General features: G+C 64.7%; 52 protein-coding genes (1 of these 52 only partly in view). 37 read left to right on the plus strand and 15 right to left on the minus strand.

What is annotated here, in order from left to right:
* Positions 1 to 138: 138 nt before the first annotated feature.
* The 10 genes from AC1VNY_RS01035 (at position 139) to AC1VNY_RS01080 (ending at position 8565) form a co-directional block, all read left to right on the plus strand.
* Positions 139 to 945: an ABC transporter ATP-binding protein gene (locus AC1VNY_RS01035; RefSeq protein ID WP_482403900.1), complete on the plus strand. Its 807-nt coding sequence runs from the start codon at positions 139 to 141 to the stop codon at positions 943 to 945.
* Positions 942 to 1730: an ABC transporter permease gene (locus tag AC1VNY_RS01040; RefSeq protein ID WP_253594168.1), complete on the plus strand. Its 789-nt coding sequence runs from the start codon at positions 942 to 944 to the stop codon at positions 1728 to 1730. Before AC1VNY_RS01035 ends, AC1VNY_RS01040 begins: the two co-directional genes overlap by 4 nt.
* Positions 1730 to 2713, plus strand: a complete 984-nt coding sequence (locus AC1VNY_RS01045; RefSeq protein ID WP_482403771.1) for a 2-hydroxyacid dehydrogenase — start codon at positions 1730 to 1732, stop codon at positions 2711 to 2713. Before AC1VNY_RS01040 ends, AC1VNY_RS01045 begins: the two co-directional genes overlap by 1 nt.
* A complete protein-coding gene (locus AC1VNY_RS01050; protein WP_482403772.1) occupies positions 2713 to 3408 on the plus strand; it encodes an AprI/Inh family metalloprotease inhibitor in 696 nt (231 codons plus the stop codon). The genes AC1VNY_RS01045 and AC1VNY_RS01050 overlap by 1 nt, the downstream gene beginning before the upstream one ends.
* Positions 3409 to 3687: 279 nt before the next feature.
* A complete protein-coding gene (locus tag AC1VNY_RS01055) occupies positions 3688 to 4059 on the plus strand; it encodes a YciI family protein (RefSeq protein ID WP_482403773.1) in 372 nt (123 codons plus the stop codon).
* Positions 4060 to 4072: 13 nt separating this feature from the next.
* Positions 4073 to 4423 carry a YciI family protein gene (locus tag AC1VNY_RS01060; protein ID WP_028341793.1) on the plus strand — a complete coding sequence of 117 codons (351 nt, stop codon included), beginning with the start codon at positions 4073 to 4075 and terminating at the stop codon, positions 4421 to 4423.
* A gap of 16 nt (positions 4424 to 4439) precedes the next feature.
* Complete coding sequence (locus AC1VNY_RS01065) at positions 4440 to 5738, plus strand: RNA polymerase sigma factor (protein WP_482403774.1); 1299 nt, start codon at positions 4440 to 4442, stop codon at positions 5736 to 5738.
* Between the two features lie 195 nt (positions 5739 to 5933).
* Complete coding sequence (locus tag AC1VNY_RS01070) at positions 5934 to 6305, plus strand: hypothetical protein (RefSeq protein WP_482403775.1); 372 nt, start codon at positions 5934 to 5936, stop codon at positions 6303 to 6305.
* Positions 6306 to 6505: 200 nt separating this feature from the next.
* The gene (locus AC1VNY_RS01075; protein WP_482403776.1) at positions 6506 to 7534 is read left to right on the plus strand and encodes a putative zinc-binding metallopeptidase; all 1029 of its coding nucleotides are present in this window, start codon (positions 6506 to 6508) and stop codon (positions 7532 to 7534) included.
* Entirely contained in the window at positions 7531 to 8565 is a 1035-nt protein-coding gene (locus AC1VNY_RS01080; RefSeq protein WP_028341789.1) for a D-alanine--D-alanine ligase family protein, read from the plus strand. Before AC1VNY_RS01075 ends, AC1VNY_RS01080 begins: the two co-directional genes overlap by 4 nt.
* Before the next feature lie 10 nt (positions 8566 to 8575).
* On the opposite strand, the gene AC1VNY_RS01085 is transcribed toward AC1VNY_RS01080, so the two are convergent.
* From AC1VNY_RS01085 to AC1VNY_RS01095, 3 genes are all read right to left on the minus strand, one after another.
* Positions 8576 to 8848, minus strand: coding sequence for a hypothetical protein (locus AC1VNY_RS01085; RefSeq protein ID WP_482403777.1), 273 nt, complete (start codon positions 8846 to 8848; stop codon positions 8576 to 8578).
* Positions 8849 to 9208: 360 nt separating this feature from the next.
* A complete protein-coding gene (locus AC1VNY_RS01090) occupies positions 9209 to 9835 on the minus strand; it encodes a Crp/Fnr family transcriptional regulator (RefSeq protein ID WP_028341787.1) in 627 nt (208 codons plus the stop codon).
* Positions 9836 to 9970: 135 nt separating this feature from the next.
* Positions 9971 to 10945 (minus strand): lytic transglycosylase domain-containing protein, encoded by a 975-nt coding sequence (locus AC1VNY_RS01095; RefSeq protein WP_482403778.1) that lies wholly within the window; start codon positions 10943 to 10945, stop codon positions 9971 to 9973.
* 187 nt (positions 10946 to 11132) lie between these two features.
* Here AC1VNY_RS01095 and AC1VNY_RS01100 point away from each other — a divergent pair, with 187 nt between their 5' ends.
* From AC1VNY_RS01100 to AC1VNY_RS01140, 9 genes are all read left to right on the plus strand, one after another.
* Positions 11133 to 12158, plus strand: coding sequence for a L,D-transpeptidase family protein (locus AC1VNY_RS01100; RefSeq protein ID WP_482403779.1), 1026 nt, complete (start codon positions 11133 to 11135; stop codon positions 12156 to 12158).
* Positions 12159 to 12348: 190 nt separating this feature from the next.
* Entirely contained in the window at positions 12349 to 13152 is an 804-nt protein-coding gene (locus AC1VNY_RS01105) for a dienelactone hydrolase family protein (RefSeq protein ID WP_482403780.1), read from the plus strand.
* Between the two features lie 213 nt (positions 13153 to 13365).
* Complete coding sequence (locus AC1VNY_RS01110; RefSeq protein ID WP_482403781.1) at positions 13366 to 15030, plus strand: thiamine pyrophosphate-binding protein; 1665 nt, start codon at positions 13366 to 13368, stop codon at positions 15028 to 15030.
* Between the two features lie 133 nt (positions 15031 to 15163).
* A complete protein-coding gene (locus AC1VNY_RS01115; protein ID WP_411782297.1) occupies positions 15164 to 15934 on the plus strand; it encodes an SDR family NAD(P)-dependent oxidoreductase in 771 nt (256 codons plus the stop codon).
* A gap of 357 nt (positions 15935 to 16291) precedes the next feature.
* Complete coding sequence (locus tag AC1VNY_RS01120; RefSeq protein ID WP_482403782.1) at positions 16292 to 17407, plus strand: DUF937 domain-containing protein; 1116 nt, start codon at positions 16292 to 16294, stop codon at positions 17405 to 17407.
* An 84-nt stretch (positions 17408 to 17491) separates the two neighbouring features.
* A complete protein-coding gene (locus tag AC1VNY_RS01125; protein ID WP_482403783.1) occupies positions 17492 to 17986 on the plus strand; it encodes a hypothetical protein in 495 nt (164 codons plus the stop codon).
* Positions 17987 to 18273: 287 nt separating this feature from the next.
* Entirely contained in the window at positions 18274 to 18540 is a 267-nt protein-coding gene (locus tag AC1VNY_RS01130) for a hypothetical protein (protein ID WP_482403784.1), read from the plus strand.
* Between the two features lie 154 nt (positions 18541 to 18694).
* Positions 18695 to 19612, plus strand: a complete 918-nt coding sequence (locus tag AC1VNY_RS01135; protein WP_482403785.1) for a DMT family transporter — start codon at positions 18695 to 18697, stop codon at positions 19610 to 19612.
* A 139-nt stretch (positions 19613 to 19751) separates the two neighbouring features.
* On the plus strand, positions 19752 to 20207 hold the full coding sequence (locus AC1VNY_RS01140; RefSeq protein ID WP_482403786.1) for a hypothetical protein: 456 nt from the start codon (positions 19752 to 19754) through the stop codon (positions 20205 to 20207).
* A 282-nt stretch (positions 20208 to 20489) separates the two neighbouring features.
* On the opposite strand, the gene AC1VNY_RS01145 is transcribed toward AC1VNY_RS01140, so the two are convergent.
* Positions 20490 to 20666: a hypothetical protein gene (locus tag AC1VNY_RS01145; protein WP_162832420.1), complete on the minus strand. Its 177-nt coding sequence runs from the start codon at positions 20664 to 20666 to the stop codon at positions 20490 to 20492.
* Positions 20667 to 21053: 387 nt separating this feature from the next.
* Between AC1VNY_RS01145 and AC1VNY_RS01150 the strand changes: the two genes are divergently transcribed.
* The gene (locus tag AC1VNY_RS01150; protein WP_016847287.1) at positions 21054 to 21182 is read left to right on the plus strand and encodes a hypothetical protein; all 129 of its coding nucleotides are present in this window, start codon (positions 21054 to 21056) and stop codon (positions 21180 to 21182) included.
* On the opposite strand, the gene AC1VNY_RS01155 is transcribed toward AC1VNY_RS01150, so the two are convergent.
* Genes AC1VNY_RS01155 through AC1VNY_RS01170 form a run of 4 tightly spaced genes read right to left on the minus strand, consistent with a single transcriptional unit; the run spans position 21179 to position 24784 of the window.
* Complete coding sequence (locus tag AC1VNY_RS01155) at positions 21179 to 21934, minus strand: GntR family transcriptional regulator (RefSeq protein ID WP_018269133.1); 756 nt, start codon at positions 21932 to 21934, stop codon at positions 21179 to 21181. The two genes, AC1VNY_RS01150 and AC1VNY_RS01155, sit on opposite strands and share 4 nt — an antisense overlap.
* 6 nt (positions 21935 to 21940) lie before the next feature.
* Entirely contained in the window at positions 21941 to 22921 is a 981-nt protein-coding gene (locus tag AC1VNY_RS01160; RefSeq protein ID WP_482403787.1) for a Gfo/Idh/MocA family protein, read from the minus strand.
* Positions 22918 to 23805, minus strand: a complete 888-nt coding sequence (locus AC1VNY_RS01165) for an NAD(P)-dependent oxidoreductase (RefSeq protein WP_482403788.1) — start codon at positions 23803 to 23805, stop codon at positions 22918 to 22920. The genes AC1VNY_RS01160 and AC1VNY_RS01165 overlap by 4 nt, the downstream gene beginning before the upstream one ends.
* A 19-nt stretch (positions 23806 to 23824) precedes the next feature.
* The gene (locus AC1VNY_RS01170; protein WP_482403789.1) at positions 23825 to 24784 is read right to left on the minus strand and encodes a Bug family tripartite tricarboxylate transporter substrate binding protein; all 960 of its coding nucleotides are present in this window, start codon (positions 24782 to 24784) and stop codon (positions 23825 to 23827) included.
* Between the two features lie 136 nt (positions 24785 to 24920).
* Between AC1VNY_RS01170 and AC1VNY_RS01175 the strand changes: the two genes are divergently transcribed.
* The 3 genes from AC1VNY_RS01175 to AC1VNY_RS01185 all read left to right on the plus strand — a co-directional run bounded on the left by AC1VNY_RS01175 (position 24921) and on the right by AC1VNY_RS01185 (position 28102).
* Positions 24921 to 25310, plus strand: a complete 390-nt coding sequence (locus AC1VNY_RS01175) for a carboxymuconolactone decarboxylase family protein (RefSeq protein WP_051002989.1) — start codon at positions 24921 to 24923, stop codon at positions 25308 to 25310.
* Positions 25311 to 25370: 60 nt separating this feature from the next.
* Positions 25371 to 26732, plus strand: a complete 1362-nt coding sequence (locus AC1VNY_RS01180) for a class-II fumarase/aspartase family protein (RefSeq protein WP_482403790.1) — start codon at positions 25371 to 25373, stop codon at positions 26730 to 26732.
* A gap of 113 nt (positions 26733 to 26845) precedes the next feature.
* A complete protein-coding gene (locus AC1VNY_RS01185; RefSeq protein ID WP_482403791.1) occupies positions 26846 to 28102 on the plus strand; it encodes an aminopeptidase in 1257 nt (418 codons plus the stop codon).
* Positions 28103 to 28273: 171 nt separating this feature from the next.
* On the opposite strand, the gene AC1VNY_RS01190 is transcribed toward AC1VNY_RS01185, so the two are convergent.
* The 3 genes from AC1VNY_RS01190 to AC1VNY_RS01200 are packed head-to-tail and all read right to left on the minus strand — an operon-like array spanning position 28274 to position 31131.
* Positions 28274 to 29206 carry a GNAT family N-acetyltransferase gene (locus tag AC1VNY_RS01190; RefSeq protein ID WP_482403792.1) on the minus strand — a complete coding sequence of 311 codons (933 nt, stop codon included), beginning with the start codon at positions 29204 to 29206 and terminating at the stop codon, positions 28274 to 28276.
* 11 nt (positions 29207 to 29217) lie between these two features.
* Positions 29218 to 30270 carry an amidohydrolase family protein gene (locus AC1VNY_RS01195; RefSeq protein ID WP_482403793.1) on the minus strand — a complete coding sequence of 351 codons (1053 nt, stop codon included), beginning with the start codon at positions 30268 to 30270 and terminating at the stop codon, positions 29218 to 29220.
* 45 nt (positions 30271 to 30315) lie between these two features.
* Positions 30316 to 31131 carry an MBL fold metallo-hydrolase gene (locus AC1VNY_RS01200; protein ID WP_482403794.1) on the minus strand — a complete coding sequence of 272 codons (816 nt, stop codon included), beginning with the start codon at positions 31129 to 31131 and terminating at the stop codon, positions 30316 to 30318.
* Between the two features lie 169 nt (positions 31132 to 31300).
* Between AC1VNY_RS01200 and AC1VNY_RS01205 the strand changes: the two genes are divergently transcribed.
* Positions 31301 to 32251, plus strand: coding sequence for an alpha/beta fold hydrolase (locus AC1VNY_RS01205; protein WP_482403795.1), 951 nt, complete (start codon positions 31301 to 31303; stop codon positions 32249 to 32251).
* On the opposite strand, the gene AC1VNY_RS01210 is transcribed toward AC1VNY_RS01205, so the two are convergent.
* Together AC1VNY_RS01210 and AC1VNY_RS01215 are read right to left on the minus strand one after the other, a co-directional pair.
* Positions 32235 to 33752 carry a permease gene (locus tag AC1VNY_RS01210; RefSeq protein ID WP_482403796.1) on the minus strand — a complete coding sequence of 506 codons (1518 nt, stop codon included), beginning with the start codon at positions 33750 to 33752 and terminating at the stop codon, positions 32235 to 32237. The genes AC1VNY_RS01205 and AC1VNY_RS01210 overlap by 17 nt on opposite strands.
* Positions 33749 to 34501 carry an ABC transporter ATP-binding protein gene (locus AC1VNY_RS01215; protein ID WP_482403797.1) on the minus strand — a complete coding sequence of 251 codons (753 nt, stop codon included), beginning with the start codon at positions 34499 to 34501 and terminating at the stop codon, positions 33749 to 33751. Before AC1VNY_RS01215 ends, AC1VNY_RS01210 begins: the two co-directional genes overlap by 4 nt.
* Positions 34502 to 34796: 295 nt before the next feature.
* On the opposite strand from AC1VNY_RS01215, the gene AC1VNY_RS01220 reads away from it, so the two are divergent.
* The 6 genes from AC1VNY_RS01220 to AC1VNY_RS01245 all read left to right on the plus strand — a co-directional run bounded on the left by AC1VNY_RS01220 (position 34797) and on the right by AC1VNY_RS01245 (position 41646).
* On the plus strand, positions 34797 to 35672 hold the full coding sequence (locus AC1VNY_RS01220; protein WP_018269126.1) for a branched-chain amino acid ABC transporter permease: 876 nt from the start codon (positions 34797 to 34799) through the stop codon (positions 35670 to 35672).
* Positions 35673 to 35682: 10 nt separating this feature from the next.
* Positions 35683 to 36834 carry a branched-chain amino acid ABC transporter permease gene (locus AC1VNY_RS01225; RefSeq protein ID WP_304497590.1) on the plus strand — a complete coding sequence of 384 codons (1152 nt, stop codon included), beginning with the start codon at positions 35683 to 35685 and terminating at the stop codon, positions 36832 to 36834.
* Positions 36831 to 37589 (plus strand): ABC transporter ATP-binding protein, encoded by a 759-nt coding sequence (locus tag AC1VNY_RS01230; RefSeq protein ID WP_028336610.1) that lies wholly within the window; start codon positions 36831 to 36833, stop codon positions 37587 to 37589. Before AC1VNY_RS01225 ends, AC1VNY_RS01230 begins: the two co-directional genes overlap by 4 nt.
* 10 nt (positions 37590 to 37599) lie before the next feature.
* Positions 37600 to 38379 (plus strand): ABC transporter ATP-binding protein, encoded by a 780-nt coding sequence (locus AC1VNY_RS01235; RefSeq protein ID WP_482403798.1) that lies wholly within the window; start codon positions 37600 to 37602, stop codon positions 38377 to 38379.
* Between the two features lie 147 nt (positions 38380 to 38526).
* Entirely contained in the window at positions 38527 to 40365 is a 1839-nt protein-coding gene (locus AC1VNY_RS01240; RefSeq protein WP_482403799.1) for an AMP-dependent synthetase/ligase, read from the plus strand.
* Positions 40366 to 40446: 81 nt separating this feature from the next.
* A complete protein-coding gene (locus AC1VNY_RS01245) occupies positions 40447 to 41646 on the plus strand; it encodes an ABC transporter substrate-binding protein (protein WP_482403800.1) in 1200 nt (399 codons plus the stop codon).
* Positions 41647 to 41794: 148 nt separating this feature from the next.
* Here the strand turns inward: AC1VNY_RS01245 and AC1VNY_RS01250 are convergent, their stop codons facing one another.
* Entirely contained in the window at positions 41795 to 42541 is a 747-nt protein-coding gene (locus tag AC1VNY_RS01250) for a transglutaminase-like cysteine peptidase (RefSeq protein ID WP_482403801.1), read from the minus strand.
* 595 nt (positions 42542 to 43136) lie between these two features.
* On the opposite strand from AC1VNY_RS01250, the gene AC1VNY_RS01255 reads away from it, so the two are divergent.
* Entirely contained in the window at positions 43137 to 47303 is a 4167-nt protein-coding gene (locus tag AC1VNY_RS01255) for a VCBS domain-containing protein (protein WP_482403802.1), read from the plus strand.
* Positions 47304 to 47400: 97 nt separating this feature from the next.
* Positions 47401 to 49635, plus strand: coding sequence for a CHASE2 domain-containing protein (locus AC1VNY_RS01260; protein ID WP_304497585.1), 2235 nt, complete (start codon positions 47401 to 47403; stop codon positions 49633 to 49635).
* 143 nt (positions 49636 to 49778) lie between these two features.
* Here AC1VNY_RS01260 and AC1VNY_RS01265 read toward each other — a convergent pair whose 3' ends face one another.
* Complete coding sequence (locus tag AC1VNY_RS01265; RefSeq protein ID WP_482403803.1) at positions 49779 to 51386, minus strand: ABC transporter substrate-binding protein; 1608 nt, start codon at positions 51384 to 51386, stop codon at positions 49779 to 49781.
* Positions 51387 to 51628: 242 nt separating this feature from the next.
* Here AC1VNY_RS01265 and AC1VNY_RS01270 point away from each other — a divergent pair, with 242 nt between their 5' ends.
* From AC1VNY_RS01270 to AC1VNY_RS01290, 5 genes are all read left to right on the plus strand, one after another.
* Positions 51629 to 53248 (plus strand): ABC transporter substrate-binding protein, encoded by a 1620-nt coding sequence (locus tag AC1VNY_RS01270; RefSeq protein ID WP_482403901.1) that lies wholly within the window; start codon positions 51629 to 51631, stop codon positions 53246 to 53248.
* Between the two features lie 196 nt (positions 53249 to 53444).
* The gene (locus AC1VNY_RS01275) at positions 53445 to 54398 is read left to right on the plus strand and encodes an ABC transporter permease (protein ID WP_038384809.1); all 954 of its coding nucleotides are present in this window, start codon (positions 53445 to 53447) and stop codon (positions 54396 to 54398) included.
* 2 nt (positions 54399 to 54400) lie between these two features.
* Positions 54401 to 55288: an ABC transporter permease gene (locus AC1VNY_RS01280; RefSeq protein WP_482403804.1), complete on the plus strand. Its 888-nt coding sequence runs from the start codon at positions 54401 to 54403 to the stop codon at positions 55286 to 55288.
* 3 nt (positions 55289 to 55291) lie between these two features.
* Positions 55292 to 56365 (plus strand): ABC transporter ATP-binding protein, encoded by a 1074-nt coding sequence (locus tag AC1VNY_RS01285; protein ID WP_482403805.1) that lies wholly within the window; start codon positions 55292 to 55294, stop codon positions 56363 to 56365.
* Positions 56362 to 56397: the start of a hypothetical protein gene (locus AC1VNY_RS01290; RefSeq protein ID WP_482403806.1), read on the plus strand. The gene runs 174 nt beyond the window's last position; the window shows 36 of its 210 coding nt (coding positions 1-36); the start codon lies at positions 56362 to 56364; its stop codon lies beyond the right edge, outside the window. The genes AC1VNY_RS01285 and AC1VNY_RS01290 overlap by 4 nt, the downstream gene beginning before the upstream one ends.

Genomic DNA, 56397 nt, shown 5'->3' on the forward strand with positions numbered 1-56397 from the left:
ACCCCAGCCCTCCCCCGCAAGCGGGAGAGGGAGCCGACTGCCGCTGCCTCCCGAATCTCCTATGCGGTCGTCACGTTGTTCGACGCGTGCAGAGGTATCTTTCGCGGCTCGGCTGCGCTCACCACTATTCCGCCGTCGATGGTAGAGAGTACCGTGCTGGAAACCGATGCCGGTGACCTCGCCGTGCGCCTGCGCGGCGTCAGCAAGACCTATGACAGCGGCGTGAGGGCGCTCGGGCCGCTCGACCTCGATGTGAGGCGAGGCGAGTTCGTCTCGCTGCTCGGGCCCTCCGGTTGCGGCAAATCCACCGCGCTGCGGCTGATTGCTGGTCTCGCCACGCCAAGCGCCGGCACGGTCGAGGTCTCACATCATGGCGCGGAGCAGCGCGGCAGCCACCGCATCGGCTTCGTGTTTCAGGAGCCGACCCTGATGCCGTGGGCCACGGTGCGCGACAATGTCCGCCTGCCGCTGAAGCTCGCCCGTGCGCCCGCGACCGACGCCGATGTGCGCATCGATGCGGCGCTGGATCAGGTCGGGCTCGCGGAATTCGCGAGGGCCTATCCGCGCGAATTGTCCGGCGGCATGAAGATGCGGGTGTCGCTGGCGCGCGCGCTGGTCACCGATCCGGATGTCCTCTTGATGGACGAGCCGTTCGCGGCGCTCGACGAGATCACGCGCTTTCGCCTCAACAACGACCTGCTGTCGCTGTGGCGCAGTCTGCACAAGACCGTCATCTTCGTGACGCACTCGGTGTTCGAGTCGGTCTATCTGTCGGAGCGTGTGATCGTGATGACCGCGCGCCCGGGCCGGATCGGCGCCGAGTTTCGCATCACCTCGCCGGAACCGCGCGGCGAGGAGTTCCGCACCTCGGCCGAATATGCCGCGTTCTGCCGCGAGGTCTCCAGCGCGCTGGCGCCATCCTATGCAGGGCAGGCGGGCGCATGAAGTCTCCGCAGGACCTCGTCCGTTTTCTGCTGCCGCTTGCGGTGTTCGCCGCTGGCCTCGTGCTCTGGGAAGCCATCGTCCGCGGCTATGGCATCCAACCTTACGTGCTGCCGAGCCCGCTATTGGTGCTGAAGACGCTGGTTGCGGACTGGCCGGTGCTGTCGCAATCGCTCGGCGTCACGCTGCTGACCACGCTCGAAGGCTTCGTTGCCGCCGCAATCGGCGGCGTCGTGCTGGCGCTATTGTTCAACCAGTCGAAATGGCTGGAATATTCGCTGTTTCCCTATGCCGTGGTGCTGCAGGTCACGCCCGTCATCGCGATCGCGCCGCTGCTCCTGATCTATCTGCAGCAGCAGACCGCGGTGATCGTCTGCGCCTGGATCGTGGCGTTCTTTCCGGTGCTGTCGAACACGACGCTCGGCCTCAATTCGGTCGATCGCAACCTCGCCGGATTGTTTCAACTTTATGGCGCCTCACAGCTGCAGACGCTGCTGTTCCTGAAGCTGCCCGCGGCGCTGCCCTATATCCTCGGCGGCCTGCGCATCGCCGGCGGGCTGTCGCTGATCGGCGCCGTGGTCGCGGAGATCGCGGCGGGCAGCGCCGGCGCCGGCTCGGGCCTCGCCTTCCGGATCGCTGAATCGGGCTACCGGCTGAATATTCCCCGCATGTTCGCAGCACTTCTGCTGCTATCGCTGGCCGGGATTGTCATTTATGGGTTGCTGGCGCTAGTTTCGCACCTGTTGTTGCGGCGTTGGCATGAAAGCGCGTTAGGAAAGGACAGTTGATGGCCCCGATTTCTTCCGAAAAGATCGATCTGTTGATCTATGGACCGATCCGGCCAATCCTCGAAAACGGCTTTCCCGATCAATACGTGCTGCACCGCGCCGAGAGCCGCGGCGACCTCGAGCGGCTGACGCCCGATACGATGGGCAAGATCCGCGGCATCGCCGTCACCTATCACACGATGGCGACCGACAAGACCGCGCTGGCGCTGTTTCCCAAGCTGGAAATCGTCGGCAGCTTCGGCGTCGGCTACGACCACGTCGATTCCGCCTATGCGCGCTATCACAATATTGTGGTCACCAATACGCCCGACGTGCTGACCGAGGAGGTCGCCGACGTCGCGATGGGTCTGTTGATCGCGACGTTGCGAGAATTCGTCAAGGCCGACCGCTATGTGCGCTCCGGGCTGTGGCAGACCCAGAATTATCCGCTCAGCGTCGGCTCGCTGCGCGACCGCAAGATCGGCATCGTCGGCATGGGCCGGATCGGCCAGGCGATCGGGCGCCGCCTTGAAGCCTCGCGGGTGCCGGTGTCCTATCACTCGCGCAATCCATCCAAGGACGTCTCCTACAAGCACTATCCCGATCTGATCGAGATGGCGAAGGCGGTCGATACGCTGGTCGTCATCGTGCCGGGCGGCGCCTCGACCGCGAAGATGATCAATGCCGACGTCTTGAAGGCGCTCGGTCCGCGCGGCGTGCTGATCAATGTCGCGCGCGGCTCGGTGGTCGACGAGCCGGCGCTGGTCGCGGCGCTGAAGTCCGGCACCATCCTGGCCGCCGGTCTCGACGTGTTCGCGGCCGAGCCGAACGTGCCGGACGAATTGAAGGCGATGCAGAACGTCGTGCTGCTGCCGCATATCGGTTCGGCCTCGGTGGTGACGCGCAACGCGATGGACCAGCTCGTGGTCGACAACATCAAGAACTGGTTTGCCGGCAAGCCGCCGCTGACGCCGGTTGCCGAAACGCCGGTCAAGGATCGCTGATGTCGTTGTCCCGCTTCAATGCCGTGCTGTGTCTGCTGCTGGCCGCGTGCGGTCCGGCAGCGGCGCAGGACGTCACGACGTTGAAGAGGGACATGATCGGGCAGTGGGAGCTCGCCACCACCGAGCGCAGCAAGACCTGCGTCGTGACGCTGAAGGGCGATACGGCGCCGCAAGGCTTCAAGCTCGAGCTCGAGCCCGCTTGCGCCGCCGCGCTGCCCTTCACCAAGGACATCACCGGCTGGAGCATCAGGGGCCTCGGCGACATCGTGCGGCTGCAGAACGCGGCCGGCGAGGCCGTGATCGATTTCACCGAGGTCGAGACCGGCATCTTCGAAGGCATGCGCACCAATGAGGGCGTCTATATCCTGCAAAACCTCGCCGCGGCGCGCTCGCTCGCCAAGTCGATGGACCAGATGATCGGCGACTGGTCGATGGTGCGCGGCAACGGCCAGGCGATCTGCACGCTGGTGCTGACCAACACCGACGCCGGCAACGACAATTTCCAGGTGTTCCTGAAGGGCAAATGCGATCCCGCGGTCGCGGCCTTCAACCCGACCATGTGGCGGCTCGATCACGGCCAGATGATCCTGATGTCGGCCAAGGGCGAGACCTGGCAGTTCGAGGCCGACGACAACGCCCAGTGGCGCCGCGTCCCGGACAGCGCCGATCCGCTGATCATGCTGCGGGAGCAGTAGGTCGGGTGCTGGCTTCGCAGCCCGCATGAGCGTAAGCGATATGCGGGGTGTCTCGAGCAGCTCCCGGGTATCGCTTCGCTCACCCGGGCTACGGGACTGCCACAAGCTCCGTGTCGTCCCTACTTTCGCAGGGGCGGCGATGAGGCTGGTATGATCTGCTTTTGCCCGAAAAAATAATTCCCGCCCCCTGTCGATTCACCCCCTCCCGGATCGTCGTTCCCCATAGCGAGCCGGTCTTGCGGCGATCATCGCCGCGTCTCGCCCAACAGGAGTTTTCCGATGCGCTTCATGTATATCGTCACCTCGCCCCAGCCCCCGGGCCCGCCGACGCCGGCTCTGATGGAGGCGATGGGCAGGCTTGCCGAGCGGGAAATCAAGGCGGGCCGCATGATCGACACCGGCGGGCTGCTGCCGGTCGCGATGGGCGCCCAGGTCCGCATCACCGACGGCAAGCTCAACGTCGTCGACGGGCCCTTCGTCGAGACCAAGGAGATGATCGGCGGCTACGCGATCTTCGAGCTCCGCAACAAGGAAGAGGCGGTCGCCGCCGCGGTGGAGTTCATGCAGCTGCACAAGGAGCACATGCCGGGCTGGGAGGGTACCTGCGAGGTTCGCGCCTTCGCCGGCTTGGCCGGCCAGTGCGGCGCGTAAAAGGAGCAGCACGATGCGCTTCATGTATGTCCTCGTGGCCGAGAAGCCGATGCTGCCGAATCCGCCGTTGCGCGAGGCAATCGGCAAGCTCGCCGAACGCGAGATCGCAGCCGGCCGGATGCTCGACACCGGCGCGCTGTTGCCGCGCACCGCGGGCGCGGAGGTGAAGATCAAGGACCGCAAGCTCACCGTCACCGACGGCCCCTTCATGGAAGCCAAGGAGGTGGTCGGCGGCTACGCCGTGTTCGAGCTGAAGGACAAGGAGGAGGCCGTGGCGCGCGCGGTCGAGTTCATGCAGCTTCATCTTGACCACATGCCGGACTGGGAATTGTCATGCGAGGTTCGCCCCTTCATGGAGTGTTGACGCTCGCGCTGACCGCATGCCGGAGGCCAGCGTGACGGAGGACGACGTCAAGCGCACCATCCTCGGTGTGTGGCGCATCGAGCAGCCGCGGCTGATCACCAGCCTGTCGCGGATGCTGCGCGATGTGCCGCTCGCCGAGGACCTGACCCAGGAGGCGCTGGTCGCCGCGCTCGAGCACTGGCCGCTCAGTGGCGTGCCGGAAAAGCCCGGCGCCTGGCTGATGGCAACCGCCAAGCGGCGCGCGCTCGATCAGATCAGGCGCAACCGCATGCTGACCGAAAAGCACGGCATGCTTGCGCATGATCTGGCGCGGGAGCAGGACACCATGCCCGATTTCGATGCCGCGCTCGACGACGATATAGGCGACGAATTGCTGCGGCTGATCTTCACCGCCTGCCATCCGCGCCTGTCGCGGGAGGCGCGCGCCGCGCTGGCGCTCAGAATGATCTGCGGCCTCACCACCGAGGAGATCGCGCGCGCTTTCCTGCAGGCGGAGGCGACCATCGCCCAGCGCATCGTGCGCGCCAAGCGGACGCTGTCGGAATCGGGTCTTGCCTACGAGACGCCGCGCGGCGAGGAGCTGTCGGAGCGGCTCGCCTCCGTGCTCGAGGTCGTCTATCTCATCTTCAACGAGGGCTATACCGCGGCAAGCGGCGACGAATGGCTGCGGCCGCAGCTCTGCAACGAGGCGCTGCGCATGGGCCGCGTGCTGACCTCGATCGCACCATCGGAGCCGGAGGCGCATGGCCTGCTGGCGCTGATGGAGTTCAATGCCTCGCGGATGGCGGCGCGCACCGATGCGTCCGGCGAACCGATCCTGCTGATGGACCAGAACCGCGCGCGGTGGGATCGCCTCCAGATCCGCCGCGGGCAGCTCGCGCTGGCGCGCGCCTGCGAGCTCGGCGGCGCCGGCGGCTTCTATGCGCTGCAGGCCGCGATCGCCGCCTGCCACGCCGAGGCCGGCACGCCTGCCGCGACCGACTGGCGCCGCATCGCCGCGCTGTACGGCGATCTCGCCGCGCTCTTGGATTCCCCCGTGATCGAGCTCAACCGCGCGGTTGCGATCGGCATGGCCGAGGGGCCGCTTGCCGCGCTCGCGATCGTCGACGGCCTCGCGGATGAGCCGGCGCTGCAATCCTATCATCTGCTGCCGAGCGTGCGCGGCGATCTGCTGCATAAGCTGAGCCGTTTCGCGGAGGCGCATGCCGCGTTCGAGGCCGCCGCCGCATTGGCCGGCAATTCGCGCGAGCGTGAGTTCCTCAAACGCCGCGCCGCGATCGCCGAGCGTGCCGCGCAGGATCATGGCTGCGGCTGACGGCTCCGCGATTTCGACGAAGCGAGACCACGTAGCCCGCATGAGCAAAGCGACATGCGGGTCTTTGCCACGAGCGACCCCGGGTGTCGCTTCGCTCACCCGGGCTACAAGGTTGCTGCGGATCGTCGTGTCCGCGATTTCGACTCAAACCTGCGGCATGTTCGGACGAACTTCTTTGGACCGGGAACTGCCACCATGACGAAGCAATCCGTGCTGGCGATCGGCCTCGACCCGACCTTCGTCGATCTGTCCGTCATGCCGCAGTTCACGCCCGAACTGGTGCGCAGCTATCTCGACGCGCAGATCGAGGGCCTGCGGACGCTCGGCTACGACGTCGAGAGCTGCCTGATCGACCTCGGCGATACGGCGGAAGCCGTGACGGCGGCGGCCCTCAACGCGCGCCGCTACGACTGCGTCGTGATCGGTGCCGGGCTGCGCGAGCCGCCGGAGCGGCTCTTGCTGTTCGAGACGATCCTCAATCCGGTGCACCGGCTCGCCCCCGATGCCGCCATCTGCTTCAACACCAGGCCGGCCGATACGGCCGCGGCCGTGCAACGCTGGGTCTAGCCTTAGGACGCAAGATGAGCGTCGCCTCGAGCCGGCGAATCGGGCCCGGCGCGCTGCCCGCCGCCCAACGCGGACACTCGGGCCGGGTCCGGCCCGATGCCGGCATTGGCCGGGGGCCCGGCGCGAAGCCCCGGCGGTTGTTGCCGGCGGCAACCTATGACACCATTCAGAGTCCGATTTGTTTTAGACTTTGGAAGCCTATGCCGCGCCGCAAATTTGACTGGGAAAAGCTGACGGACGAGCAGTTGCTCGCGCAACCGCTCAGCCGTCTGAGGGTTGCCGTCGAGGGCACCTGGCTCGCCGATTGTGTGAATACGCTCTATGAAGAGCTCGAGGAGCGCGGCGTCCGGTTGCGGCCGCACACATGGATCTCGAGCGAATGGTTCAGCCCGGCGGATGTGCCCGGCATCGCGATCCCGTTCTACCTCGCCCATCCCCGCCTGATGAAGCTCGAGAAGAAGATGATGCTCGACGTCGAGGGCGCGTCGTGGTCCGAGTGCATGGCCATTCTCCGCCACGAGGCGGGGCATGCGGTACAGCACGGCTATCAGCTGCAGCGCCGCCGGCGCTGGCAGCAGCTGTTCGGCCCGTCGTCGCAGCACTACCCGCGCTACTACCGGCCCAATCCGGCCAGCCGCAATTATGTCCAGCATCTTCGGCTCTGGTACGCGCAGAGCCATCCGGACGAGGACTTCGCCGAGACTTTTGCGGTGTGGCTGCGGCCGCGCTCGAACTGGCGGACGCGCTATGCCGGCTGGCCCGCGCTGAAGAAGCTCGAATATGTCGACGAACTGATGGGCGAGATTGCCGGCAAGCGGCCGCTGCTCGCGACGCGCGAACGGGTCGATCCGCTGCCTACGCTCAAGCAAACGCTCGCCGAGCACTACAGGAAGAAGCAGGCATTTTACGCCTTCACACCGCCGAAGACCTACGACCGCGATCTCTCCAAGCTGTTCTCCGCCGATCCGCGGCATTATCGGCGTCCGCCGGCCGCGGCCTTCATCAGGCGGCACCGCGCCCAGATCAGGCAGCTGGTGGCGCGGTGGACCGGAGAGAACCAGCTGACGCTCGATGCCGTGCTCGACGACATGATCTCGCGCTGCCGCGAGCTCAATCTGCGTGCCGTCGGCCCCGAGCAGAAGCTCGTGACGAACTTCACCATTCTGCTGACCGCCAAGACCATGCACGCGCTGTTCGGCCCGTCGCGCCGGAAATGGATCGCGCTATGAAACAGCTTCGCATTCTGGTGCTGATGCACCCGGACTGTGTGCCGCCCGACTCCAGCGATGGATACAGCGCGCGGGAGATCAACGAGTGGAAGACCGAATACGACGTCGTGAGCACCCTGCGCGCTGCCGGCCATGAGGTTCGTCCGCTCGGCGTGCAGGAGGAAATCAAGCCGGTGCGCGACGAGATCGAGGGCTTCAAGCCGCACGTCGTGTTCACGCTGCTGGAGGAGTTTCACTACGACGTCGTGTACGACCAGCACATCGCAAGCTATCTCGAGCTGATGAAGATCGCCTATACCGGGTGCAATCCGCGCGGCCTGATCCTGGCGCGCGGCAAGGATCTGTCCAAGACGCTGGTGCATCATCGCCGCATCCCGGTGCCGGCCTTCGCGGTGTTCCCGATGCGCCGCAAGGTCAAGCGGCCGCCGCGTCTCGAGCTGCCGCTGATCGTCAAGAGCCTGAGCAGCGATGGATCGCTGGGTATCTCGCAGGCGTCGATCGTCGATACCGACGAGAAGCTTGCCGAGCGCGTCGCCTTCATCCATGAGCGGATCGGAACGGCCGCGATCGCCGAGCAGTTCATCGAGGGACGCGAGCTCTATGTCGGCGTGCTCGGCAACAACCGGCTGCGGGTGCTGCCGGTGTGGGAACTGAAATTCGGCAGCATGGGCGGCCCCGCTGCGCGCCAGATCGCCACCGAAAAGGTCAAGCACGATACCAGCTATCAGGAGCGGGTCGGGATTGTCGACGGCCCGGCCGAGGACCTCACGCCGGAGCTATCCGCCCATATTCAACGGCTGGCGAAGCGCATCTACCGGACCTTGGGGCTCGATGGCTATGCGCGCATCGACTTCCGCCTGTCCACCAATGGCGTTCCGTATTTCATCGAAGCCAATCCCAATCCCGAAATCGCCAAGAGCCAGGAGTTCGCGACGGCCGCCGGGCATGACGGGCTCAACTATCCGGATCTCCTGCAGCGCATCGTGACGCTCGGAATAAGCCGCGCCAAAGCCGGCGCATCGCTGGGCTGACTCGCGGCCGTTAAAGGCTGCGCTGCATCGGATGGCGTCGCGCATCCTTGGGGATGAACATCGCAAACGTTTCCCTAACGCGCGCGGCCGGTGTCACGTTGCCGGCGACCGCGGACACACGGGCCGCCGTGGGACGAAACGCGTCCGGTTCCGGCCAGCGCCGTGCAAGGACTTCGTTTACCGAAACCGGCATCGCGAGCCCATCACTGCGGCAGCTGTCGTAGACGTACAAACCGGCAAGAAAAATCGATACGACAACAAGGATCGTCCTGAAAATCGGCATTGTGCTTGCGCCTTCTTGATTGAGGCGGACAATGCCCGGTGACGGTGAACCGCGCGTTTAGCGCTCCGGTCGATCGGCCGATACGGTTCCCAACTCATGAACAGAGGCTTGCGTAAACGGCTCGCTTACCAATGCCTTCAAGGTTGCGGCAACCAGCTTTCCTCACCGGCGGGAAAGAAGTCTCTGGCATTGAGAGACCAACGAGAAGACTAAGGAGGCTCCATGTTCGTCGCCATTCGAGTCATGATCCTGATCGCCAGTGCATACGCCGGCTCGGCCGTTGCAGAGATGCAGTTTACGCCGCTGCCGAGCCTTGCGGCGTCGTCCGCGCCATAGCGCCGGCAAGGGAGGCGGCGCGCGTTACGCCGGATTGGGCGCCACCGCGCCGACCCCGATTGCGCGGGCTGCGTTTTCCGTCATCCTCGTCGCCGTCAAGCGCAGGAAATACAGCGACAGTCCCGGGTTGCGCTCGCACAGCTTCCTCAGCGCGCCATCGCTGATCCAGAGCAGATCCACATCGGTCGCAGCGAGCGCCGTTTGCGTGCGGCGGCGCTCGAGCGAAAACAGCCCGATCTCGCCGAACAGTTCGCCCGCCGATACCCCGCGATCGATCTCGGGAAACCTGACCTCGCCCGATACGACCATGTACAGCAGGTCGGCGTCGTCGCCCTTCCGGAAGATCGTTTCTCCCGCCTTCAGATGCTTCGGCTGCATGAACGGTTGCAGCCAGTTCGGAGAAAGGTCCGTCGCCGCAGCACGCTTCGCTTTCCGAAGCAGCCGAACCATCTGGAACAGCAACACCACGTTCAGCGGCAGCAGAATGATATGCAGGATGAGCACCGGGTAGATCCCGTCGCCCAATCCATAGCTGATGAATGCCAGATTGCTGAATATCGCGACAGCGCGCAGGCTCAACATCGTACTCATGCAGAACGTCAGCAGCACAAGTGCCGACGCCAGATAACCCAAACCATCGATCAACGTCATGACAACGCCCACTGGAAAATGAATTGCAAGCAACCGATCTGAAAACGACCGGTAACATACACCAGTGCATTCATTTTCCTGAGCGGAAATATCGCCGGCCCGCGCTTGCGGCGGTGCACGCGGCGTGACGCGGCCTCAGCTCGATGAACGCGCGCGCGAGGCGACGTGAACGGCCCGGCCCTTCGCCGGTTTTGCCCTGGCGGCGACGACGGTCGGGCGCGCCTTGCCGAGCCGGGCCGCGCCCGGCGAGCTCTTCCCGAGCACGAGCGCGAGCCGCCTGCGCGCGCGGCCGGCGACCGACCTTGCCGCCTCTCGCGCGGCCTCGGCCTTGCGGATGATCGTGGTCACCGCGGACGCCGGCGACGCCGCGACGAAGGCGACATCCTTCGCCTTCGAGAGGCCGCCGACGCCTTCGCACGGCGCTTCGCTCGGCAAGTCGATGCGGATGGCGAGCGTGTCGGCGTGCTCGATCCAGTCCTCTGCCTTGGTGCCGGTGATGATCCGGACATAGTCGCGGGTCTCGCGCGGCAGCTCGCTCTGCCGGGCGAGCCATTTCTGGACGCGGCCGCTGCCGGCATTGTAGGCGGCCGCCGCCAGGCCGAGATTGCCGAAATCGTCGCGCAGCTTGCGCAGCAGTCTTGCGGATGCGGGCAACGCCTGCAGCGGATCGAAGGGATCGTCGAGCCCGACTTCGGCCGCCGTCTCCGGCATGAACTGCGCAACGCCCTGCGCGCCGGCATGGCTGATCTCGTTCGAGCGAAAGCGGCTCTCCTGCCAGATCAGGCGCGCAAAGAACGCGACCGGAATTTCGCTCGCCTGCGCCGCGTCCTTCAGGCCGTGGCAGAATTTTTCGATCGCGGACAACTGCGGCTCGGCCGCGGCATCGCCCGGCTGTGCCGCAGGCGCGGGCGTCCTGTCCGCGTCCGTCGCAGCCGGCGCCTCGCTGGCATCAGCGCTTTCGATAAAGCGTGCGGCGAACGGAACGGCGTCCGATGTCGCGTCGCGCGAGAATGTCGGGGCTTGGGTTGAGGCGTTGATCGAGCCGGGCGAACGATCGAAATCGAGCATCAAGACAAGAAACGCGGCAAGCGCCGCGATGACAAATCGCATTTGCTTCCAGGGACCTGAATTGTGATGTGGGTTGCGCGCAAGTGCACTTCGGATCGCGACTTTTTAGCGGGTCGATTGCGGCGAAGCCGCGAAATCAGCTGTTCCGCCACGGAACTTCGCCGCTATTCGCATTGGAACTTCGGTGCTTTCCGTAACTTTACGGAAGATAGCCACGTTGGGATGCGCGATGTTCCGACCGTTTTCCGTTGCGCGTTTTGCTCTTGTTCTTTTGCTCGTGTCAGCCGCGCCGGCGGTGGCCGCGGGTCTTGATGCCGCCGCGATCAACGACGAGGCGGCGCCGCCGGCAAAATTGCCGGACCGTCGTCAGCTCAGCGCATTCATTGCCAGGCTCGAGCTCCTGCTCGATCGCGCCCATTTTTCTCCCGGCGAGATCGACGGCAAGCTGGGCGACAATGCGCAGAAGGCGCTCAGGGCGTTTGCCGAGGCGAACGGATTGTCCTTCGACAAGGCGGTGACGCCGGAGCTCTGGAGCAGGCTCACCGCCGCCAGCGACGGGCCTGCGATCGTCAGCTACACGATCGTCGATGCCGACGTGAAGGGGCCGTTCGTTAAGAGGATCCCCGCGAAGATGGAAAGCATGAAGAGCCTGCCGGCGCTGGGCTACACCAGTCCGCGCGAAGCGCTCGCGGAAAAATTCCACATGAGCGAGGCGCTGCTTCAGGCGCTCAATCCGGGACAGAAGTTCGACAAGGCCGGCGAGACCATTGCGGTTGCGAACGTCGTCGACGCCGCAAAGCCGCCGCCGATCGCGCGCGTGGAGGTCGACAAGACGCGGCAGACGCTCAGCACGTTCGATGCAGCAGGCAAGCTCCTCGGCTTCTATCCTGCGACGGTCGGCAGCGCGGATAAGCCGACGCCGAGCGGAACGCTGAAGGTGACGGCGATCAACAAGAACCCGACCTATCGCTACAATCCAAAATACGCGTTCAAGGGCGTCAGATCGAAGACGCCGTTCACGATCAGGCCCGGTCCGAACAACCCGGTCGGTGTGGTCTGGATCAACCTCTCGGGAGAAGGCTATGGCATTCACGGCACCCCCGATCCCGGCAAGGTCTCCAAGGCGGAGTCCCACGGCTGCGTCCGGCTCACCAACTGGGACGCGCAGCGCGTCGCGGCCGGTGTCGCGAAGGGAACGCCGGTTGCGTTCATCGATAGCGCGACGAGCGCAGCAACGGCGAGCGAGACGCGCTGAGCTTGACGCAACATCGTTCACACATCAGCAACCGACAGAAATGTTCGGCGCGCTCGGCCTCGGGCCGGGCGCCCGCGCGCTCGAGAGATGATGCGCAGCCCGCGGAGCAAAGCGGCTCCGCTTTCCGAGCCTAGCGCGGGATTCGCTGGTATGCCAATGTCGCGTCGTGCCAAACCCGCAGGAGGTCAGCATGCGAACGATCATAACGAACATAGTGGGAGCACTCTGCGCCATCGCGATGGTCGCGAGCGCACACGCAGCGGTCAAGGAAGAGCCGGTCACCTACAGCGACGGCGAGACCACGATGAAGGGCTTCGTCGTCTATGACGACGCGACCCAGGCCAAGCGGCCCGGCATCGTCATGGTGCATGAATGGTGGGGCATCACCCCGCATATCCATAACGAGGCGCGGAAGTTTGCGGAGCAGGGCTACGTGGCCTTCATCGCGGATATGTATGGCGACGCCAAGACCGCCGACAACCCGAAGGATGCCGGCGCGCTCTCGGGCTCGGTGATGAAGAACCCGAAGGTGATGGAGCAGCGCTTCAACGCCGCGCGCGAGCAACTCGCCAAGCAGGCCTCGGTCAATCCGCAACGGATCGGCGCCGTCGGTTACTGCTTCGGCGGCGCGGTGGTGCTGAACATGGCGCGCACCGGCGCCGATCTCGCCGCCGTCGCGGGCTTCCACGCCTCGCTCGGTCTCAACACTCCCGCGCCGGCGCCGGGCACCGTCAAGGCGAAAATCCTGATCCTGAACGGCGCCGACGACCCGTTCGTGAAGCGCGAGCAGTACGATGCGCTGAAGAAGGATTTCGACGCGGCGAAGGCCGATTACCGCATCATCGAATATCCCGGCGCGGTGCACGCATTCACCAATCCCGAAGCCACCGAGCTCGGCAAGAAGTTCAATTTGCCGCTCAGATACGACGCCAAGGCCGATCAGGAATCCAAGGCCGAAGCCGCCAAGCTGTTTGCCGCCAACCTCAAGAAATAACCAACAAGGGCCACCCGAACGGTGGCCCTTTTCATTCATGGCTGCTTTGGCCGCGGAAGTGGCAGGGCCGCGGCCCCGCTGGCGCGTTCGCGTCTTGAAGCCATGCGGAAGACGCAGCCGGCCGCGCGGATGCCAACCGTCTCGCACGGTTGCCATGGGCCGCTCCCCGGCCGATGATGCGCAAAACGGATCAGAACAATTGAGAGGGAGCGAATGCGCGGGCGTCGTGTGCTGATGGAATCGTTCGTGTCGCACGGCGTGCGTCATATCTTCGGCAATCCCGGCACGACCGAAACGCCGCTGCTCGATAGCCTGCCGGCATTTCCGCAACTCGAATACATCATGGCGCTGCATGAAGGTGTCGCGGTCAGCGCCGCCAGCTTCTACGCGCAGGCGTCGGGGCGCGTCACCGTCGCCAACCTGCACGTCGCTCCCGGCCTCGGCAACGGCATCGGATCGCTGTACGGCGCGCTGAAGGCAGGTTCGCCCGTGGTCGTCACGGCCGGCCAGCAGGATACCCGGATGCGGCTCAACAACCCGCTGCTCGGCCACGACCTTGTTGCGATGGCGGCTCCGGTGACGAAGTGGAGCGTGCAGATCGAGCGTGCCGACGAGATCGCGCCGATCATGCGACGCGCGTTCAAGGTGGCGACCGATGCGCCGCAGGGGCCGGTGTTCGTGTCGCTGCCAATCGACGTCATGGAACAGGAGACCGCGGTCGACGCGTCGCCGCCGGATAATTTGTGGCGCTCGACGCGCCCCGATCCGGCCGGCATCGAAGCGCTTGTCGCGCTGCTTCTGAAGTCGAAAAAGCCGGCCATCATCGCCGGCGACGACGTGGCACGTTCGGGGGGCGAGCAGGCGCTGGTGGCGCTCACGGAAGCAATCGGCGCCACCGTGTGGTTCGAGGGGCTCCGCCACCACGCGCCGTTCCCGACCAGCCATCCGAGCTATCGTCAGTCGCTCCCCGGCGACGCCCGGCAGGTGCGCAAGGCGCTCGGCGATGCCGATCTCGTGCTGCTGATCGGCGGTCCGTTCTTTGAGGACATCTGGTTTGCGCCTGGCGGCCACATCCCCGACAGCGCGTCCGTGCTGCAGATCGAAGCCTCGGCCGAGCGCCTCGCGCTCAACAACCGGCTCGATGCCGGCATCGTCGGCGACATCGCCGTCAGCGTCAGTGCCTTGACGGAGGCGGTGCGTGCAAAGGCGAGCGCGGACTTCAGGCAGGCCGCGCAGCACCGCAATGCCGCGTTGGCCGAATTGCAGGCGAAGGAGAACGAAGCCTACCGCGCGCGCGTCGAGAAAAGCTGGGACCGCCAGCCGACCGCGATGCCGCGCGTCACCGCGGAGCTGCGTCGCGGCCTGCCCGATGATGTCGTCATCGTCGATGAAAGCATCACGGCAAGCCTCGATCTCGCGCGCGCCTTCGACTATCGCGGCTTCGGCGATTATTTCGGCGGCCGCGGCGGCGGCATCGGCCAGGGCCTCGCCGGCGCGATCGGTGTCAAGGTCGCGATCCCGGACCGTCCGGTGGTCGCCATCTCCGGTGATGGTTCGGCGATGTATGCGATCCAGGCGCTGTGGACCGCCGCGCACCACAAGCTTGCGATCGTGTTCGTGGTGCTGGCCAACCGCGAGTACCGCATCCTCAAGCACAATGTGGACGTCTGGCGCCAGAACTTCGAAGCCGGCACCCAGCATCCCTATCAGAACATGGATATCACCGGTCCCGCGCTCGACTTCGTGCATCTCGCGGCCGGCATGGGCGTCGAGGCGGTCAGGGTCGAGAAGGCGGACGACATCGCCGGCGCCGTTGCAAAGGCCGTCGCGGCCCAGCGGCCGTACCTCGTCGAGATCGCAATCGAAGGCAAGCGCTAGAGCATGATCCGGAAAAGTGCGAAGCGGTTTTCCCTCGCGACAAACGCGGTACCGCGTTTGCGCGGAGATCGTGCTCAAAAAAACGCGCGATGACGATTCGATTCGATCGCGTCGCGCTTTAGAGGAGTTTCTCATGGCGGGCATTCTGGACGGCAAGGCTGCATTGGTGACGGGCGGCGGCTCCGGCATCGGCCGGGCGACGGCGATCGCAATGGCGCGTGAAGGTGCGCGTGTGGCGGTGTCGGACCTCTCGAAGGATGGCATCGACGAGACGGTCGCGCTGATCAATGCCGCCGGCGGCCAGTCTATCGCGATCCAGGGCGATGTCACCGACGAGGCCGATGTCGCGAACATGGTGGCGCGCACGGTTTCGGCGTTCGGGCGCATCGATTGCGCGTTCAACAATGCCGGCGTCGCCGGGCGCTCCGTCGGCCCGCCCGGCCAGCGCATTCATGAACTCACGCAGGCCTCGGTGGCCAAGATGTTCTCGGTGAATCTGATGGGCGTATTCCTGTGCCTGAAATACGAGATCGCGCAAATGCTCAAACAGGGCGGTGGCGGCGCTATCGTCAACACGGCCTCGATCGCAGGCCTGGTCGGTCTCGCGACGTCCGGCCACTATGTCGCGACCAAGCATGGTGTCGTCGGGCTGACCAAGTCTGCCGCGATCGAATATGCCCAGGACGGCATCCGTGTGAATTGCGTCAATCCCGGATACATCAAGACGCCGATGACCAGGGAGACGATGGACGAACGTTACGACGAGATCATCGCCAAGGTACCGGTCCGTCGCCTCGGCGTGCCCGAGGAAATCGCCGAAGCCGTGGTCTGGATGTGCTCGGACAAGGCGTCGTTCATGACAGGCGCATCGCACGTGGTCGACGGCGGCTACAGCGCGGCCTGATCGTCTAAAGAATTTTCAAGAGAAGAGCGATAGTCGTCGTCGCGGCGTGAACGCGACGACCGAAGCGGATATGGCTGCGGCGCGGAATGCGTCGGCTTTGACCCGTTGCTGACATCAGGGGTCATCGTCGTAATCTCGGTTTCGGTAGCAGAGTAGGCCAACGCCCGATAGGTCGGCGATGTCCGTTTCTGATCCTCACCGGAACGTGTTGATCTGGATCAAGGCTCCAGGCGACGAATGCAATCTCTACTCGGGGCGATAGGTCGACGCCTGGATCTATCGACGATTGTCCCACCAGGCTTGCGGATATAGGGGGCTAACCGACGGGCTCATCTTGCAACTCAATGGAGAAATCGCATGGCCGTCAATCTCAATTCAGTTGTGACCCAACTTCTCACCCCCGAGGTCATCGCGCAGATCGCGTCCTTTCTTGGCATCGACCGAAGCGCGGCCCTGAAGGCCGCGGGAGCGACAATCCCTACCATCCTGGCTGGTCTGTCCGATCTGGTCGGAACCCCGTCAGGCGCCAACCAACTGTCGAAAGTTCTGTCACAGCAGCAAGGTGGAAATCCCCTCGACCTGCTGCGCAACTCCGGTGCTCAGGCACTGGCCGAGAACGGCTCCAACATGTTGTCCGGACTGTTTGGCGGTCGAACCATGGACACCATGGCTCAGGTGATCGGCAGATTCGCAGGGACGGGCGATAGCGGAGGCAAGTCGTTACTCTCCGTGATCGGTCCACTCGTGGTGGGTGTCCTCGGTCAGCAGCAGCGCGATGCCGGGCTCAACGCAAACGGACTCGCATCGCTTCTGCATTCGCAGAAGGAGGAGATCATGGCGGCAATCCCGTCGGGACTTGCCGATCAACTTGGCGCCGCAGGCCTGATCGAAAAGGCCGGTGCGGGTGTGCGCAGCGGGGCGGCCGCGGCCGCCGGAGCGGGAAGCCGGATTGCCAGCACTTCCGAACGCGTCGTCTCCGGCGCAACAGCCGGCAGCGCGCGGTGGCCGTTTTTGGTGGCTGCGCTGGTCGTCCTTGGCGGCCTTGGCTGGTATGCGCTTCAGAGCCCGACCGAGCAGACGGCCGCTGACAGTTCCACCGTCACACGGCAATCAACCGGAACTGTGGGCATGGCGCCCGCAGACATCACCGTTGACGGGGTGAATCTGACGAGCCAGATCAACTCTTCCATCAACACGTTGAAAGCTGCACTGCCAACGATCACCGATGGCGCCAGCGCCCAAGCGGCCCTGCCGAAGCTCAACGACGCCATCGCGCAGCTGGATGGCGTCGCGGCGCGGACGACAAAGCTTTCTCCGGATGCACGAAGCGCGCTTGCCAAGCTGATCGCTGCGGCGACGCCGACGATCAATCAGATGTGCGACAAGGTACTGTCGACGCCCGGCGCCGGAGCGGCAGCAAAGCCCGCGATTGACATCCTTCGTACCAAGCTCGATGTGCTGGCGAAAGCCTGACCGTTGCGTTCTACGATCTGTCATCACTTGCGGCGGCGCGACGTGCCTGGCCGCGTCCGCCGCCTGCATCAGGGAGAGTAACCTATGACCGACAAGACCAATTTCACCAAGGATGAATGGGCACTCCTCTTGAGGAGCCCCATGAACGCGGGAATGGCGATCACGGCCGCCGAGCCGAGCGGACTGTTCGGTCTCTTGAAGGAATCGTTCGCCGGCGGCGCGGCGCTCGCTCAGGCGGTTACCGACGCTAACGCCAATCCTTTGGTAAAGGCTGTGGCGGCCGACTTCCAGAAAAGCGATGGTCGTGCCGCGGCTCACGACGGCTTGAAGGCAGAATATGCCAACAGCAAACCGGCTGAGATCAAGGACAAGGCGATCGCCTCATTGCGGGAGGTTACGGCTCTTCTTTCCGCAAAGGCTCCGGGTGATGCGGCAGCTTTCAAGCGCTGGCTGCATCAAATCAGCCAAAAGACGGCTGAGGCTGCATCAGAGGGCGGAGGTTTGTTCGGCGGAGGCGTTCAGGTCAGCAACGCCGAGAAGGCAACGCTTGGCGAAATCTCCAGCGTGCTTGGTATCTAGCCTCGATCGGGCGGACGGTCCCCCTCGTGATAGCGCCATCATACCTGACTTGGGCGGCGATGACAGGACAACGGCCGCGCCGACGGTCGTTGCTCGCGCGCGCGGCCGAGGCGATAGAGTTGATCGCGTGTCCGCAATTGATCCGAGCAGCGAACGTCGCGCGGTACAGCATGATGTCGGCTTTTGACCCATAGCGGCATCGTTTGCCGCCAGTTTTGGCCGCCTCCTTCGGCAAGGAACTGAAGCCGGTCCAGCCTGTTTGCTACGATGAGCCAAGGGAGGTCGGAATGAGGATCATTCTGATGACGGCGATCGGCTGGGCGTTGTCGTGTGGATTTGCGATAGCCCAGGCCGATCCCGAGAAGGACATGAACACGGCAACTGGACGCTCGGCACCGGAAGAAAAAGGTCAATTGCAGCCACAAGGTTGGACCGGGCCGCTTGAAACAAAATCGGGTGGTGCGCCGCCGGAAAGCCCGCAGGGTCAAAGCCCACCGGGAATGCAGCCAGCACCGGATGGATCGACAAAAACGGTGGTCGAGCCGCGGAAGTAAGTCCCATTTCTTGTCTGTGAAAGGTCAGCTTCGCTCAGGGTAAATCGGCCCGCAAGGTCGCCCTTTGGACAAAGCGGACTCCGGCAAGCTTGCGCCAACCAGCCGTGCGTATCGGTGGGTTGATCCGTCTCGGCAGCTCACGTAGTCGTTCGCGATGAGCGAACGCACGGCCGGCGCCAAGGCCGCAGCCCTTCCGGATACGAAAGCCATCCTGCTCGGGGTCGCCTGCGGCCTCGGTGCGGCGCTGTGCTGGGCGCTCGGCTTCGTGGCGACCCGGCACGGCCTGAAGGTCGGGTTCACGCCGGTCGACCTGCTGATGCATCGCTTCCTGTGGTCGGGCATCGCCTTCCTGCCGCTCGTTGTGCGCGCCGGCCTTCGCGATCTCTGCGGCATCGGCTGGGGCCGCGGCATGGCGCTGATGCTGCTGGGTGGGCCGGTGATGTCGCTGATCAGCTATGCCGGCTTCATGTTCGTGCCGCTGGGGCATGGCAGCGTGATCCAACCGTCCTGCGCGACGCTGGGTGGATTGTTTCTCGCGGTCGTCTTGCTGAAGGAATCGGTCTCGCTCTCGCGGGCAGCCGGCGCTGTCGTCATCGTCGTCGGCCTTGCCGTGATCGGCAGCGAGTCGATCGGCCATATGGGGCCGAGCGCCGTGATGGGCGACCTGATCTTCGTTGCGACCGGCTTGATGTTCGCGGGCTTCGCCACGCTGGTGCGCCATTGGCGTGTCTCGGCGTTCTCGGTGGCCAGCGTCATCAGCGTGCTGTCGCTCTCGCTGTTTCCACTGTATGCCGCTTCGGGTGGGCTCGCTCGCGATGCGGCCATCGGGCTGCCTGAAAACGCGCTACAGGCCATCGCCCAGGGCATCCTGGCCGGGCCCGCGGCGATGTATTTGTTCGCGGTGTCGATCCAGCGCCTCGGCGTTGCCCGCGCAGCCGTATTTCCTGCGACCGTGCCGGTGTTGACCCTGCTGTTGGGATGGCTCCTGATCGGCGAGCCACCGACCACGCTGCAGGCGGCCGGATTGGCCGCCGTGTTGGCCGGATTCTATCTCGCGCAGCGGCAGCGCTAGACGGCGTGCCCCATCCTGATTGGCGCGCGGTCGCGGCGACGACCGCATCAGGCACGCGACGACGGACATGCACGCCTCGTTCGATCCATCGTTACGCTACGCCAATTTCTTCTGGGTGATGCCGCAGCGGCAGGTTTTCATGGCGGTCGGCGACCGCTGCCAGCTCGTCATGCTGTTTCCCGCGCTCGACATCGTCACGGTCGTGACCGCGCGCGACTACTGCTCGTTCGGCAGAATGGCCGACGAGATTTCAGGCGCGGTCAAATCCGATACGGCGCTGCCGGTGAACTCCGTCGGCGGCAATCAGCTCGCGAGCGCGCTGCGCGATATCGCAACCGAAAAAGCCGTCGGCCGTTGGTGCCGTGCCCGAGACGGCCGCCGCCATCTCCGGCAAGACTTGGCGCTTCCCGGCCAATGGCTTCAACTTGCGGGCACTGACGCTGCATCTGACGGATCAGCCCGCGCACTACGAACTGGAAACGGCGACGCCGGATCCGGCAAAGCCGGTCACGACACTGGCGGGACCGATCGGACTCGACGGTGTCGCTTCGGCCGCGACGTGAAGGCCGATGCTGAAGCGCCGGGCGCGCAATAGCTCACGCGCGGCCGCGTCTCTGTCCATTTCGGGCACGTGAAGGTCGGCTTCCTTCGCGTCGTCCCGGCGAAGGCCGGGACCCATACGCCGCGGCGGACGTCGTAGCTGGGACTGGTCGTTGCAATAGTGCAGAAGGCGTCGTGCCCGCGCCGCGACCTCGCCGGCATGATCTCAGGAAATCACGACCGGCGCACGCCCGCACGCGCATCGGCCATGCTCGACGGCCGCGCGAATCAACAGTGCTGCGGAAATTGTGCGCCCCGGGGTGGTGCGCAGCGGAGCCTACTGGTCCACCTTCGGCGTCTTGCCCGCAATGTCGAGGCCGAACCGGAGTGCGCGCTCCTGGCGCTCTTCCGTCAGCAGCTTCAATTCCCGTTCCAGCGACCGCGCGACCTCGTCCTGGGTTTCCTTGGAGCGGCGACGGGAGTCGCCTTGCGGTTTGGCCGGTTCGGCAGTCACGGGAGAAACCCTTGTCATCGCAGTGTCACAGGCCCTGATGGCACGGCGGGAGTCGGGGCGACAATCAAAAAGAATTCAGTGGGCGTATCTTTGGAAGGTTTGCTGTGCGTCTGACTCAAATTTGGGCAGAAAATTCTCTTAAGTGTTGCCTCGAATGGAGCCGAACCGCTTCGGCCCGCCGTCTCATCAATTGGGATGAGAGAGCCCGGTTCCGACGAAATCATTTCCGGATTCGCACGAAGGCGTCCTGAAACCGACAAGGTCTAACCTTAGTAGCGTTGTGAAGGACGGCTGCCTGGTGAGACGCTGAGGACCGCGGTGGTGAGATTCACGACCCGGGTCGCAAGGTCAGTCGGTCCTCTTGAGACGTTGGGGATGATCCCGGAAATGAAGAAGTTGAATGCTGTGCCTTATGTCTGGGCGGCCGCGCTGATCGCGGTCGCGATCTGGGGCGTGAGCGGCACCCCGCAGACGGCACATACCTCTGCCAGCACCCATCTGGCCCGGGTGCGCTAGAGCTTCGGGCGCAGCGAGCGCTGCATATCCATCGTGTAGGTGTAGCGCCCTTCGGGGTGCGTGGTGATGGTGACCTCGAACAGTTCCTCGCGCTGGCCGTAGTAGCGGCGTACCACGGTGAGCGCCGGCGAGCCGGTCTTGACGCCGAGCGCCCTGGCGATCGGCGCCGGCATGCCCCGCACGAAGATTTCCATCTGCGCGCGCTCGGTGACCTGGCCGTACATCCTGGCGATCTGCTCGTGCACCGGGGTGCGGCCGTGGTCGCTGCGGGTCACGACATCGGCGAACCGGCGCAGCACGTAGATTTCGGCCCAGCCGAGCGGCGCGGCGAACTGGTCGGAGCGGCGCACCGCCTCGATCAGGAACCAGCTCTTGCCGGGCTCGCATTTCAAAAGCCCGGCCAGCTTGCGGTCGGCCACGATGTCGCTGCTGGCCACGACCTCGCGGTAGGTCTCGTTGGAATAGCGCAGCCACTCGCCGAGCGACTTGACGCTGTGGGTGAACAGCACCGGCGGCTCGGATGCGATCACCACCGAGCCGAGGCCGGCGCGGCGCACGATCAGGCCCTGGTCGATCAGGATGCGCAGCGCCTCGCGCACGGTCTGCCGGCTGGCCTGGTAGCTCGCCATCAGCTCGGTTTCGGTCGGCAGCAGATTGCCGACCGCGTAGGTGCCGAGCCGGATGTCCTTCTGCAGCCCGGTGGCGATGTCGCGATAGCGGGACGATCTCGCCCTGTCCGGTTGTTCAGACATGGCAGATCACTGGCATGCCATATGGCAGGCAACCGGATGTCCGGACGACATCGACTGCAGCGCGGCCTCGGACGCGGCGAGCGTCGCCAGCACGTCCGCTTCAGGCACCGGGAACGGCTGCTTGCCTTCGACAGCGTCGGCAAAGGCCGCAAGTTCCGCGGTGAGGGTGTCGATCGCCGGATAGCGCGTGATCGCAGGCGCCTCGCCGGATTTCCGCAGCACCATCGTCTGTTCGTCGAGCACCTCGGCGGATCCCTTCGTTCCGAACACATGCACGCGCCAATAGAACGGTGTTGCGCGAATTGTCGCAAGGGTTGCGCTCACGCCATTCACAAATTCAATCGCCAAGGTTGCAGTGTCGAGCGGCGGCGGTCCCGCCTCGCGCGCACTCAACCGGGCATAAACTTGTCGGGCAGGACCAAGGAGGCTGACGAAGCCGTCGAGCACATGCAGCCCCGCGCCGGTCAGGCCGCCGCCCGGCGATTCCTCGGGCGACAGCCGCCAGCCCTGCGTGATGGTCTGCGAGTTCTCGTTGCTGTTGTGGCCCTCGACATGCAGGACGGTGCCGAGCTCGCCGCTGGCTGTGATCGCGCGCAGCGCCCGCATCGACGGCCAGAACCGGCGGTTATGCCCGACCGCGAGCACCACACCGGCGCTGCGGCACGCCGCGAACATCTCTGCGGCATCGGCGCGCCGAAGCGCCAGCGGCTTCTCGCAAAACACCTGCTTACCGGCGCCGGCTGCCGCGATCACCTGGCCCTTGTGCAGCGAATGCGGCGTCGCCAGCAGCACGGCATCGATGCGAGGGTCGGCGAGGACATCGTCCAGGCTCGCCGCGACGGAGAGGCCGTGCGTCTCGCAAAAGCTGGCGGCGCCGTTGGCGTCGGGTTCCACCGCGCGGACGATCCTGAGCCGCGGCTCGTTGCGCGCGGCCCCGACCAGCGCGCGGCCCCATCGACCGAGGCCCGCGATCGCACAGTTGATCATGACTGTCCCTCACCGTGGCCGCGGCCGGCCCGGATCGCCTCGATAACCGCGGCGCTGTCGTTGTCCGGCCCTTGAAGCGCGATCGCCGCGCGCAGCAACCCGGCCTGCACCGAGGTCAGCGGCAAGGGCAGGCCGTGTCGACCGGCCTCCTGCAGGATCAGTTCGGCATCCTTCAAGGTCTGCGCGATATGCGATTGCGGCGAGAAATCCCGCGCCAGCATCTTCGGCCCCTTGCTGTCCATCACGGCAGAATATGCCGCCGATTGTCGCGCGGTCGCAAGGAACGCCGCGCCGTCGAGGCCGAGGCTTTCGGCAAAGGCGATGCCCTCGGCCAGCGCGGCGCGGTTGTTCTGCAGGATCAGGTTGATGGCGAGCTTGGTGCGGCTGGCATTGCCGACCGCGCCGATATTGACCCGCTGCGGGCAGAGAATATCGAGCGTCGACGCGGCGGCGTCGATGACGTCGGCATCGCCGGCGACCAGCGCGGTGGCCGTGCCCGCACGGACCTCGGCGCTGGTCCCCGAGATCGGCACTTCGATAAAGGCGAGGCGCGAACGGGAGGCGAATTCGGCGATTGCCACGATCTCGCCCGGTGCGCAGGTGGTGGCGCAGATGACGCGCGGCGGCGGCGTCGCGTTGGCGAGGTCCGGCAGCAACGTCCTGACCTGGGCCGCGTCATACACCGCGATGACGATGGTCCGGCAGCGCACCGCGACGTCGGCGGCGAACGCCGCGAACTCGGCGCCGCTGGCTCTCAGGCCATCGGTCTTCGCGGCGTCGATGTCGAAGCCGATCACCCCGATGCCGGCGTCGATCAGCCGCGCGGAGAGCGCCGATCCCATCAGCCCGAGGCCAATCATGCCAACAGGTGTCTCGCGAGCCATGATGCGACGCCGCCTCGCTCTATTGCGGCTGGATGCCGGCCGCCTTGACCTCCGCCGACCAGCGCACGACCTCGCTCCTGACGAAGGCGCCGAACTCGGCCGGCGCCAGCGGCGCCACCATCACGCCGACATCGGCGAGCTTCTTCCTCGTCTCCGGCATCGCGAGGTATTTCGCACACTCGGCGTAGAGCTTGCCGACCACCGGTTCCGGCGTGCCGGCGGGGGCGAACAGGCCGTACCAGATCGTGGCCTCGAAGCCCGGCATCGCTTCGGCGAGCGCCGGCAGGCCGGGCGTCAGCTCGTTGCGGGTCGCCGACGTCACGGCGATCCCGCGCAAGGTGCCGCCCTGCATCTGCGGGATCGCGACCGAGAAGTCGCCGAAGGTGAGATCGATCACCCCCGCCATCACGTCGGTCATTGCCTGCGGGACGCCGCGGTAAGACGCCGCGATCAGCGACAGGCCGCCGCGCGATTGCAGCTGGGCGATCGAGATCTGCGAGGCTCCGGAGCCGTAGCCCGCGGTCAAATTGGGATTGGCCTTGGCGTAGCTGAGGAACTGCGGCAGGTCCCTGGCCGCGAGCTTCGGATTGACCAGCAGCACCATCGCCGTCGTGGTGGTGCGGATCACCGGCGCAAAGTCCTTCACCGGGTCGTAGGGCAGGCTTTTCAGTGTCGCGACGTTGCTGGCATGGGTGGTGTTGGTGCCCATCAACAGCGTGTAGCCGTCGGGCGCGCTGCGGGCGACCTCCTGGGCGCCGATGCTGCCGAGCGCGCCGGCGCGGTTCTCGATCAGCACGGTCTGGCCGAACGCGTCCTGCAGATGCTGGCCGACCAGCCGTGCGACATTGTCGGGACCGGCGCCGGCCGGGAAGGGCACGATGATCTTGAGCGGCCGTTGCGGAAAATCGTCGGCGGCGAAAGCCGGCAGGACCGGAAGCGTCGCAAGCAGGACGACGAGCAGTCCCAGCCGTAACTTCATCCCGGTCCCCTCCCGTGTTTGCTTTTGTAAATTTATACGGACAAATACATCAAAAAGGCAAGCGTCAGGCCGATCTGAATGTTAAGGTATGTCATATTTATCCGTATAAATAGTCCATTCAGGGAGCCCGACGACGATGGTGGACATCAGCGATCTCCATGCGCGCGGACTGCGCCGGCGCCAGAAGATGTTCGGCGAGGTCGACGTCGCCAAGCGGATGGCCGCTGCCGGCGATTTTGGCACGCCGCTGCAAGACATCATCAATGCCTATGTCTATGGCGACGTCTGGGAGCGCAGCGGGCTGTCCGACCAGATCCGCAGCCTCGTGATGCTCGGCATCACCGCGGCAAGCAGCAAGCCGGCCGAGTTCCGCGTCCATGCCAAGGGCGCGCTGGCCAATGGCTGCACCGCCGCGCAGGTGCAGGACGTGCTGCTGCTGGTCGCGATGTATTGCGGCATTCCGGCCGCGATCGAGACCAGCAAGATCGCAGCCGAGGTGTTCGGCGAGGTGCCGCCTGAGGGGTAGGGCACTGGCCTGCGCCGTGATAGGGACGTTGCCGACCGCGACCGGCAACAGGATCTGCCCATGTCCGCCTTCCCGACCTCGACCACCGTGCTCGATTCCGTATTGTTTCGCGATGCCTTCGGCACGCGCGAGATGCGCGAGGTGTTTTCCGACCTGCGGCTGATCGAGCGCTACGCCGAAGTCGAAGTCGCGCTGGCGAAGGCCGAAGCGTGCTGCGGCGTGATTCCTACTGAAGCCGCTGCGGAGATCGCAAAACGGACCGATGTTGCCGCGCTCGATTTCGATCTGCTGCGGCAGGAGACCGACGTGGTCGGCTACCCGATCCTGCCGCTGGTGCATCAGATGGCGAAGCAGTGCGGCGAGGCCGGCCGCTATGTCCATTGGGGCGCGACCACGCAGGACATCATGGACACTGCCGTGGTGCTGCAACTACGCGACGGATTGAAGATCATCGAGGACGACATTGCTGCGCTGCGCGGCATCCTCGCCGATCTCTCGAACAAATACCGCGACACGCCGATGGCCGGCCGCACCCATCTGCAGCAGGCGCTGCCGGTGACCTTCGGCTACAAGACCGCGATCTGGCTCGCCGCCTTCGATCGCCATGCCGCGCGGCTCGTCGAGCTGAAGCCGCGCGTGCTGGTCGGCCAGTTCGCCGGCGCCGCCGGCACGCTGGCCTCGCTCGGCGACAAGGGTTTCGAGGTCCAGCAGGCGCTGTGCGAAGAGCTCGGGCTCGGTGTGCCCGTCTCCACCTGGCATGTTGCCCGCGACGGGTTGGCGGAAGCGGTAAACTTCCTCGCGCTGGTCACGGGAACGCTCGGCAAGATCGCGCTCGACATCATGATCATGGCGTCGACCGAGTTCGCCGAGGTCTACGAGCCGTTCGTGAAGGGGCGCGGCGCGTCCTCGACCATGCCGCAGAAGCGCAACCCGATCTCGTCGGAGCTGATGCTCGCCGCCGCCAAGGCGGTGCGCCAGCATGCCGGCCTGATGCTGGATGCGATGGTGCAGGATTTCGAGCGCGCCACCGGTCCGTGGCACGCCGAATGGATGGCGATCCCGGAAAGCTTCGTGCTGACCGCGGGCGCCCTGCACCAGGCGAGGTTCGCGCTTGGCGGCCTGATCGTCGACGAGCAGCGGATGGCCGACAATCTCGACATCAGCCGCGGGCTGATCGTGGCCGAAGCCGTGATGATGGGCCTTGCGCCCGCGATCGGCCGGCAGGAGGCGCATGACGTGGTTTATGACGCCTGCCGCGTCGCCAACGACAAGGGCCTGACGCTGGCCGAGGCGCTGGCCGCGGATGATCGCGTTGCCAGCCGGATCGATCGGGCGACGATCGACCGCCTCACCGCGCCGAAAAACTATCTCGGCCTCGCGCCCGAGATGGTCGACCGGGTGCTGGCCTCGGTGAAGCGGTAAAACTCGAGCAATTGCTCGCCGTCGCGTGATCGAGTGCGACGGGCAGGAACCTTGCGGACGCGGATCGAATTGGACTACGAATCCCGAGAGTTCCTCAAACGACACGGCGCTTCATGACCGCACATCAACGCAACCTTTCCGCCTCGATCGATCCCGTGAAACTCGATCGGCTCGCCGAAGTCGCGATCAAGGTCGGCCTGCAGCTGCAGCCGGGCCAGGATCTCTTGCTGACGGCGCCTGCCGCGGCGATGCCGCTGGTACGGCGGGTGGTGGAGCATGCCTACAAGGCCGGTGCAGGCCTCGTGACCCCGTTCTTCTCGGACGAAGAGCTCACGCTGGCGCGCTATCGCTACGGCAACGACGCGAGTTTCGATCGTGCCGCAAGCTGGCTCTATGAGGGCATGGCGAAGGCGTTCGGCGCCAACACCGCGCGGCTTGCGATCGTCGGCGACAACCCGATGCTGTTGTCGGGCGAAGACCCGGCCAAGGTGGCGCGCGCCAGCAAGGCCAATTCGATCGCCTACCAGCCTGCACTGGAGAAGATCGTCAATTTCGACACCAACTGGAACATCATCGCCTATCCGAGCACGTCCTGGGCCAAGCAGGTGTTCCCCGACGATGCCGAGGACGTCGCGGTGGCCAGGCTTGCCGATGCGATCTTCTCCGCCTCCCGGGTCGATCAGGATGGCGCCGTCGCCGCCTGGGCAAAGCACAATGCGAAGCTGCGCGAGCGGACCGAATGGCTGAACGGCCAGCGCTTCCACGCGCTGAAATATTCCGGACCCGGTATGGACCTCACGATCGGCCTCGCCGACGGTCATGAATGGGAGGGCGGTGCGTCGACCGCCAAGAACGGCATCGTCTGCAATGCCAACATCCCGACCGAGGAAGTCTTCACCACGCCGCACTGCCGCCGCGTCTCGGGCCACGTCGTCAGCTCCAAGCCGCTGTCCTATCAGGGCACGCTGATCGACAATATCTCGGTCAAGTTCGAGGAAGGCCGCATCGTCGAGGCCAAGGCCTCGCGCGGCGAGGAAGTGCTGAAGAAGGTGCTCGACACCGACGAGGGCGCGCGCCGCCTCGGCGAGGTTGCGCTGGTGCCGCATTCCTCGCCGATTTCGAAGAGTGGGCTGCTGTTCTTCAACACGCTGTTCGACGAGAATGCCGCCTCGCACATCGCGCTTGGCCAGTGCTACTCGAAATGCTTCGTTAATGGCGACAAGCTGACGCCGCAGCAGATCGCCGAGCAGGGCGGCAACAAGAGCCTGATCCATATCGACTGGATGATCGGCTCCGCGCACACCGACATCGACGGCATCCACGCCGACGGCCGCAGCGTGCCGGTGTTTCGGAAAGGCGAGTGGGCGTAAGGCGCGGCCCACCCTGCCTAATCCCGTCATCCTGAGGTGCGCGCCCTTGCGCGCCTCGAAGGATGGACGGCCCGGATATCGCGTGCGCGGAGAGACTTCGGCCGTTCGCCCTTCGAGGCTCGCTCCGCTCGCACCTCAGGGTGACGGGGAAAGATTTGTATCCAGGGTAGCCTACTGAAACCGCCGCTCCCGCGCAGCAATCAGTTCGCCTCGCGGGGCGCTGAAGCGGCAGGTCTCGTGCTGCGGCCGGAAGCCGAGCCGGCGATAGATCTTCAGCGCGGGAGCGTTGCGGCTCGAGACGTTGAGCCAGCAGGGGTGTTCGATCGAGACGTCGTGTGCAGCCAGCACGCGATACACCAGCAGCTGGCCGAGTCCGCGCCCCTGCCGCACCGGGTCGACGGCGACCGACTCGATCCACATCGAGTTCCGCTCCGGCTCGGTCAGGCAGAAGCCCGACATCTGTCCATCCTCCGACGCAATCCAGACTTCGCTCTCGGTCAGGACCTGCGCCATCTCCTCCGGCGAGTACAGGCGGAAGGCGGCGTCCGAGGCATAGGCGGCATTGTGGATGCGCGCGACCTCGCCCGCGCAGGCGGTGACGTCGCTGACCTGCTCGATGGTGGCGCGCGCGGCCGCGAGCGTGCGCGCCGGCTGCAACGGCTCGACGCACTTCATCCCGATCTCGGATTCGACATGAACAAAGCCGAAGGCAGCCACGAAGGCCATTCCGGCCGGCCAGTCGCTGCTCACCAGCGTCTGAACGGTGAGATCGGGATCGGCGTCGATCGCAAGCATCTCGTCGAACAGCGCGAGGCCAATCCGGCGGCGGCGCATCTCGGGCGCCACGACGATCTTGAGGAATCGAGTGTGATGCGCGCCCTGGTCGCGCAACGAGGACTCGGCGAGGCCGACGAGCACGCCATCGCGCTCGGCAACACGAAAGCCCCGCCCGCCGCGGTTCTGCGGCAGCTTCAGGAACTGGTCCCATTGCGGCAGCGTGACAGGGCCTAGCCGCGGTTCCACCGCGGCTGCCTTTGCGTAAAGTTCGACCACCGCTTCCGCATCAGCCTCTCGAAGCGGCCGGATGGTGATGCCGTCATCCATGAGTCGGAAGCTTACCCGATATCGAGCCGATAGACATCCTTTGCCGTCTTCAAGAACAACGCCGTCTTTTCGGCTTCGCTATATTGTGATGCAAGCCGTTTAAAGGTGTTGAAGATGACCTGGTAGCTGCATTGCCCCTTATCAGGTGGGAAGTTGCTCTCGAACATGCAACGGTCCGGACCGAACGCCTCGATGCAGGTCTCGACATAAGGCCGCCAGGCGGCGGCGAGTTCCTCCGACGAGGGCGGCCTGGGGCGGAGGTGGAAGTCGTAGCCGAGCAGGCACATCGCCAGCCCGCCGAGCTTGACGACGACATTCGGGCATTGGGCGATCTCCTGGATCGACGCCTTCCAGACCGGAAAGGTCTCCGCGCGCTTGCCGGCGAAGCGGCCGGTGCCGACCGGGCCGCCGCAATGGTCGAGCACGATCCTGGTATCGGGAAAGGCGCGGGCAAGGTCGGTCAGTTCGCCGATCTGCGGGTGGAACAACCAGGCATCGAAGCTGAGGCCGAGCGGCGCCAGGCAGGCGAACCCCCTACGAAAGGTGGAATCCAGCAAGATGCCCTTTGGCCGGTTCGCGTACATGTGGGCGACATTGGGGTCCTCGTCCCAGGCCGAGGAGTGGCGGATACCGCGGAACCGGCCGTTGCCGGCTGATATCTCCGCCTCCAGCACCGCCTTGGCCTGGTCGCCGATCAGAAGGTTAACGTGGCTGACGATGCCGGCGCAGATCGCCGCCTTGCCGTAGCCGCCGCTCGCCGCCATCGCCGCGACGCCGTTGGCGAACTCGACCTCGCCGACCGGGCGGAACGCCTCTGGCCCGTCGGCGCGGTACATCGACCGGCAATCGACATAGACGGTGGCCACGATGTTGTGGCCGGACGCGATGTCGTCGCGCATCTCCTCGATCAGATAGCGAAGCCCGCCGCGATCCCAGAGATGGTGATGCGGATCGACGATCGGCTGGGCCGGATCGATGATCTCTTCAGTGTATTGGGCGAGCCAGTCTTCGCGCGGGTTGGCATAGAGCCCGCTGGCGGAGGCGGGCAGAGTGCTGGCAACCATCGATTTTCACTCCCGTTTGGTTTTGCTTCTTCTTGAACAGAGACGTCACACCCCGTCGAGGATGATCACCGTCGGCGTCGCCGGCAGGGTGTCGCGCGAAATCCGCAAGGTGCGCTCGCCGCCGCGGCGATCGATCTCGAACTGCTGGCCGATCAGGCGCATGAAGTCGTCGAGCGGGGTGGCGAAGCGGTGCATCGGCAGCACGACGGCGGCGCGCAATCGCCTGGTGATCTCGGAGATGCCGTCGAGCGACATCGTATAGGTGCCGTCGATCGGCACCATCACGATGTCGAGCCGGCCGATCGCGGCGAAATGGCTGTCGTCGAGCTTGACGTGGAGGTGACCGAGATGGCCGATGCAGAGGCCCGCGACCTCGAAGATGAAGATCGAATTGCCGTCCTTGATCATCTCGCCGCCGGAGTCTTCGCCCCAGTAGCGGCGGATGTCGGTGGTGACGTTGCGGATATAGACGTCGCCGATGCGCTCAGCGTAATGGGCGGCCTGGCCGTTCTCTCCCCAGCCATGCAGCACGTGGGGAATCTTGGGATCGGGAAACAGCGTGTAATGGGTCGCGTGAGCCCGGTTCATCGTCGCGACGTCGGGCAGCCGCCCGGTCCGATAGACGCCGTTATAGTCGGTCGCGATCCGGATGCCGCCAGGCGTGTCGATATAGTAGGTCGAATGGCCGGCATAGGTGATCGCGACCTCGTCGGCTTTGGCTGCGACGCGCCGGTAGTTCACCGGGACGGCGCGCGGCGGCGCATTTGCCATCGCCAGGCATTCGCTGCGCTGGGCATCCTGCGCGAAGGCGTGGCTAGTGAACGTTCCCAGCAAGACGAGCGCGGCGAGTAATCTCAGCATGGCTGTTCCGTCTGCGGCGGCATCCGCGGACGTAAGACTAGCGCGCATTCGGCGTGCCGTCATGATGAGGCCCGTGCATCGCTCCATGGCGCGGGCTGCAATACGAGCCGGCGATTATTGCGTCGGGACACGCTAGGATGCCGCGCAAACCGAGATCAGGGAGTTATGCGTGACTGATACCGTCTCTTCGCAGCGCGCACCTTCGACCAAACGGCTCGAGCCATTGCGCCATGTCGACGCCGGCGTGCTCAACATCGCCTATTACGAAGCAGGCCCATCCGATGGGCCGGCCGTGATGCTGATGCATGGCTTCCCCTATGACATCCACTCCTATGTGGACGTCGCGCCCATGCTGGCGGCGCAAGGCTGTCGGGTCATCGTGCCCTATCTGCGCGGCTACGGACCGACGGCGTTCCGCGACAAGTCAACGCCACGCTCGGGCGAGCAGGCGGCGGTCGGCGCCGACATGATGGCGCTGATGGACGCGCTCGGCATCGAGCGCGCGGTGTTCGCCGGCTATGACTGGGGCGGCCGCGCCGCATCGATCGGTGCGGCGCTGTGGCCGGAAAGATGCATCGGACTCGTCTGCACCAACGGCTACATGATCCAGGACATCGCGCATGCAATGGTGCCGGCGCCGCCGGATCGCGAGGTGGCGCTGTGGTATCAGTACTACTTCCAGCTCGAGCGGGGGCGGGCGGGGCTCGCCGCCAACCGGCGCGGCATCGCCAAGATCCTGTGGACGCAATGGTCGCCGAGCTGGGCGTTCGACGACGCCTGCTTCGAGCGGACTGCGGTCGCGTTCGACAATCCTGATTATGTCGACGTGGTGATCCACAGTTATCGGCACCGCTACGGCGTTGTCGATGGGGATCCGCAATATGTGGATTTGCAGCGGCGGCTCGACACATTGCCTGTCATCAGGGTCCCCGCCATCTCGCTCGACGGCGCCGACGACGGCGTGACGTTCGCGACCGACGGCAGTCGCACCGCGGCAAAGTACACTGGCCGCCTGGCCCATCGCCTGATTCCGCATGCCGGCCACAATCTGCCGCAGGAAGCGCCGGAGGCGTTTGCCGCCGCCGTGCTGGAGGTGATGAAGGCTAGCGCCGCGGGCTGATCTTCCAGGCGATGGCAAGCGTCAGCAGCGTCAGAATGCCGCTGACCAGCGCGGCCGTCGGGATTGTCAGGGCCAGCGCCGCGGTTGCGGCCCAGCCGATCGAGGAGAAGGCTTCCGCGAAAGTGGCGATGCGGGAGGAGGTCTGACGCCGGCGGAATTGGCTGCGCTTGGCCTGCGCGCGGAACCAGAGCTGGACGGCGGCGGCGGATGCGGTCGCGATGATGATCGCGATCGCCGTGACCGCGGCCTGCCCTGGCGAGGCAAACGCCAGCGCGGCCACCAGTGGGGCGAAGACCACGGCGATGGCGAACAGGACCACCTCGACCTTGGCGCGGGTCACGCGTGACGGCGGCAGCGGCGCGGTCGCCACCAGATCGGGCGCGTCCTCGCCGGAGATGGTTAGCCATGCGAGCCCGCCGGCGAGCTGGCCTGCGGCCATCACGATGACGGGCGTAATCAGCACGATCGCGGTCGATGTGCCGGAGAAGCTGCGCCACAGCATCAGCGCCGGCGGCAGCAGATAGAGCATCTGCATCAGGCTCTGCGACAGCAGCCACGGATCGCGGCGCAGCAGCAAGAATTCCTTGCGCCGCAGCGCCTGTTGCCGCGAGCCCGCCCGGAACGCGCGGGCGCGTCCCCGCGTCACCGCAGCCGGATTGGCGGCGACACTGGCGACCGTATCGGCAAACCGCGGTGCGAATAGCGCCATCACGCCGCCGAGCATCACCAGCGCCACGGCGAGCAGCAGCATCATGATTTCGAGCTCGCCGAGCGATGCCCGTGCCGGCCACCAGAGCAGGCTGTCGGGGGCGGGGGCAATTCGCGCCGCGGTTTCCGAGGTCAGAAAGGCAAAGCGCGACAGCGTGCCGTAGGACAGCACGGCCACGACCTGCAGCGCGATGACGAAGCCGGCACCGATCACGGCGGAGACGACCTGCGCCACCAGCCGCGTCCGGCTCGGCCCGATCAGGCGGAACAGGAAGGCGGTGACGGCGATCGCGGTGGCTGCCGCCGACAGCCCGATCGCAAGGACGACGCCGAAGCCGGCGAGCCAGCGCGGGCCGCCGAGATAGACCAGCACGTCGATGAACGGCGTCGACAGCAAGAGCGCCATGCTGCTCACCGTCAGCGCAATCGCGGCGATCCTGATCGAGAAGATGTTGGTAAGCTTCGCCGGTGACGACATGATCAAATCGAGATCGGCGCGGGCGTAGAACACGCGCGCTACCGACTCGATCGCCTGCGAGAGCATCAGCGCCCAGGCCAGGAAGATCGTCGCGGTCAGCACGATCAGCGACGACGGGTCGAGCGGAAACCGCAGGTCGGCATAGCGGCTGACCACGGCATAAGCCGGCAGATGCAGGATCGCCGCGAAGATCAAGAGGCCGATCACGGCGCGATTGCGCCGGCGCCGGCCGCCGGTCATCATCGCCAGCCATTCGCGCCACGCCAGGCGGAATTCGTGGCGCGCGAACCAGGTGAGGTGGGCGACCGAGCTCACGCGGCCGCCGCTTCGGTATCGACCAGCGCGATGAACATATCCTCGAGGGTGGTGTCGTTGCGGCCGTTCTGCTCGCGCAGCTCGGCCAGCGTGCCCTCGGCGATCAGCCTGCCGGCCGCGATCACGCCGATCCGGTCGGCCATCCGCTCGGCGACTTCGAGAATGTGGGTGGTCATGATCACGGTGCAGCCGGTGCGGACGCGCTCCTGCAGCAGCCCCTTGACATGACGCGCCGACAGCGCGTCGAGGCCGGTCAGCGGCTCGTCGAGAATGATCAGGCGGGGATCGTGCACCAGCGCGCCGGCGAGCGCCACCTTCTGGCGCATGCCCTTGGAGAAGCCTTCGCAGCGCTCGTTGAGATGCGGCTCGAGCCCGAGCGATATCAGGAGATCGCGCGCCGAGCTCTCCGAGGTGCGCGGATCGATGCCCCACAGGCCGGCGACGAATTCGAGATATTCCAGCGGCGTCAGCTTGTCGTAGATCATCGGCTCGTCGGACACCCAGGCCATGATCTGCTTGGCGGCGACCGGATCGGCGAGCGCGTCGATGCCGAGGATCGACACCGATCCGGCATCGGGCCGCAATAGCCCCGCCACCATGCGCAGCGTCGTGGTCTTGCCGGCGCCGTTCGGCCCGAGCAGCGCATAGAATTCGCCGACACGGATCGTGAGATCGAGCGCGTCGACCGCCGGGCGGTCAAAACGCTTGGTTAACCCTCGCACGGCGAGTGCGGACAGTTCAGGTGTCATGGCGTGGTGGCGATCCGGAAGTTCGCTCGTCGGTTGCGCAAAGCTTGGACAAAAACCGTTTCGGTGCAGTGAATCGCACGGGGCAAATCACAGGTGATATCCGTATTAGTCCGTGCTGCGGCAAATCTCCGCAAATGTGATGATACAGCGACAACAGCGGTTTGTTGACAGGGATCGGGCGTTTTGGCTCAATCGGGGCGGACATAGGCGGCTTTCAGCGCTCCAGACACAAGGGCGTGAAGGCGGGATGCAACGAGCGATCGGACAAGAATCGCCGGGCATCGGGGAGGGAACGATGCTGGACTTTGTTCAGCAGCTCGTCAGCGGCATCGCGCTCGGCTGCGTTTACGGCCTGATCGCGCTCGGCTTCGTGCTGGTCTACAAGGCAACCGAGGTCGTCAATTTCGCGCAAGGCGATTTGATGATGCTGGGCGGCTTTTTTGCCTTCACCTTCATCGGCATGCTTGGGCTGAATTACTGGGTCGGGTTCGCCGGCGCGGTGATCTGCATGGCGCTGTTCGGCATGCTGGCCGAGCGGCTCGTGGTGCGGCCGATCCTCGGCTATCCACAGTTCTCCATCATCATGGCGACGATCGGGCTCGGCTATTTCCTGCGCTCGATCTCCGGCATGATCTGGGGCACCGACGACTTCAAGATCGAGACGCCGTTCAGCCAGGGCGTCCTGCGGATCGGCAGCCTGGTGCTCGCCTACGACAAGCTGTCGGTGATCGCGGCGACCATCATCCTGTGCGCGCTGCTTTATCTGTTCTTCAACCGCACCACGCTCGGCACCGCGATGCGCGCCAGCTCGGAGAACATGCTGGCTGCCTATTACATGGGCATTCCGGTCAAGCGGGTGGTCTCGATCGTCTGGGCGATCTCGGCCGCGGTCGCGACCTGCGCCGGCGTGCTGCTGGCGCCGATCACCTTCATTCATTCCAATGTCGGCCTGGTGCTGGGGTTGAAGGCGTTTCCGGCCGCGGTGCTCGGCGGCTTCGGCTCGATCCCGGGCGCCGTGGTCGGCGGCGTCCTGATCGGCGTGATCGAGAGCATGGCCGGCTTCTATCTGCCGCAGGGTTGGAAGGACGTCGCGCCCTACATCGTGCTGCTCGCGGTGCTGCTGCTCAAGCCCGAGGGCCTGTTCGGCCTTCATGTCCGGAAGAAAGTCTGAGGAGCGACACATGCGGTTTCTCTTCAAGACCGATTACGAAGACGACATCAAGCTGTTCCCGCATTCGGGCTACATCTATTCCTACGGCCTGTTGCTGGCGGTGCTGCTGATCGCGCCCTACGTGCTCTCAAGCTATCTGATGAGCCAGCTGGTCTTCGTCTGCATCTACGCGACCGTCGGCGTCGGGCTCTTGATCCTGACCGGCTTCACCGGACAGGCCTCGCTCGGCCATGCCGCGTTTCTTGCGATCGGCGCCTACACTGCGGCCTATCTGCAGCAGTTCAATGTGCCGTTCCCGGTCTACTTCCTCGCCGCGGGGCTGTTGACCGGCGTGGTCGGCGCGCTGGTCGGATTTCCGGCGCTGCGGCTGCAGGGCATCTATCTGGTGATCGCGACCATCTCCTTTGCGTTCATCGTCGAGGAGATCCTGGCGCGCTGGGAAAGCGTCACCAACGGCAATGAGGGCATGCGGGTCAAGACCATGCAGCTGCTCGGCACCACGGTGTCGCGCGACGGCCCGACCTTCTACTATCTCTGCCTTGCGGTGCTGGTGCTGACCATCGTCGGCACGCTCAATCTGCTGCGCTCGCCGACCGGGCGCGCCTTCGTCGCGATCCGCGACAGCGAGACCGCGGCGCGCAGCATGGGCATCAATGTCGCGCTCTACAAGGTGAAGTCGTTCGCGATCTCGGCGGCGATCACCGGCTTTGCCGGCGTGCTGTTCGCGCACAAGCTGTCCTTCATCTCGCCCGAGATGTTCACGCTGCAGCTCTCGATCGAGTTCATCATCGTGATCCTGATCGGCGGCACGTTCAGCCTGCACGGCGCGGTGCTGGGCGCGATCTTCCTGGTCATGATCGATCCGTTCCTGACCTATCTGAAGGACGACATGCCCGGCGTGATCGGCGGCGTTGCGGCGACCCTCGGCGCCGGCTCCGAGCGCGCGGGCCACATCCAGGACGCGGTCGCAGCGTTCGCCTCCGCCAACGGACTGAAAGGCGCGATCTACGGCATCATCATCGTGCTGTTCGTGCTGTTTGAGCCGCTCGGACTCTACGGCCGCTGGCTCAAGATCAAACTCTTCTTCCAGCTGTTCCCGCTCTACAAGCGCGCGACCTTCAAGCGGCAGAAGATCTACGTGAAATCGGAGCGGAACAGATGAGCTATTTCCGCGCCGAGAACCTGTCGCTGCATTTCGGGGGCCTCAAGGCGGTCGATGCGGTCAGCTTCGCGGTCGAGAAGGGCGAGATCCTCTCGATCATCGGGCCCAACGGCGCCGGCAAGAGCTCGATCTTCAACCTGATCTCGCGGATCTATCCGCCGACCTCCGGCAAGATCTTCTTCGAGGATCAGGACATTACCCAGGAGCCGGCCTACGACATCGCGAAGCTCGGCATCGCCCGCACCTTCCAGAACATCGAGCTGTTCGAGAACGCGACCGTGCTGAGCAATCTCCTGGTCGGCCGCCATCGCCATTCCACCACCCGGCTGTGGCAGGAGCTGTTGTTCCTGCCGAGCGTCCGCGCCGGCGAGAAGGCGCATCGCCGCCGCGTCGAGCAGGTGATCGAGTTCCTCGATCTCGAGCCCTACCGCGACAAGCTGATCTCGGGACTGCCTTACGGCGTGCGCAAGGTGATCGAGCTGGCGCGTGCGCTGTGCTCGGAGCCGAAGCTGATCCTGCTCGACGAGCCGTCGTCCGGCCTCAATGTCGAGGAGACCGACGACATGTCGTTCTGGATCCGCGACATGAAGAGCGAGCTCGGCATCACGGTGCTGATGGTCGAGCACGACATGACGCTGGTCAACCGCGTCTCCGACCGCGTCATCGCGCTGAACTACGGCCGCGTGCTGGCGATGGGCTCGCCGTCCGAGGTGCAGCACCATCCCGACGTCGTCGCAGCGTATCTCGGCGCATGAGGATGATGCCATGAGCACAGCGGACATCATCCTGAAGCTCTCCAACATCGAAAGCTATTACGGGCCGATCATGGCGATCCGCGGCATCAGCCTCGAGGTGCCGCGCGGCCAGATCGTGACGCTGCTCGGCGCCAACGGTGCGGGCAAGACCACGGTCCTGAAGACGATCTCCGGCATCCTCGACCCGCAGAAGGGCTCGATCGAATTCCTCGGCAAGCCGATCCAGCGCATGGAGGCCGACCGGATCGTGCGGCTCGGCCTGAGCCACGTGCCCGAGGGGCGCGAGGTGTTTCCGTTCCTGTCGGTGCGCGAAAACCTGACGATGGGCGCCTATCTGCGCAAGGACCGCGACGGTGTGGCGCAGGACCTTGAGCGTGTCTACGGCTATTTTCCACGATTGAGGGAGCGGCTCGGCCAGCCGGCCGGGCAGCTTTCGGGCGGCGAACAGCAGATGCTGGCGATCGGGCGGGCGCTGATGAACCGGCCGACGCTGCTGCTGCTCGATGAGCCGTCGCTCGGGCTGTCGCCGATCCTGGTGAAGGAGATCTTCACCATCATCCGCCGCGTCAATGAGGAGCAGGGCATGTCGATCCTGCTGGTCGAGCAGAATGCCAAGATCGCGCTGGAGACGGCGCATTACGGCTATGTGCTGGAGATCGGCCGCGTCGTCATGAACGATACCTGCGAACGGCTGATGAATTCACCCGATATCCAGGAGTTCTATCTCGGCGCCAAGGAAGCCGGCGCGCGGGGCGAGCGGCGCTGGAAAAAGAAGAAGACGTGGCGTTGAGAAGGACTTGGCGCTGAAGAAGGCTCGCGTCGACGAAAGTCGACGCTGCGTTGAGAGAGGGTTGGAGCTAGATTTCAGGCTTGGCTCGCAAACAAGACCGGCACAACAACCCGGCGCGCGAGGCAGGCGGCAGAGGAGGGAGCGCGCATGGCAGGACCAGCGGTGCTGACGGTTGCCGACACGATCGCGAGGAGCTTTCTGCTCGCGGTTCAAACGCGTGGCGACAGGCCCGCGATCCGCGAGAAAAAGTTCGGCATCTGGCAGCCGACCAGCTGGCGCGAATGGCTGCAGATTTCCAAGGACATCGCCTTCGGCCTGCAGGCGACCGGCTTTCGCCCCGGCGACGTTGGCTCGATCATCGCCAACGCGGTGCCGGAATGGGTCTATGCCGACATGGGCATCCTGTGCGCCGGCGGCGTCTCGTCCGGCATCTATCCGACCGATTCGGCGGCGCAGGTCGAATACCTCATCAATGATTCCCGCACGCGGGTGATCTTTGTCGAGGACGAGGAGCAGCTCGACAAGGTGCTGACCTGCCGCTCGCGCTGCCCGACGCTGGAGAAGATCGTCGTGTTCGACATGGAGGGCCTCTCCGGCTTCTCCGATCCGATGGTGCTGTCGCTTGCCGAATTCACCGCGCTCGGCCGCAACCATGCGCAGGGCAACGATGCCTTGTGGGACGAGATGACCGGCAGCCGCACCGCCTCCGACCTCGCGATCCTGGTCTATACCTCCGGCACCACGGGCCCGCCGAAGGGCGCGATGCACTCCAACCGCAGCGTGACGCACCAGATGCGCCACGCCAACGATCTCTACCCCTCGACCGACAGCGAGGAGCGGCTGGTGTTCCTGCCGCTCTGCCATGTCGCCGAGCGGGTCGGCGGCTATTACATCTCGCTCGCGCTGGGTTCGGTGATGAATTTCGCCGAGAGCCCGGAGACGGTGCCGGACAATCTGCGCGAGGTGCAGCCGACCGCGTTCCTCGCGGTGCCCCGGATCTGGGAGAAGTTCTATTCCGGCATCACCATCGCGCTGAAGGATGCGACCCCGCTCCAGAACTGGATGTACGCCCGTGCGCTCGCGATCGGCAACCGGATGACCGAGTGCCGGCTGCAGGGCGAGACGCCGCCCTTGTCGCTGCGGCTCGCCAATCGCGCGGCCTATTGGCTGGTGTTCCGCAACATCCGCCGCATGCTCGGGCTCGACCGCTGCCGGATCGCATTGACCGGCGCCGCGCCGATCTCGCCGGATCTGATCCGCTGGTATCTCGCGCTCGGCATCGACATGCGCGAGGTCTACGGCCAGACCGAGAATTGCGGCGTCGCGACCATGATGCCGGCGGACCGCATCAAGCTCGGCTCGGTCGGCAAGGCCGCGCCCTGGGGCGAGGTGATGATCTGCCCGAAGGGCGAGATCCTGATCAAGGGCGACTTCCTGTTCATGGGCTATCTCAACCAGCCGGAGAGGACCGCCGAGACGATCGACGCCAAAGGCTGGCTGCACACCGGCGACGTCGGCACGATCGACAATGAAGGCTATGTCAAGATCACCGACCGTATGAAGGACATCATCATCACCTCCGGCGGCAAGAACATCACGCCGTCCGAGATCGAGAACCAGCTCAAATTCTCGCCCTACGTCTCGGACGCGGTCGTGATCGGTGACAAGCGGCCGTATCTCACCTGCCTGATCATGATCGACCAGGAGAATGTCGAGAAATACGCCCAGGATCACGACATCCCCTTCACCAATTACGCGAGCCTGTGCCGCGCCCGCGAAATCCAGGATCTGATCCAGCGCGAGGTCGAGGCGGTCAACGTGAAGTTCGCGCGCGTCGAGACCGTCAAGAAATTCTATCTGATCGAGCGCCAGCTCACGCCCGAGGACGAGGAGTTGACGCCGACCATGAAGCTGAAGCGCAGCTTCGTGAACAAGCGCTACGCCGCCGAGATCGACGCCATGTATGGCGAGCGGGCGGTGGCATAGCCGAAGAGAAGGAAATTGGCGAAGGAGCGAGCCGGCCCGACCCTTCGCTCAACATGGGCCATTGTTAAGGAGGAGACTGCAATGTCGAAATCGCTGAAGGCGCTGGGCCTTGCGGTGAGCGCGCTGGCGCTGACCTGTCTGCCGGCCGCAGCCCAGACCAAGGTCACCAATGAAGGCATCTCGCCGACCGAAATCGTGATCGGAACGCACCAGGACTTGTCAGGCCCGATCAAGGTCTGGGGCGTTCCGGTGTCCAATGGCATGAAGATGGCGGTCGAGGAAATCAACGCCGGCGGCGGCATCAACGGCCGCAAGATCAAGATGATCCTGGAGGATAACGGCTACGATCCGAAGAAGGCGGTGCTGGCCTCGCAGAAGATGGTCGAGCGCGACAAGGTGTTCGCGATGATCGGGCCGATGGGCTCGCCGACCGTGCTCGCCGCGCAGGACGTCCTGTTCGATGCCGGCGTGCTGCAGCTGTTCCCGCTGACGGCCGCCGAATTCACCTTCAAGTTCGATCCCGCCAAGCCGCAGGAGCGGCTGAAGTTCAACAACCTCCTGCCCTATGTCGAGAGCACGCGCGCCGCGCTCAAATACATGATGGAGTGGAAGAACTTCAAGAAGCCCTGCATCATGCATCAGGATGACGAGTACGGCAAAAACGTGCTCGACGGCTTCACCCAGCAGCTCGGCGCGATGAAGGTGCAGCCGGCCTCGGTCACGAGCTACAAGCGTGGCGCCTCCGACTTCTCGGCGCAGGTCGCCAAGATGAAGGCCGACGGCTGCGACCTCGTCGTGCTCGGTACCGTGATCCGCGAGACCATCGGCGCGATGAACGAAGCGAAGAAGCTCGGCTGGGACGTGACCTTCCTCGGCGCCACCCCGACCAACGTGCTCGAAGTGCCGGCGCTCGGCAAGGAAGCCGTCGAAGGGCTTTATGCGGCGTCGGGCTTCGAGATTCCCTACGAGGACACGGCCAAGGGCAAGGTGAAGGACTGGCTGGCGAACTACAAGAAGATGTTCAACACGGACGCCAATACCCAGGCGATCATCGGCTACAACGCGGTGATGACCTTCGCCTTCTACGCGCAGAAGGCGGGCAAGGATCTCACCGGCCAGAAGATGCTGGACTCGCTGGAATCAGGCGACAAATTCCTCGACATCTTCAGCTCGCCGCCGACCAAGTTCTCCAAAACGGACCATCTCGCCAACACCATCACCCAGGTGCAGCAGGTCAAGGGCGGCCGCTGGGTGCTGGTGAAGGACAATCTGATGTTCTGAGCGGCTCCTCGGGATCGTCGTTCCGGGATGGTGCGTTAGCACCAGACCGCGATGCTCAGTTGCGCACCGGGGAACCTCGAGATTCCCCAATTCGCAATTGCGAATTGGGGTTCGATGCTTCGCATCGCCCCGGAATGAGGCAGTCGGTTTACCGCGCCGCCGGCCGCCACGCGGCCTCGGCGGCGAGCGGGGCATCGACATAGCGGCTGACGCCATGCTGGTCGATCACGAAGGTCGGCCGAAAACTCCTGATGTCGCTGTCCTCGATCATCGCCATGCGGCGGTTGTCGAGCGTCAGCCAGCGGCCGTCGAGCCGCGCCGCGACCACCGCATGGTCCTCGCCGCCGACGAGGTCATGCAGGACGACGATCCGCAAATCTTCCGGCGCCACGCCGGCCTTGCGCAACGCCACCAATTTCGCGATCGCATAGTCCTCGCAATCGCCGCTGCCGCGGGCGAATGTGGCGAGCGGCGTCGCCCAGACGTCTGGCTCTCCATAGGCCGCAAGATCGCTGCCCGGACGGATCGCAAGGTTGATCGCGCGGTTGATCTCGCCGAGCCGGGCGCGACCCTGACGCGCCCGTCCGGCATCGACGATCGCCAGGAATCGCAGCGCCGCCGGCGACGCACAGCCGGCGCGGTCGCTCTCGCAGGCTGCCAATTGCTCCAATTCGTCGGCGAGTTGGCGCTGCACGCCGAGCCATTTGTCATACAGGCCGCCGTCGGCAAGCAGGCTGGTCGTCAGGCCGAACGGCTCGGTCGACTTTCTGATCAGCGTCGCCGGACCAGGCGAGAGCAGCGAAGCGGCATTGAGCTCTGCAACCGGCGCGGCCAGCGCCAGGCCAAAGCCCAGCATCATGGCGCGCAGCGCAAGCGGGCGAAGCGAGAATCTCATCTGACACCCCCTGTCCGCTCATCGGCGGGTGGATATTGCACCGCGCACGCGACCGGATCGTTTCATGCCGGGCAGCATGGCGAACGATCCCTTCGAATCGACTTAAGATGTGGGGAATCAGGGGAAGAGGCTAAAGGGCGCCTGCTTGGGGTCCCGAAAACTTTACCGGTTTGTGAAAGGAAGCGGCGAACCTTTTTCCACTGCTTTGCAACTCATCCTTGCCTTCTGGTTAACCCGGCCGGTCCGCGCACAGGACTGCTGTGATTTGTAAGCTAAGTCACAGCTTTGGCCGGGAAATTGGGGTCAAATGCCCGCTCTGGGCTATGGGGAAATAGAGGCAAGTACAGAAATGCCAATCAATACCACGAATACGTGGCTCAGTACGTATCTTGGCTTAAATACCACCTTATGGTACCGTCAAGCGAATCCAAACTACACGGCTCTTCACAGCGTGAGCCAAGTCACATCCAGTCAAACCGCACCACAGGGCCACCTTGCGCAAGCACAGAGTGGTTTCACCAAGCTTTATCCGATGATATGCAGGCATAATCATTCGGATATTTTAACAATATTAACTCTCGTGCGGTGATCCGCAGTGAACTTTGTCGAGAAATTCGACGGCCTGTTGCCGAACACGGACGCTTATGCCCGTGGATACGTGCACGTCGACAGTGTTTCCACGCATGCTCCGCCCGGCGCGATCATCGTCGACGACGGGCAATTGCTGTTCACCGGCGACTTCAAGCGGACCGGGCTCGATCTCGTCATCGCGAAGGACGATCGGGAACTCGTCCTGCACGACTACTTCAAGGGCGAAAAGCGCGCGCCGCTGGCGTCGCCTGACGGCGCGCATCTCACCGGCGAACTCGTCAGCGCACTCACCGGCTATACCCAATATGCCCAGGCCGGCGGCGCGGCGGAGCCGGCCAAGGTCATCGGCCACGTTACCAAGCTGACCGGGAACGCCACTGCCATCCGCAATGGCGTCGCGATCGTCCTGAACCAGGGCGACAACGTCAACAAGGGTGACGTTGTGCAATCCGGCGGCGACTCGACGCTCGGCATCACCTTCATCGACGGCACCGTGTTCGGTCTCGGACCGAACGCCAAGATGGTGCTGAACGAAATGATCTACGACCCGAACGGGTCGAGCAATTCGTCGCTGATGAGTCTGGTCTCGGGCACGATCTCCTTCGTTGCCGGCGCGACCGCCAAGCACGGCGACATGAAGGTCGATACGCCGGTCGCGACCATGGGCATCCGCGGTACCGCGGTGCTGGTCGAGATCGATTTCGACGTGCAGGGCACCGGCGGCGTGCCGCCGGCCAAATTCCAGGTGCTGGTCGAGCCCGATGGCAGCACCGGCTCCTACATCCTGTTCGACAAGACGACGCTCAATCCGATCGCGACCGTCGATCAGGCCGGCACCCAGACCATCGTCAACGGCCAGGGCAGCGTCAGCTTCGTCTCGTCGGCGCAACTGTCGACCGATGCGCAGAAGCTCATCTCCGACGTCTTCGCGCTGAAGTTCACCGACAACAACAATCCTAACACCAAGCTCACGACGAACTTCACGGACAGCGTCGTCCCGGTGTCGACCAGCTTCAAGCTCACCAGCAGCGACAGTGGCGCGCCGATCATCATTCTGCTGACGTTCGTCAACACGACCGGACCTCAGGCCGGCGGCGCTCCCAACAGCAGGCTCGATCACATCCCGGGGCCGCCGCAAGTCGTGACCCAGGACGCGGTGTTTACCGAGCGGTCGGGGCTGACCCAGAGCGGACTGTTCGACACCGCGACGGGCCAGATCAAATGGCTGGACCTCAATGTCGGTGACACGCCGAGTGCGAAGGTCGACTATTCCGCGTTCAGCTACCGGGACGCCAACGGCAGCGACGTCACCTCATCGCTGACCGCTGCGCAGCTTGCGGCCATCAAGGCCGTCGAGATCCCGTTGCTGCTCGAGCCCAATCCGAACAACAAGAATGCCGGTTCGGCGACCTGGACCTACAACCTTGCCGACAGCGCGTTCGACTTCCTGGCCGCCGGGGAAACGCTGACGCTGACCTATGTCGCGCGCGTGGACAATAATTTCGCGCCGAACAACGAGACCACGTTCAAGACCTTCACGATCACGATCACCGGCACCAACGACACGCCGGTGGTGACGTCCTCGGCGCAGGCCGGTTCGATCACCGAACTCGCCGCAACGACGAATTCCGCCCAGCCCGATACGGCGCACGGCACGCTGACGTTTACCGATGCGGATCTGACCGACACGCATACGGTCACCATCACCGGCGTCACCGAGGCCGGCGTCACCAGCGGACTTGCCGGCCATGCCACCGTGCTGAGCTGGCTGTCGCTGGGCGCGCTGACCGATTCGACCGATGGCGTGACGGGATCGCGCTCCTGGACGTTCTCGGCCGCCGACAGGAGCTTCGATTATCTCGCCACCGGCGAGACGCTGACGCTGACCTACACGATCCAGATCGACGACCATCAGGGCGGCATCGTCACACTGCCTGTCACCATCACGATCGTCGGCACCGACGACAGGCCGGTGATCACCTCGCCGACCCAGGCGGCCGCCATCACTGAAGCCGAGGAGACGACCGGTTCGGTCGTGCCGGATACCGCATCCGGTACCGTGACCTTCGTCGATGTCGATCTCAGCGACACGCACAGCGTCACCGTCACCGGCGTCACCGAAACGGGCGTGACCACGGGGCTTCCCGATCAGGCGACGATACTGGGCTGGATGTCGCTCGGCACGCTGACGGATTCGACCGGCGGCGTAACCGGATCGCGCGTCTGGACTTTCTCGGCCGCCGACAGGAATTTCGACTATCTCGCCGTCGGCGAGACGTTGACGCTGACTTACCTGATCCAGGTCGACGACCACCACGGCGGTGTCGCGACCCAGCCCGTCACCATCACCGTCACGGGCACCAACGACGTGCCGACGTTCACGTCGGAGCCGCCGACCGCTACGGTCCCCGAGATGATCGGCGAGACCGGATCGATCAAGCTCGACGTGGCCCAGGGCGCGGTGACATTTGCCGACGTCGATCGCAGCGACACCCACATCGTGTCCATCACCGCCGTCGCGGAATCTGGAACGACCATAGGCCTGCCTGAGGACGAGTCGACGATCCTGAACTGGCTCTCGCTGGGGACGCTGACCGATTCGACCGGCGGAGTCGCCGGATCCCAAGCCTGGACCTTCTCGGCCGCCGACCGCAATTTCGATTATCTTGCCGACGGTGAGACACTGACGCTGACCTATACGGTCGAGGTCAATGACCATCATGGCGGCGTGATCAGCCAACCGGTGACGATCACGATTACCGGCAGCAATGACGCGCCGGTCGTCACGTCGGCGCCTCAGGCGGCCATCATCCCCGAACAACCCGATACGACCGGTTCATCGACGCCGGACAGCGCATCGGGCACCGTGACGTTCACCGATGTGGATCTCAGCGACACCCACACCATGACCATCACCGGCGTCGCCGAATCCGGGGTGACCACGGGCCTGCCCGGCGAGTCCACGATCCTGAACTGGCTGTCGCTGGGTACGTTGACGGACGCGACCGGCGGTTCAACCGGATCGTCGACCTGGACGTTCTCGGCCGCGGACCAGAATTTCGACTATCTCGCCCTCGGCGAGACGCTGACGCTGACCTACACGATCCAGATCGACGACCACCATGGCGGCGTCATCAACGAGCCCGTGACGATCACGATCAACGGCGCCAACGACGCGCCGACACTCGCCGACGTCAATGCCGGCACGCTCACCGATACCGCTGACAACGACACGTTCGGCACGCTGACCGGCACGCTCCATGGCAACGACGTCGACCATGGCGAAACCGCGACGCTGACTTATGCCGCGCTCAATTCGGACCACGCCGCGGTCACGCAGATCGCAGGCCTCTACGGCTCGCTGACCGTCAACCCGGACGGCACCTACAGCTATGTTCCCGATGCTGCCGCGATCAACGCGCTCGGCAAGGGCACCTATGCCGACACGTTCGATGTGGAGACGATCGACGCGCACGGCGCCGTCGGGACCGCGAAGCTGACGATCGACGTGATCGGCGCCAACGACGCGCCCGTGATCCATACCGACAACGTCAGTATCACCGAACATCCCAACGGGACCGAGACGATCTCCGGCCTGACCGTGACGGACGCCGATGCGACGGCCGACGAGACCTTCACCATGGCGGCGGCGACGACGCCCGGTGCGGGCAGCAGCGTTGCGCCTTCGTCGCAGGAGGGGCTTCTCCCCGGCATCAACACCGCGCTTGGATCTCCGGGCCTCGTTTACAACCCCGGCCAGACAGCTCCAGCGACCGACAAGATCGCGCTTTCCGTGACCGATGGCCATGGCGCAACCGATACGATCAATCTGATCTTCAACGTCCAGCAGGATCCGCCGCAGCCGGTGACGCTGACGGGGACCAGCGACAAGGACGTGTTCTTTGGATCGGGGTACCAGGACAAGTTCGTGTTTGCGCCGAACTTCAACCACGACACGATCCTGAACTTCACGCCAGGCGAGGACCAGATCGACCTGTCCACGGTCGTCTCGGCAAGCACCTTCAATACCTGGTTCGATCAGCATGTTGCGACATCGCCGACGAACTCGGCGGATACGCTGATCACGGTGGATGGCGCAGACACGATCACATTGCACAACGTCGCAAAGGCGAGCCTGTCCCAGAACGACTTCATTATTCATTTTACGTGACGGACGCGCGGCCGTGCTCCGCTGGTCTGGTCCGGCTGATTGTGCACTGCGTGCTTGCTCGATTGGAACAATTCTGCGCGCGTGATATCCAGATGGCATGAAACGGCTGAAGGCGATACGCAGGTGGTTCGCACGGCGCTTCGGCTATGCGCGGCTGGTCTGCGTGGCGCTGTTGATCGGCATTGCCGCGCTGCGGATCGTGGATCCGGCTCCGGTCCAGGAGCTTCGCGTCAGGACGTTTGACACATTCCAGGCGCTGCAACCGCGCCAGAAGACCGCGCGGCCCGTCACCATCGTCGACATCGACGAGAAGAGCCTTGCCGATCCCCGGCTCGGACAGTGGCCGTGGCCACGGACGCGGCTCGCCGATATCGTCACCAATCTCACCCGGCTCGGCGCCGTGGTGATCGCGTTCGACGCGGTGTTCTCCGAGCCGGACCGTCTCAACCCCGATATCGCCGCCGATACCTTCAGCAGCCTCGATGAGGAGATGCGCGCCAGGCTCCGGCAGCTGCCGAGCAACGACAGCATCATGGCCGAAGCGATCAAGAACTCGCGCGTGGTGCTCGGCGAATCCGGCGGGCCCAATGTGCGCGCCGACCTCAACGAAAAGCTTCCGGTCACCGGACTTGCGATGCTCGGCGAGGAGCCGCAGCCTTTCATGTTCATGTTCCCGGGGTTGCTGCGCAACGTGCCGGTGCTCGAGGAGGCGGCTGCCGGGCGCGGCCTGTTCACGATCAGGCCGGAGCGCGACGGCATCGTCAGGCGCGTGCCGATGATCATGGTGGCGCAGGGCATCACCATGCCGTCGCTGAGCTTCGAGATGCTGCGGGTGGCGAGCGGCTCGGGCACGATCCTGATCAAGGCCGACAAGGCCGGTATCAAGAGCCTGGGTCTCAAGGGCTTTGCGATCCCGACCGATCTCCACGGCCAACTCTGGATCCACTACGCCCGCCGCGATCCCTCGATCTATGTCTCGGCCGTCGATGTGCTGGACGGGCGCGTCTCACCGGACCGAATTGCCGGCAAGCTGATCGTGATCGGCACTTCAGCGATCGGGCTGAACGACATCAAGACGACGCCGGTGACGCCGGCGATGCCCGGTGTCGAGGTCCATGCCCAGGTGCTGGAGAGCGCGCTGACCGGCGACGTCGTTTCGCAGCCGAACTACGGCATCGGCATCGAGTTCTTCGCCGCGCTGATCATGGGGCTCCTTGTCATCGCCTTCGCGCCGAAGTTCGGTCCGATCACGCTGGTCGCCGTCGGCGGGATGTTCGCCTCCGTGCTGATCGGCACGTCCTGGTATTTCTATTCCCAGCACCGGCTGCTGATCGACTTCACCTATCCGCTGATGTCGACCACGGCGATCTATCTCACGCTGATCTTCTCCGCCTTCGTGCGCGAGCAGCAGCAGCGCCGACAGATCAGGTCGCAATTCGTGCAGTACATGTCGCCGGCGCTGGTCGAGCAGCTGGCGCAGTCGCCGGAGCGGCTGGTGCTCGGCGGCGAGGAACGCGAGATGACGATCATGTTCTCGGACATGCGCGGTTTCACCTCGATCTCGGAAACCTACAAGAGCAATCCGCAGGGCCTCACGGCGCTGATGAACCGCTTCCTTACTCCGCTTTCCAACGCGATCCTCGCCCGCAAGGGAACCATCGACAAATATATGGGCGACGCCATCATGGCGTTCTGGAACGCGCCGCTCGACGACAAGCAGCACCAGCTCAACGCATGCGATGCGGCGCTCGACATGCTGGAGCGCGTCGACGACCTCAACCGTGAGCGCGAGCAGGAGGCGAAGGACGGTGGCCATGTCTATGTGCCGCTCAACATCGGTGTCGGTCTCAATACCGGCTCCTGCGTGGTCGGCAATATGGGCTCCGATGTGCGCTTCGACTATTCGGTGTTCGGCGACAGCGTCAATCTGGCCTCGCGGCTCGAGGGGCAGTCAAAGGAGTACGGCTTCCCGATCATCGTGGGATCGAAGACCGCGCTCGCGGTGAAGGAGAAGTTTGCGATCCTCGAACTCGATTTCATCATGGTCAAGGGCAAGAGGGAGCCCGAGGTGATCTACGCGATTGCCGGCCGCGAGGATGTCGCGAACTCCGGCCGCTTCCAGCGGCTGCGTAACCTGACCATCGAGATGCTCGCCTGCTACCGCGGCCGCGATTGGGACGGTGCGCTCGCCGCGATCGAACGCGGCCGCAAGACCGACGAGGCGCAGACGCTGCAATATCTCTACCGCCTCTACGAGGCGCGCATCCGCGCGTTCCAGAAGGAGCCGCCGCCGCAAGACTGGGACGGCGCGTTCGCGTTGACGACGAAATAGGCGCCACACATTCGACGTCGTCCCGGCGAAGGCCGGGACCCATACGCCGCGGCTGGCGCAATGGGCAAGCGGCCAGACGGCTCTCTAACAACACCCCTTCGTGGTTATGGGTCCCGGCTTTCGCCGGGACGACGATGGAATGTCTATTCCAGCCCGATCTGCGTCAGATCCTGAAACCAGTGCTGCGCCTGCACGAAGGTTTTCACCTTCGGCGACAGCGCGTGCGGATTGGTATCGTGCACCACCCACACCAGCGCGGCGTCGTCGACGATCAGCGCATGCGCCTGCGCCAGCAGCTCGTCCTGCTTGGCGGTATCGAAGGTCTGCTTGGCCTCGTCGATCAGCGCATCGACCTTCGGGTTCTTGTAGCCGCCCCAGTTGACGCCGACCGGCGCCACTTGGCCGGAATGGAAAAACCGCACGATGGCGTAGAGCGGATCCGACGTGACATAGGCGATGTTGTTGGCGGTGATGCCGGCGTTCATCTCGTCCGCCGCGCCCTTGCGCCAGTGCGTATATAATGTCTCGAGCTCGACCACCTTGAAGTCGATGTCGATGCCGATCTCCTTGAAGCTCTGCTGCAGGAACTCGTTCATCGGCAGCGAGAGCATCTGCCCGGTGCCGCCCTGGGCGATGATGAAGGTCGCCTTCAACGGCTTGTCCTTCGAATAGCCGGCTTCCTCCACCAGCTTCCTGGCGGCTGCGACGTCATATTTCAGTTCGAAGGCCGGCTTGCCGAACCACGGGCTCGACGGGTCGACCTGGCCCTTGGCGGGCTTGGCGAGGCCGTTCATCAGGCCAACCACCGCGTCGCGGTCGATCGCGAGGTTGAGTGCCTTGCGCAGGCGGATGTCGGTCCATGGCGAGCCAGGCAGCACGCTCAAGTGATAGTTCCAGACATGCGGTGTCACGTTGTCGACGATCCTCATGCCGGCGGCCTTGAGCTGCGGCACGGCGTCGGGCGCCGGCGTTTCGATCAGGTCGACCTGGCCGGCCAGCAGCGCGTTGGTGCGGGTCAGCGCTTCCGGCATCGGAATCAGGATCATCTTGTCGACCTTCGCAAGCCGCTTCTTGTCCCAATAGTCCGGGTTCTTCGTCAGCTCGGCGAGCTCGCGCGGCACCAGCTTGGTCAGCTTGAACGGACCGGTGCCGGAGGGCTGACTGGCGAACTTGTCCCAGTCCTTGCCGAGCTTTTCATATTGCGCGGGGCTCGAGACCAGGAACCAGAGCATCTGATAGGGGAAGAAGGAGTCGACGGTCTTGGTGGTGATCTCGATGGTGAAATCGTCGATCTTGGCGTAGCTCGCGACCGAGGGCAGGCGGGTCTTGACCTGCGCGCTCTGCCGCTTGTCGAATTGCGGTGCCTTGTCGTTCAGCACCTTGTCGAGATTCCAGATCACCGCGTCGGCATTGAAGTCGCTGCCGTCGTGAAATTTGACGCCCTTGCGCAGCGCGAAGCGCCATTTGGTCTTGTCGTTGTCGTCGACCTTCCATTCGGTCGCGAGCCCGGGCACCAGCTTGCCCGGCCGGTCGGCAACGTCCATCTCCCAGGCCACCAGCGGATCGTAGATCGTGTAGGCGGTGAACTGATAGGCGCCGGCACCGCGATCGGGTTGGCCGGTGGTCAGCGGAATGTCGGCCATCGAAATGCCGTAGCGCACAATGGACTCTGCTTGCGCGGATTTTCCCGGCCAGCCTGCGGTCAGGGCAAGCGCCATTGCCGCCATCAGGATCGAATTCCGCGCACGCATATGAAGGCTCCGTTGGAAAGGTGTCGGAGCCAAATCCTGCAAGCATGATGCCAGAATAGGCAGCTTCGCTCCGTTCGGGCGCGAGGTGGGAAGAAATGACGCGCCCGGCGGTTATTTGCTGATGAACTATTCCCCTTGGCACAGGCATTGCATACGCTTGCCCAAGAAATAATCACCAAAACGTCACCAGACTCGAAGGGGCTGCTCAGATGCGTAACAGGAAAACCAATGCGACGGCGATCATGCTGGCGCTTGCGATAGCCACGGGCGCGCCGGCGATCGCCAGCGCCGAGACCGTGCTGCGCATTGGCATGACTGCTGCCGATATTCCGCGCACGCTCGGTCAGCCCGACCAGGGTTTTGAGGGCAATCGCTTCACCGGGCTTACGATGTATGACGCGCTGACGATGTGGGACCTGTCCTCGTCGGACAAGGCAAGCGCGATGATCCCCGGCCTCGCGACCGAGTGGAAGGTCGACGATGCCGACAAGACCAAGTGGATTTTCAAGCTGCGTCCCGGCGTCACCTTTCACGACGGCTCGCCGTTCAATGCCGACGCCGTGGTCTGGAATGTCGACAAGGTGCTGAAGCAGGATGCGCCGCAATACGATGCGAGCCAGGTCGGCGTCACCGCCTCGCGCATGCCGACGCTGGTCTCCGCGCGCAAGATCGACGACATGACGGTGGAGCTGACCACCAAGGAGCCGGACAGCTTCCTGCCGATCAATCTCACCAATCTGTTCATGGCGAGCCCGGCCAAGTGGCAGAAATTCTACGACAAGGCCGAAGGCGCCGACGCCAAGGCGAAGTCGCAGGCCGCATGGGCCGCGTTCGCCAAGGACGCGTCGGGCACCGGGCCCTGGAAGATGTCGAGCTTCACCCCGCGCGAGCGGCTCGAGCTGGTGAAGAACGAGAATTACTGGGACAAGGCGCGGGTGCCCAAGGCCGACAAGATGGTGCTGTTGCCGATGCCGGAGGCCAATGCCCGCACCGCGGCGCTGCTGTCGGGGCAGGTCAACTGGATCGAGGCGCCGGCGCCGGACGCGCTGCCCGAGATCAAGCAGCGTGGTTTCAACCTCTATTCCAACGAGGAGCCGCATGTCTGGCCGTGGCAGTTCTCGCGCGTCGAGGGCTCGCCGTGGAACGACATCCGCGTCCGCAAGGCTGCCAATCTCTGCGTCGATCGCGAAGGTCTGCGTGACGGCCTGCTTGCCGGCCTGATGGTGCCAGCGACCGGCACGTTCGAGCCTGGCCATCCCTGGCGCGGCAATCCGACCTTCCAGATCAAGTATGACAAGCCGGCCGCGCAGAAGCTGATGCAGGAGGCGGGCTTCGGTCCGAACAAGAAGCTGACGGTCAAGATCCAGACCTCGGCGTCGGGCTCCGGCCAGATGCTGCCGCTGCCGATGAACGAGTATCTGCAACAGGCGTTGGCCGAGTGCTACTTCGATGTGCAGCTCGACGTCATCGAGTGGAACACGCTGTTCACCAACTGGCGGCGCGGCACCAAGGATCCGACCGCCAACGGCTCGAACGCCATCAACGTCACCTATGCGGCGATGGATCCGTTCTTCGCGCTGGTGCGTTTCCTGCAGTCGGGTATGGCGCCGCCGGTGTCGAACAATTGGGGTTTCAACAACAACCCGAAGTTCGACGAGCTGGTGAAGAAGGCCCGCCAGACCTTCGAGCCGGCGGCGCGCGATGCTGCGCTCGCCGAGCTGCATGCGGCTTCGGTCGACGACGCGGCCTTCCTCTATGTCGCCCACGACGTCGCACCGCGCGCGATGAGCCCGAAGATCAAGGGCTTTGTGCAGCCGAAGAGCTGGTTCGTCGACTTCTCGCCGGTCACGGTCGCGCCGTGAGGCGCTAGTCGCGCAATACGTGCACCTCTCCCCTTATGGGAGAGGGTGGCTTCGCGAGAGCGAAGCCGGGTGAGGGGTCGTCTCCGCGGACACGCCTCCCTGAGATGAAATGATTGTATCCGCGGATAGAAACCCTCATCCGGCGCGCTCCGCGCGCCAGCTTCTTCCACAAGGGAGAAGGAAGAAAGAACGCAACGTGTTCGCCTATACGTCCAGACGGATCGTCTACGTCATTCCGATCGTGCTCAGCGTGGCGCTGGTGTGCTTCCTCCTGGTGCACATCACGCCCGGCGACCCCCTGGTCGCAGTGCTGCCGGCCGATGCCTCGCAGGAGCTTGCCGCGCAGTTGCGCACGGCCTACGGCTTCGATCGTCCGTTGCCGGTGCAATTCGGCCTGTGGCTGTGGCGCGCGATCCATGGCGATCTCGGCAATTCGATCGCGACCGGGCGGCCCGTCCTGACCGAGGTGATGCGCGCCGTCGGCAACACCGTGATGCTGGCGATCGCGGCCGCGATGATCGGCTTTACGCTCGGCCTGCTGTTTGGCCTGATCGCCGGCTATTTCCGCGACACCTGGGTCGACAAGGTCGCGACCTCCTTCGCCATCGCCGGCGTGTCGCTGCCGCATTACTGGCTCGGCATGGTGCTGGTCATCATCTTCTCGGTGCAGCTCAACTGGCTGCCCGCGGTCGGCGCAGGTCCCGGCGGCTCCGGCGCCTGGGCGTGGGACTGGGAGCATCTGCGCTATCTGGTGCTGCCGGCGATCACGACCTCGGTGATCCCGATGGGCATCGTCACCCGCACGGTGCGCGCGCTGACCGGCGACATCCTGAGCCAGGATTTCGTCGAGGCGCTGCGCGCCAAGGGCCTGCGCGAGACCGAGGTGTTTCGCCACGTCGTCAAGAACGCGGCGCCGACCGCGCTCGCCGTGATGGGCCTGCAACTCGGCTATATGCTGGGCGGCTCGATCCTGATCGAGACCGTGTTCTCGTGGCCCGGTTCGGGCCTGCTGTTGAACTCGGCGATCTTCCAGCGCGATCTGCCGCTGCTGCAGGGCACGATCCTGGTGCTGGCGCTGTTCTTCGTGCTGCTCAACCTCCTGGTCGACATCGCGCAGGCCGCGATCGATCCGCGCATCAAGCGGAGCTGAGCATGAGCGCAATGAGCGATACTGCGTTGCAGGCTGCGCCGACCACCAAGGCGCGCGGCTATTGGGCGACGGTTGCCCGCCGCATCAGGCGCGACAAGGTCAGCATGGCCTGTGCCATCATCCTGGTGCTGATCTTTGCCTCGGCGCTGCTGGCGCCGTGGCTGCATCTCGCCGATCCCTATCAGGGTTCGATGATCCGCCGTCTCCGCCATATCGGCACGGCGGGCTATCCGCTCGGCACCGACGAGCTCGGTCGCGACATGCTGGCGCGGCTGATCTATGGTGGACGGCTGTCGCTGGTCATCGGCATCCTGCCGGTGATCTTCGCGTTCGTGATCGGCACATCGCTCGGCCTCGTCGCCGGCTATGTCGGCGGCAAGCTCAATACCGCGATCATGCGCACCGTCGACGTGTTCTACGCCTTCCCGTCGGTGCTGCTGGCGATCGCGATCTCGGGTGCGCTCGGCGCCGGCATCACCAATTCGATCGTGTCGCTGACCATCGTGTTCGTGCCGCAGATCACCCGCGTCGCCGAAAGCGTCACCACCGGCGTCCGCAACATGGATTTCGTCGAGGCGGCGCGCGCGTCCGGCGCGGGTCCGTTCACCATCATGCGGGTGCACATGCTCGGCAACGTGCTGGGCCCGATCTTCGTCTACGCCACCGGCCTGATCTCGGTGTCGATGATCCTTGCGGCCGGTCTCTCGTTCCTCGGGCTCGGCACCAAGCCGCCGGAGCCGGAATGGGGCTTGATGCTGAACACGCTGCGCACCGCGATCTACGTCAATCCGTGGGTCGCGGCGCTACCGGGTGCGATGATCTTCGCGGTCTCGATCTGCTTCAACCTGCTCAGCGACGGCATGCGCAGCGCCATGGACATCAGGAATTAAAGCATGAGCGACGCCAATCTCTCCGTCGATATGCTGGAGCCGGTCGCCGACCTCGGCGGCGCCGCGCAGCCGCTGCTGCAGGTCAAGGGACTGACCAAGCACTTCCCGGTGCGCGGCGGCCTGTTCAGTCCGCGCAAGACCGTGCGCGCCGTCGACGACGTCACCTTCGCGGTCATGAAAGGTGAGACCGTCGGCATCGTCGGCGAATCCGGCTGCGGTAAATCGACCACGGCGCGGCTGTTGATGCACCTGATGGCACGCGATGCCGGCGATATCATCTATGACGGCCGGCAGGTCGGCCCGTCGCTCTCGCTGCGCGATCTGCGGCGTGGCGTGCAGATGGTGTTCCAGGACAGCTACGCCTCGCTCAACCCGCGCCTCACCATCGAGGAATCGATCGCCTTCGGGCCAAAGGTCCACGGCATGGCCGACGACACGGCGCGGACGCTGGCGCGCGAGCTGCTCGCCAAGGTCGGCCTGCGGCCGGAGATTTTTGCCAACCGCTATCCGCATGAGGTGTCCGGCGGCCAGCGCCAGCGCGTCAATATCGCGCGCGCGCTCGCGCTGTCGCCGCGGCTCGTGATCCTCGATGAGGCGGTCTCCGCGCTCGACAAATCGGTCGAGGCGCAGGTGCTCAATCTGCTCGCCGACCTCAAACGCGAATTCGGCCTGACCTATCTGTTCATCAGCCACGATCTCAACGTCGTCCGCTACATCTCCGACCGCGTGCTGGTGATGTATCTCGGCGAGGTCGTCGAACTCGGGCCGGTCGATGCGGTCTGGGACGCGCCGGCGCATCCCTATACCCGCGCGCTGCTGGCGGCGATGCCGTCATCCGATCCCGACAGGCGCACCGAGGTGCCACCGATCTCGGGCGATCCGCCCAATCCGATCGATCCGCCGCCGGGCTGCCGGTTTCACACCCGTTGTCCGTTTGCGGAGCCGCTCTGCGCAAACGACACGCCAAAACTCAGCGATCTCGATACAATGGGCCATCAAGCGGCGTGCTACATGGCCATTCCTGGCTCGGGGCACAGCCGCGCGCCGGCAAAAGCAAAAGGAGAAAACGCGGCATGACCAGACCCACTCCCAAGGACGTCAAGGTGATC

This window comes from Bradyrhizobium ferriligni, from assembly GCF_056837965.1.

Coding starts and splice junctions, on each gene's coding strand:
- AC1VNY_RS01140 (WP_482403786.1), top strand. CDS start 19,752: ATGGCGGTCGGCGACCGCTGCCAGCTCGTCATGCTGTTTCCCGCGCTC.
- AC1VNY_RS01175 (WP_051002989.1), top strand. CDS start 24,921: ATGGTGGACATCAGCGATCTCCATGCGCGCGGACTGCGCCGGCGCCAG.
- AC1VNY_RS01230 (WP_028336610.1), top strand. CDS start 36,831: ATGAGCTATTTCCGCGCCGAGAACCTGTCGCTGCATTTCGGGGGCCTC.
- AC1VNY_RS01155 (WP_018269133.1), bottom strand. CDS start 21,934: ATGTCTGAACAACCGGACAGGGCGAGATCGTCCCGCTATCGCGACATC.
- AC1VNY_RS01190 (WP_482403792.1), bottom strand. CDS start 29,206: ATGGATGACGGCATCACCATCCGGCCGCTTCGAGAGGCTGATGCGGAA.
- AC1VNY_RS01055 (WP_482403773.1), top strand. CDS start 3,688: ATGCGCTTCATGTATATCGTCACCTCGCCCCAGCCCCCGGGCCCGCCG.
- AC1VNY_RS01090 (WP_028341787.1), bottom strand. CDS start 9,835: ATGACGTTGATCGATGGTTTGGGTTATCTGGCGTCGGCACTTGTGCTG.
- AC1VNY_RS01265 (WP_482403803.1), bottom strand. CDS start 51,386: ATGCGTGCGCGGAATTCGATCCTGATGGCGGCAATGGCGCTTGCCCTG.
- AC1VNY_RS01260 (WP_304497585.1), top strand. CDS start 47,401: ATGAAACGGCTGAAGGCGATACGCAGGTGGTTCGCACGGCGCTTCGGC.
- AC1VNY_RS01085 (WP_482403777.1), bottom strand. CDS start 8,848: ATGCCGATTTTCAGGACGATCCTTGTTGTCGTATCGATTTTTCTTGCC.
- AC1VNY_RS01105 (WP_482403780.1), top strand. CDS start 12,349: ATGCGAACGATCATAACGAACATAGTGGGAGCACTCTGCGCCATCGCG.
- AC1VNY_RS01270 (WP_482403901.1), top strand. CDS start 51,629: ATGCTGGCGCTTGCGATAGCCACGGGCGCGCCGGCGATCGCCAGCGCC.
- AC1VNY_RS01050 (WP_482403772.1), top strand. CDS start 2,713: ATGTCGTTGTCCCGCTTCAATGCCGTGCTGTGTCTGCTGCTGGCCGCG.
- AC1VNY_RS01075 (WP_482403776.1), top strand. CDS start 6,506: ATGCCGCGCCGCAAATTTGACTGGGAAAAGCTGACGGACGAGCAGTTG.
- AC1VNY_RS01035 (WP_482403900.1), top strand. CDS start 139: ATGGTAGAGAGTACCGTGCTGGAAACCGATGCCGGTGACCTCGCCGTG.
- AC1VNY_RS01150 (WP_016847287.1), top strand. CDS start 21,054: ATGAAGAAGTTGAATGCTGTGCCTTATGTCTGGGCGGCCGCGCTGATC.
- AC1VNY_RS01165 (WP_482403788.1), bottom strand. CDS start 23,805: ATGGCTCGCGAGACACCTGTTGGCATGATTGGCCTCGGGCTGATGGGA.
- AC1VNY_RS01065 (WP_482403774.1), top strand. CDS start 4,440: ATGCCGGAGGCCAGCGTGACGGAGGACGACGTCAAGCGCACCATCCTC.
- AC1VNY_RS01100 (WP_482403779.1), top strand. CDS start 11,133: ATGTTCCGACCGTTTTCCGTTGCGCGTTTTGCTCTTGTTCTTTTGCTC.
- AC1VNY_RS01095 (WP_482403778.1), bottom strand. CDS start 10,945: ATGCGATTTGTCATCGCGGCGCTTGCCGCGTTTCTTGTCTTGATGCTC.
- AC1VNY_RS01070 (WP_482403775.1), top strand. CDS start 5,934: ATGACGAAGCAATCCGTGCTGGCGATCGGCCTCGACCCGACCTTCGTC.
- AC1VNY_RS01185 (WP_482403791.1), top strand. CDS start 26,846: ATGACCGCACATCAACGCAACCTTTCCGCCTCGATCGATCCCGTGAAA.
- AC1VNY_RS01285 (WP_482403805.1), top strand. CDS start 55,292: ATGAGCGACGCCAATCTCTCCGTCGATATGCTGGAGCCGGTCGCCGAC.
- AC1VNY_RS01060 (WP_028341793.1), top strand. CDS start 4,073: ATGCGCTTCATGTATGTCCTCGTGGCCGAGAAGCCGATGCTGCCGAAT.
- AC1VNY_RS01045 (WP_482403771.1), top strand. CDS start 1,730: ATGGCCCCGATTTCTTCCGAAAAGATCGATCTGTTGATCTATGGACCG.
- AC1VNY_RS01235 (WP_482403798.1), top strand. CDS start 37,600: ATGAGCACAGCGGACATCATCCTGAAGCTCTCCAACATCGAAAGCTAT.
- AC1VNY_RS01115 (WP_411782297.1), top strand. CDS start 15,164: ATGGCGGGCATTCTGGACGGCAAGGCTGCATTGGTGACGGGCGGCGGC.
- AC1VNY_RS01195 (WP_482403793.1), bottom strand. CDS start 30,270: ATGGTTGCCAGCACTCTGCCCGCCTCCGCCAGCGGGCTCTATGCCAAC.
- AC1VNY_RS01240 (WP_482403799.1), top strand. CDS start 38,527: ATGGCAGGACCAGCGGTGCTGACGGTTGCCGACACGATCGCGAGGAGC.
- AC1VNY_RS01170 (WP_482403789.1), bottom strand. CDS start 24,784: ATGAAGTTACGGCTGGGACTGCTCGTCGTCCTGCTTGCGACGCTTCCG.
- AC1VNY_RS01130 (WP_482403784.1), top strand. CDS start 18,274: ATGAGGATCATTCTGATGACGGCGATCGGCTGGGCGTTGTCGTGTGGA.
- AC1VNY_RS01180 (WP_482403790.1), top strand. CDS start 25,371: ATGTCCGCCTTCCCGACCTCGACCACCGTGCTCGATTCCGTATTGTTT.
- AC1VNY_RS01280 (WP_482403804.1), top strand. CDS start 54,401: ATGAGCGCAATGAGCGATACTGCGTTGCAGGCTGCGCCGACCACCAAG.
- AC1VNY_RS01250 (WP_482403801.1), bottom strand. CDS start 42,541: ATGAGATTCTCGCTTCGCCCGCTTGCGCTGCGCGCCATGATGCTGGGC.
- AC1VNY_RS01040 (WP_253594168.1), top strand. CDS start 942: ATGAAGTCTCCGCAGGACCTCGTCCGTTTTCTGCTGCCGCTTGCGGTG.
- AC1VNY_RS01120 (WP_482403782.1), top strand. CDS start 16,292: ATGGCCGTCAATCTCAATTCAGTTGTGACCCAACTTCTCACCCCCGAG.
- AC1VNY_RS01215 (WP_482403797.1), bottom strand. CDS start 34,501: ATGACACCTGAACTGTCCGCACTCGCCGTGCGAGGGTTAACCAAGCGT.
- AC1VNY_RS01225 (WP_304497590.1), top strand. CDS start 35,683: ATGCGGTTTCTCTTCAAGACCGATTACGAAGACGACATCAAGCTGTTC.
- AC1VNY_RS01220 (WP_018269126.1), top strand. CDS start 34,797: ATGCTGGACTTTGTTCAGCAGCTCGTCAGCGGCATCGCGCTCGGCTGC.
- AC1VNY_RS01110 (WP_482403781.1), top strand. CDS start 13,366: ATGCGCGGGCGTCGTGTGCTGATGGAATCGTTCGTGTCGCACGGCGTG.
- AC1VNY_RS01125 (WP_482403783.1), top strand. CDS start 17,492: ATGACCGACAAGACCAATTTCACCAAGGATGAATGGGCACTCCTCTTG.
- AC1VNY_RS01200 (WP_482403794.1), bottom strand. CDS start 31,131: ATGCTGAGATTACTCGCCGCGCTCGTCTTGCTGGGAACGTTCACTAGC.
- AC1VNY_RS01245 (WP_482403800.1), top strand. CDS start 40,447: ATGTCGAAATCGCTGAAGGCGCTGGGCCTTGCGGTGAGCGCGCTGGCG.
- AC1VNY_RS01080 (WP_028341789.1), top strand. CDS start 7,531: ATGAAACAGCTTCGCATTCTGGTGCTGATGCACCCGGACTGTGTGCCG.
- AC1VNY_RS01160 (WP_482403787.1), bottom strand. CDS start 22,921: ATGATCAACTGTGCGATCGCGGGCCTCGGTCGATGGGGCCGCGCGCTG.
- AC1VNY_RS01135 (WP_482403785.1), top strand. CDS start 18,695: ATGAGCGAACGCACGGCCGGCGCCAAGGCCGCAGCCCTTCCGGATACG.